Raw genomic sequence first — 51,147 nt, forward strand, 5'->3', positions numbered from 1 at the left:
AAACTGCTTGATTTCTGATTTTTTAATTTTTTGGCTTTGCTTGTTTTCAACTCAGTTTCCCTGAGTCATTTTCTGCTTTTTAGTCTAAAGTCCAGACTGGTGCAATGGACGTTAGCTTTAATTGCTGGTGGTGGAACCGCAGGATTAACTAAGGGATTAATGAATACATTGCGGATAAGTTCTACAGGCATTTCAGGTGGATTAACCAATCCGGTTGTGTCAACTATTGAGTTGCTTATGGCAATCGGACTGTCTGTGCTGGCGCTAGCTTTACCAGTCGTAGCAGGAATGAGCGTGATTGGTTTTCTAATAATAGCTATTCAAAGAATCTGGAATTTCTTCTTCAATAAACCATCTTCTCAAACTCACGAAACTGTCTCTCCATCAAGAGAATTGGGATAAGTACTCATGCATTTGTTTCATAGCTGCGACGCTATTATAAAGCGATCGTAGTCGTAGGGTGTGTTAGTGCGAAAGCATAGCGCACCCTTTGAACTCCGTTAATGAGTCTTTGATACTCGTGAATGAGTCTTTTAGCTCCGTTAATGAATCTTTGAGCCTCATTAATGAGTCTTTGAGCTCCGTTAATGAGTCTTTGAGCCTCATTAATGAGTCTTTGAGCTCCGTTAATGAGTCTTTGAGCCTCATTAATGAGTCTTTGAGCTCCGTTAATGAGTCTTTTAGCCTCATTAATGAGTTTTTGAGCCTCATTAATGAGTGAGCGTTTTGGGGAAGTTAGCGATGTCTACGACGGGCTACGCCTACGCACTCAACTAATTTGACGATTAAAAGCGATCGCACCCTGCCAATTTAAACATTACAGCCGTTTCTACGCAGATAGAACACATTAATCTAGCCCCATTCCCCGTTCCCCATAACCTGCAATACACTATTTTGGTAAATATCGCTACAGAGTTGGTGAGGTTTGCAAATGACAAACGAAGAACTGTTGCAAATTATTGAAAAAGCTGCCAGAGAAAAGGCAACGCATCTATCCCTTTCTTGCAATCAACTCAGCAGCCTGCCGCCAGAAATTAGCCAACTCTCCAACTTGACAATGCTATACCTATCTTGCAATCAACTCAGCAGCCTGCCGCCAGAATTCAGCCAACTCTCTAACTTGACAACGCTTGTCCTCGATAACAATCAACTCCGCAGCATGACGCCAGAAATTAGCCAACTCTCCAACTTGACATGGCTATACCTCAATAACAATCAACTCAGCAGTCTGCCGCCAGAAATCAGCCAACTTTCCAACTTGACATGGTTAAAGCTCAACAACAATCAACTCAGCAGCCTGCTGCCAGAAATCAACCAACTCTCCAACTTGATAACGCTATACCTCGATAACAATCAACTCAGCAGTCTGCCGCCAGAAATTAGCCAACTCTCCAACTTGACAACGCTACACCTCAATAACAATCAACTCAGCAGCCTGCCGCCAGAAATTGGCCAACTCTCCAACTTGACATGGCTATACCTCAATAACAATCAACTCAGTAGCCTGCCGTCAGAAATCAGCCAACTCTCCAACTTGAAATGGCTAGACTTCCATAACAATCAACTCAGCAGCCTACCGCCAGAAATTGGCCAACTCTCCAGCCTGACTGGCCTATCCCTCTATAACAATCAACTCAGCAGTCTGCCGTCAGAAATCAGCCAACTCTCCAATTTGACAACGCTAGAGCTTGATAACAATTACCTCAGCAGTCTGCCGCCAGAATTCAGCCAACTCTCCAATTTGGATGAGCTATCCCTTGATCGCAATCCATTAACCTCGCCACTACCTGAAATTGTTGAGCAGGGAATAGAAGCAATTTTCAGTTATCTGCGAGAAAGGTTAGAGGGTAGCCAACAGCAGTAGGTTTCTAAGCTGCTAGTCGTCGGTCAAGAGCTACGCGACAAGTACCACCAGGTTATCAAACACTATAAAATTATGTTATAGCGATTCTCCTTTAGATACTATCTGCGGTAGGGATTTATAGAAGTACGCCTCTACCAGGGACACGCCAGTTTAGCTATAAGTTAATATCTACCGTTTTACGGCTATTAGAAAAATGAGGTTTACAGACTGGGCAACTAGGGTGCTACTAATCTCGCTGATGTTTGCCGCTCTAATTGTAGTGCTGCTAATTGGACGAGCGACAAAATTACACAATAATCCGATAACATACCATACATCCAATCCACGGGTTACAGCCTGGAGTCAATATCCCCAGGCGCAATTCCAATCAGCGAAAAGCTTAGAGAAGAAATCTCAATATGTTCTCAAGTCCCCAATCAAGATTAACAAGAAGCCTATAGCAAGGTTCGTAACCACTCAGGCTTTTGCACAGTACAGACCTAATTATCAAGTTGCTTCGGTTGATCCAAGTAACTATGGAGAACGTTACACCCAAGATGTTAACGGCGTAACTCTCAATAACCAACCGATTATCGTCCTTCATGAAACTGGTTATTCTGCTTCCAGCGCAATTAATTTCTTTCAAGTAGCCCATACCGATGAAAGTGTGCAAGCAAGTTACCACGCCTTAATCAAGTTAGATGGAACGGTGGTTTATTTAGTACCGCCAGAAAAGCGAGCTTTTGGTGCAGCTAACTCAGTGTTTGATGGTTCCGAGGGAGTAGAAACTGTGCAGACTAATCCGAATTTGCCAGCGTCTGTGAATAATTTTGCTTATCACGCTTCTTTAGAAACACCGCCAGATAGTTATGACAGTAGCAGCCAACAAACCCATAGCGGCTACACGGAAGCTCAATATAATTCTCTTGCTTGGTTAATTGCTCAAAGTCAAGTCCCCGATGATCGCATTACTACCCACCATTTAGTAGACCGTTCTGGTAAAAAAGTTGACCCAATAAATTTTGATGGAAATAAATTTCTGGACTTACTTAATACTTATCGTCAGGTCAGACCAATCTATAGAGTAAATAAATAATTTTTTCGTAAGGTGGGTTAGGAGGAATGTCCGTAACACATCTAAAAATAAAAGTGCTGCGTTACACTACGCGATAACACACCCTACAAAATTTATTGAACTAAGCTATTTGCTAAAGCTATAAATTTGCTGTGTCTCTAGGCGATCGCTAATCGATGAAGGCAGTGTACCATCTGGAAATGTCTGTCGATCCAATTGGACTTGTAAATTACTCAAAGGATCGCAACCAGAAGAAATCAAAAATTCTAGTTTCTGGATGTAAGGCAAAGTTGCTAGGTTGTCCAGAATTTGGAAGATTGCCTGTATATAAGGATGACCACTTTGGCGATACCAATCACAGCTAGCAACTTTTGCTTGATCAAAACCCAAGTGTACTGTTAAAGATGGCTCGTCAAATAAAGCGAGCGCTAAGGGACGCGCTTCTTCCTGTAACAATAAATCATTACTTCTGGCTAAGTGTCGCAGTTTTTCTAAGCGTTCATAACGTTCTGTCACCGCTTCTGGGTCATCTTGCCAGTGGATTGCTACTGTTACCAGATAAGTTTGTAACAGCATATGACCCAGCTTTTTCGCCTTTGTTGCCAGGTAATAGGAATTGTAGTCATTGGCCTCAATTAATAATGGCACGCGATCAACTACTTCCAACCCATAGCCCTTGACTCCGGCAATTTTGCGGGGATTATTGGTAATCAGGCGAATCTTTTTGATGCCCAAGTCCATGAGCATTTGTGCCCCCATTCCGTAGTCTCGCAAGTCAGCAGGAAATCCTAAACGCTCATTCGCCTCTACTGTATCCAGTCCCATATCCTGCAATGAGTAGGCTTTCAGCTTGTTAATCAAGCCGATTCCTCGTCCTTCTTGACGCAGGTATACAACTACACCTTGACCAGCACTCTCTATCATTTTCAGTGCAGCTACAAGCTGCATCCGACAGTCGCAGCGCAAAGAACCCAAAGCGTCACCAGTTAAGCATTCTGAGTGCATCCGTACCATCACTGGTTCATCTTTAAAGTTAGCTGGATCACCCTTGACAATTGCAACGTGTTCTGTGTTATCCAGGGTGTGGCGGTAGGCGTAAATTTCAAACTGACCGAATTGACTAGGCAGCTTGGTAATTACCTCACGATACACTAGGCGATCATGTTGTAGGCGATAACTGATTAAATCCGCAATACTAATAATTTTTAAATTGTGACGTTGAGCATATTCAACTAACTGCTGCAACCGCGCCATTGAACCATCGGAGTTTTGAATTTCACAAATTACCCCCGCTGGGTATAGCCCTGCTAGTCGAGCTAAGTCTACGGCTGCTTCGGTATGTCCTGCGCGTTTGAGTACGCCTCCAGCCTTAGCCCGAATCGGGAAAATATGACCAGGACGACGTAAATCGGTAGGTTTTGTGGCTGGGTTGAGACTAATCTGAATAGTGCGGGCGCGGTCTTCCGCTGAAATGCCTGTAGTTACGCCCAAATCTGGACCGGCATCAATACTAACAGTGAAGGCAGTTTGGTTAGTATCTGTAATGTTGCTTACCATCAAGGGTAAGTCTAGTTCGTCTAGGCGATCGCCTGTCATTGCCAAACAAATCAGCCCTCTAGCTTCCACCGCCATGAAATTAATCGTGTCGGGTGTGGCAAATTGGGCAGCACAAATTAAGTCGCCTTCATTTTCTCTATTTTCATCATCTACCACTACAATGACGCGACCAGCTTTTAGGTCTGCTAAGGCGGCATCAATCGAATCAAATTTAAAAGCTTGTGTAGTATTAGGCTGTGACACAGAAAGATTTCCAGCTACCAACGTAAATTTTTCTAACAATTTCTTCTTTTAGATTGTAGCTCCTTTATGAGGCAGAGAAGTAGACTAGCAATGATTTGATAACGTGGCAAAATTTCTGTGATTAAGATTGGGGTTTAGTAATAGAGTGCAGCCAGAGTTAAACACTCACTGCCTAAAGTCAAGAGCAAAGCCGGAGCCGCTCCGCCTCCTGTCAAAGGTCAAGTATCAAAAACTGTTAGACTTTTGACTTTTTTGGACTTTTGACTCCCCAAAACAAAGTGGAGGGGTTTGGGGCATTTTGTGCGCTGCGCGTCTAGTCGCTGATATTGTTGATAGCTGAGAACGAATTAACTATTCATGGGATAAGGATTTGGGATCATGGGCAAATTTAGACGCGTACCCGTTGGGATTGTTGGCGCGTCGGGCTATGGCGGAGTACAGTTAGTACGACTACTGATGGATCATCCAGAAGTCGAGCTGGTTTATTTAGGCGATGAGAGCAGTATCGGGAAATCCTTCGGGGATCTCTACCCGCATCTGGCTCATGCAGCTAACCTGCCAATAGAAGGGGTAGAACCAGAAATAATTGCTTACCGCTGTGAAGTAGTTTTCCTGTCTTTACCAAATGGTCTGGCTTGCCAAATCGCGCCCAAACTGTTGGAAAAAGGCTGTAAAGTACTGGATCTGAGTGCAGATTATCGGTTCAGTGATTTGACAACTTATACAAATTGGTATGGCACAGAGAGAAGCGATCGCCCAATTGCAGCTACAGCAGTTTATGGATTACCAGAACTTTATCGCGATCGCATAGCCGAAGCTCAACTTGTTGGCTGTCCTGGTTCCTATGCCACTGCTAGTCTCCTTGCACTTTCGCCACTCTTAAAGCAAGGTTTAATCGTACCAGAAACAGCTATTATCGATGCCAAGTCTGGCACATCTAGCAGTGGACGGCAAGCTCAAACTAACTTATTACTAGCTGAAGCCGACAACTCCATAGCAGCTTTCAATGTCGGCCGTCACCGTCATACCCCAGAAATTGAGCAAATTTGCAGTGACTTAGCTGGTCACGAACTCATGATCCAATTTACACCCCACCTGATCCCAATGGTGCGTGGTATTTTGGCAACGGTATATGCCACACTGCGCGATCCTGGTCTAGTGCGAGATGACTTAATCACAATTTTCTCCGCCTTCTACCGCAACTCTCCTTGGGTGAAAATCTGCGGTAGCAGCGTTTACCCCCAAACCAAATGGGCTAACGGCAGCAATCTTTGTTACATCGGTTTGGAAGTTGACCCGCGCACAGGTCGCGTGATTGTCATGTCAGCAATTGACAATCTAATTAAAGGACAGGCGGGTCAAGCGATTCAGTGTCTAAACTTGATGATGGGTTGGGATGAAACCTTGGGGTTGCCCAAGCTGGGGTTTTATCCTTGATAGGGGATTGGGGATTGAGTATTGGGTATTGGGAAGAATTCTTGCCCCAGTCCCAAGTCCCCAGTCCCTACTTCGGCCCTAACCCCACAGCACCAGCATAAATGGCGCGATCGCCTAGTTCATCTTCAATTCGCAGCAAGCGATTATATTTGGCGACGCGTTCGCTGCGACAGAGGGAACCTGTTTTGATTTGACCGGCACGAGTTGCTACGGCTAAATCGGCGATCGTTGTGTCTTCTGTTTCACCAGAACGATGGCTAATTATTGAACGGAAACTGTTGCGAGTTGCCAAATCAATCGTTTCCAAGGTTTCGGTGAGAGAACCAATTTGATTGAGTTTAATCAAAATAGCATTAGCGGCTTTTTCCTGGATGCCTCTTTGCAAGCGCGTGGCGTTGGTAACAAACAAGTCATCTCCTACCAACTGCACCCGCGAACCTAACTTCTGAGTGAGCAATTGCCAACTTTGCCAGTCTTCTTCCTGCAAGCCATCCTCAATTGATACAATTGGGTATTGATCAACCAGTTGAGCAAGGTAATCAATAAACTCTGTGGCGGCGTGAGGTTTACCATCGTAGACATACTGCCCATTCTTGTAAAACTCACTAGCCGCCACATCCAATGCCAAAGCTACTTCTTCCCCTGGCTTATAACCAGCTTTCTTAATGGCAGCAACCAGCAATTCCAAAGCCACCTGATTGGATTCTAGGTTAGGAGCAAAGCCACCTTCATCGCCTACACCAGTAAGCAACCCTTTCTCATCCAACACCTGACTGAGGGTAGCAAACACCTCTGCACCCCAGCGCAACGCTTCCCGGAAAGAAGTTGCCCCAATTGGGACAATCATAAACTCTTGAAAGTCTACGTTGTTTGATGCGTGTGCCCCACCGTTAATCACATTCATCAACGGCACTGGCAACAAATTCGTTAAAGGGCCACCCAAATAGCGATACAGAGGAATTGCTAGAGACTCAGCACCAGCTTTAGCTGCTGCTAGGGAAACCGCCAAAATCGCATTAGCTCCCAAATTGGATTTGTTAGCAGAACCATCTATAGCGATCATTGTGCGGTCTAGCAGTTCTTGATTGAGGACATCCAAGCCTAACAATTGGGGAGCAAGTGCTTCTTTGACGTTTTGTACTGCCTTGAGTACGCCTTTGCCCCCATAACGGCTTTTATCGCCATCACGCAGTTCGTGAGCCTCAAAAGTGCCAGTAGAAGCACCACTCGGAACCTGCGCCAGTCCGACAATACCGTTGGCTAAATGCACTTCGGCTTCAATTGTTGGTCTACCGCGTGAATCAAGAATTTCGCGGGCTGCGATCGCCTCAATGGCAGTATCTAAAATGTTAGTCATCTGTGTTTTGTCCTTTATTCGAGTGCGTTCTTAGCCTTTATCGCACACAGTCCAGTAGCTAACCCAATCGCTAGCATAGGCGTTTAAGTGACTTTGTAGGCTGAGATTAAAGAAGATTTCCAGAGTTAGAGTCAACTAACAGGAGAGTTGATCAGATTCTGCAACCCGCCTACACGGAATTTACTGCGTTAGCGAGTCTTCTCCCTTCGCGCAGCGTCTCCAAGAGTTGGGGAGACGCCCGCCGTAGGGCTGTAGGGCGATAGCGCAGCCTCTTCAAGTCATCGAGCGTCACGAGCGTCACAGCCCGTTGTAGACATCGCTCCAATAGCACCATCTGCCAAAGTCTGCTCATAACAGTGTTTTCGTTTTAAATTAGGAAATAGGTAATGGATTAAACTATCACCAATTACCAATCCTAAATTGCCCCCGGAGATACACGCGGATATACGCTGAGAATGTTTGGATAATTGGAGATTAGAGACTAGATACTTAATTTTCTTCCCAAACCCTAATCCCCAATATCCAATCCCCAATCCCTAAACTAAAAATTCAAAATCCAAAATTCTAAAGATGCAACCTACAGATCCGAATAAATTTACTGATAAAGCCTGGGAAGGAATTGTTAAATCTCAGGATATAGTCCGTGCTTATCAACAACAGCAACTAGATGTTGAACATTTAATTATTGCCCTGTTAGAAGAACCCACTAGTCTAGCAATACGTATCCTGGCTCGATCTGAGGTTGATCCAATCCGCTTGCAACAGCAGCTAGAAGCCTTTACCCAACGTCAGCCCAAAGTTGGTAAAAGTGATCAACTCTACCTTAGCCGCAGTTTAGATGTTTTACTAGACCGAGCCGAGGAAGCTAGAGCCAGGATGAAAGACTCCTACATTTCCGTGGAACATATACTCTTGGCCTTTGCTGAAGACGATCGCATTGGACGAAAGCTCCTCAAAGGCTTTAACGCCGATGCAGCTAAACTAGAAGCTACTATCAAAACCGTTCGCGGTAGCCAAAAGGTGACCGATCAAAGCCCAGAATCCCGCTATGAAGCTTTACAAAAATTTGGCAGAGATTTGACAGAACAGGCAAAATCTGGAAAACTCGACCCAGTGATTGGGCGGGATGACGAAATTCGGCGGGTAATTCAAGTATTGTCTCGTCGTAGCAAAAATAACCCCGTATTAATTGGTGAACCTGGGGTAGGTAAAACAGCGATCGCCGAAGCTTTGGCACAGCGAATGGTAAACGGTGACGTTCCCGAATCCCTGAAAAATCGCAAGTTGATCTCGTTAGATATCGGCAGTTTAATTGCTGGAGCAAAATTACGAGGTGAATTTGAAGAACGCCTAAAAGCGGTTCTTAAGGAAGTTACTGAATCTAACGGTGACATTGTTCTGTTTATTGACGAACTGCACACCGTAGTCGGCGCAGGCTCTACTCAACAAGGGGCGATGGATGCAGGAAATCTGCTCAAACCAATGCTGGCGCGGGGGGAACTGCGTTGTATTGGTGCTACTACCCTCGACGAATTCCGCAAACACATTGAGAAAGACGCTGCCCTAGAACGCCGCTTTCAGCAAGTATTCGTGGACCAGCCAAGTGTGGAAAATACTATTTCCATTCTTCGGGGATTGAAAGAACGCTATGAAGTTCATCACAACGTCAAAATTTCTGATTCAGCTTTGGTAGCAGCAGCAACTCTGTCAGCGCGTTATATTAGTGATCGCTTTTTGCCAGATAAAGCCATTGATTTGGTGGATGAGGCAGCAGCACAGTTGAAAATGGAGATTACCTCTAAACCAGAAGAATTGGAAACCATTGATCGCCGCCTCATGCAGTTAGAAATGGAAAAGCTGTCATTAGCTGGTGAAGAAAAGGGTATTCCCCAAACTAGAGAACGTTTAGAGCGAATTGAGCAAGAAATCGCTAATTTAACGGAAAAACAGCAAACATTTAATGAGCAATGGCAAGGTGAAAAGCAGCTATTGGAGGCTATCAGCGCCTTAAAGAAAGAAGAAGATGCCTTGCGAGTGCAAATTGAACAGGCAGAACGTGCTTATGACTTGAATAAAGCTGCCCAACTGAAGTATGGCAAATTGGAAGGAGTACAACACGATCGCGAAGCCAAAGAAGCGAACCTTTTAGAAATTCAAAACCAAGGTTCTACCTTGCTGCGAGAACAAGTCACCGAAGCCGATATTGCCGAAATTGTCGCAAAATGGACAGGAATCCCCGTTAATCGCCTGTTGGAATCGGAACGGCAAAAATTACTGCAACTAGAAAGTCATTTACATGAACGAGTCATTGGGCAAGAAGAAGCTGTAGAAGCGGTAGCAGCGGCAATTCGTCGCGCCCGTGCAGGGATGAAAGACCCCTCGCGTCCCATTGGTTCATTTTTGTTCATGGGCCCCACAGGTGTAGGCAAAACCGAACTTGCCCGCGCTTTAGCTCAGTTTCTCTTTGATTCTGATGATGCATTGGTGCGCTTGGATATGTCTGAGTATATGGAAAAACACTCAGTTTCTCGCTTAGTGGGTGCGCCTCCAGGATACATAGGATATGAAGAAGGCGGTCAACTTTCCGAGGCGATTCGCCGCCGTCCCTACTCAGTGGTGCTACTGGATGAAGTGGAAAAGGCGCACCCCGATGTATTCAATATTTTATTGCAGGTGTTAGATGATGGGAGAATTACTGACTCTCAAGGAAGAACGGTAGATTTTCGCAACAGCGTCATTGTTATGACCAGTAACATTGGTAGCGAACATATCTTGGATGTATCGGGTGATGATTCCAAGTATGAAACGATGCGGAAGCGGGTAATGGATGCCTTGCGATCGCATTTCCGCCCGGAATTTCTCAACCGCGTCGATGACATTATTCTCTTCCATACCCTTAGTCGCACGGAAATGCGGCATATCATCCGTATTCAACTCAAACGCGTAGAAAATCTCCTGCGCGATCAAAAAATCTTCTTTGAGATATCCCAATCTGCGTGTGATTACCTTGTAGAATCAGGCTATGACCCAGTTTATGGTGCTCGCCCACTCAAACGGGCAATTCAGCGAGAAGTAGAAAACCCCCTTGCCACCAAGTTATTGGAAAATACTTTTATCTCTGGAGACACGATTTTCATTGACAAAAATGAAAACGGTTTGTCTTTTAGCAAAAAAATGCTGATGAAGGTATCAGTACCACAGATTGCTACATAGCAGTTATTAACTGCGTGGAATACAGTAGGGGTCACAGATGTGCATCGGTGTCAATCTTAAACCAAAACCCTTTCCAAACCTTGTTTACAGCCTCTGGCTAGAAATGCTGTTCATTAGGCTGCTGCCGCAAGTCAGAGGCGGCAGCCCTCCCATTAGGCATCAATACGCTTGGGCTGAAGGGGTGACAAAGAGGCTATAAAGCAGACTGGATAAGAGCCATAGCACGTAAACCTTTATGAAAATAAGCTAGTTTACCAGACTTTAAACGCATAAATTCATAGGCTAAATCAGCCCAAAATTCTATCGCCCCTACCCAGAAATTGCCATATAAACCAACCCAAAAAGCGCTATGTCGGCGGTGCGATGCCTACGGCGAGCTTTGCTAACGCTTTAATTCTTTGAGACACCAACATATTTTTGTAGTCCCATTTTGCGAGAGTTACGACCAGCTAAGATAGCACAAGTATAGACAATAGCAATTAATAAAACCCGGAGGGGGGTTCTAAGAGTTGTAGCAAGTGGCGTGAGACGCTGTTCGCGTCCCTTGGGCTTGTCTGCGACACGCTGTTTGCGTTCGCCAACGGCATAGCTTCTCTACAAGACGCTCTTGCCTTCGCTTAGAGCGAGTCTTCATTCGCTTTTAACGTCTCGTAGAGAGCGTCATTACGAATTACAAATTACGAATTAGTTAATATCCGCCTTCTTCTTCGTATTCTGGCTGTCTTTCCTTAATTTTCTTAGGAATATTTACAGGCTTCGGTGCATCTTCCCAAGCATCGCCTTCTACGTCGTCATAATCATCGTACTCGTTAACATATGGCTTGTTATAAGGCTGGGCTTCATATTTTAGCGGTTGGGGTTGTTGATACCTGTCGCTACCTGTTGCCTCGCTCCAGTTATCTTCTTCTTCATCTTCTTCGTATTGAATAGATTCATACTGCCGCGCTTTCATGACTTGACGCTGTGGCCTTTCTTCTTCCACATAGTCTTCTGTCCATTCCTCTTCTTGCGCTACGGGTTCGGGGGCGCGAACTTTTTGCCTGGGTGGCTGCAATGGCACTCCACTAGGCAGTTGATTGGCTGGTGCAACTTGGCGCGGTGGAGTATAGCCGTATTCTTCTTCTATATCTCGCTCCCACGGTGCTTTGCCGATACCCAGGCGCTCTAGCAAACCAACTGTCAACTGGTTTACACGTTCTTCAGCTCCCTCAAACACAATCAACCGATTGGGGCCTGTGCTGACAATTTCATCCACTGAGAACTCATAAGTACTCAGAAATTGGTCGGGAATTTGGGGCAATCCTAAAGAAGCAATGACTATGGAGTTAAGCTTCCCGCTTTCGGCGTTGAACTTGAAGCCCCGAACTTTGCCTAAGACTTCACCTGTTTCTGTAATTACTTCCCAGTTAATCAGATTACTGAGAGATTCAACTTCGATATCTTCAATTACATCTTCATTATCAACCAGGATGACATCACCAATCTGGTTGATGTTGTTGAGGTACATATAGCGCGGTATGCCCGAAATAGAGATCAGGCTGTCTCGCAAACCAAGAGCCACAACCTCTCGTTGATCTATATCAACCCAGACTTGACTGATGATGCCTAGCCGCTTGCCGTTGTCGCGGGTAATCACCTGGGTATTTAATATGTCGGAACGCCTAATTATCTGTTCGGAGGTCATTCTATACCGAGTCCTGATCTCGAATCCGGTTTGTCTATACACTATTATTAACAAAAACTCAAGCAGATGTATTGGATGATTGTAACTTAATCCCCAAAACTTGAGTGTAAGCTCCTCGTGCTTGAGTAACGCCAATTGTGCGTTCGGCTGATTCTATCATCGGACGACGCAAACTCACAACTATAAATTGCGCTTGTTGTGACTGTTGTTTTATCATTTTAGCTAATCGCTCTACGTTTGCCCCATCTAGAAACATATCTACTTCGTCAAAGGCGTAAAATGGCGATGGGCGGTAGCGTTGCAGGGCAAAGATAAAACTCAAGGCTGTAAGTGATTTTTCTCCCCCAGACATGGAAGCTAGGCGCTGTACTGGTTTACCTTTGGGGTGCGCGACTAAATTCAGTCCACTGCTAAAGGGATCTTCGGGATTTTCGAGTTGCAAGAAGCCGTCGCCGTCTGAAAGAGTGGCAAAAATCGATTGAAAGTTTTCATTGACAGCATCGAAAGCTTCTTTAAAGGCAAGTTGCCGCAATGTGGTAAAATTCTCAATCCGCAAAAGTAATTCGGTGCGTTCCCCTTCTAGTGTCTCTAATTTTTGCGTGAGTTCTTGGAGGCGGTTTTGCGTGCGTTCGTATTCTTCCAACGCCAGCATATTTACAGGTTCCATTGCCTGCAAGCGTTTGGTAAGCGATCGCAATTCTTTCTGCAATTCTTCCAAATCTACCTGATCTGGAACTTCCGGCAAGGGATTTGGCAATTCTGCTCCCACATCCCGCAACTGGCTTTGCAAAGCAACTAATTCTTCTCGCCGCTTCTGTTGGGTTTCTTGGAGTTTTTGGATTTCCCATTCCAATTGTTGTTGCCGCAAAAGATGCGATCGCACTTCTTGTTCTGTGGCGTCGCGTTTTTGTTTCTCTTCGCCCAAATTTTGCTCCATTTGACTCAACAATAAACGGGTTTGGGTGATTTGATCGTCTATGGTTGTGATTTGTGTGGAGACGCGATTCATCGCGTCTCTACAAGAGATTTGTTGGGTTTCGTATTCGGTGATTCGCGTCTCTCCTTCTTGGATTTTTTCTTGCAAACGTTGTTGCTGATTTTCTAAATTTTTTAATCTTTGTTCAGCTTCTCGTAACGCCGTCTCCCGTTGTTGCAATTTTTGCTCTTGAATTTTAATAGTTGCCTGAATTTGTTGCCATTCACTGGGCGTTTGGGATGCTTCTAACTCTGCTAATGCGTGTCGCAATTGTTGCAATTCATTTTCTTGTCCAGGTAATTCCCGCTCTAAAATTTCCAGACGGAATTGAGCAGTGGCTAACTTTTCACTGTTTTGTGCGAGTTGCGATCGCGTCCCCTGTAATTGCGCTGTTAAACTCTTAATATCTTTCTGCAACTGCTCCAATTGCAACTGCTGTTCGCGCCGCGCTTGACGCGCTTCTGTAAGTTCCTGGGTGAGTTTTTTTGTTTTGGTTGACAAAGTAGCGATCGCCTCAGTGCAACGCTCTAAAACCCGCTCAATATCCACCAAACGACTTCTGAAAGCGATCGCTTCATCAGATTCCGCCGTTTCCGCATTCCCAAAGCGCAACGCTGAACGCTGGGTGTTACTACCACCAGTCATTGCACCGCTGGTTTCCAGAAGTTCGCCGTCTAAGGTGACGATGCGATATAGTCCTAAGTTTTTCCGCGCCGCCTCCAGGTTGGCAAATATCACCGTGTTCCCGAAAACATAGCTAAAGACATCTTTATAACGGCGATCGCAATCAACTAAGTTAACAGCATAGTTAACGAAGCCGTTAGCAAAACGCAGTGTTGCATCTTGAGTAAATTTGGGAGCGTGAATTTTATTCAGTGGTAAAAAAGTCGCTCTCCCTGCACGTTTCTGTTTGAGCAGTTCAATACCTGCTGCGGCTATACCATCATCTTCCACCACAATATGTCCCAAGCGTCCACCAGCAGCCATTTCCAAAGCTAGCTGATGGCGGGGTTCCACCTTTCCTAACTGCACAACTAAGCCACAAAGTCCAGGCATTCCCGATTGTAAAATGACTTTACTAGCTTGAGTTCCTTGGACTTCTTGCTGTGCCTGCGCTTGCGCCTCTATTTTATCCAACTGGCGTTGTTTTTCCCGTTGTTCAGAAAGTAACCGCTTTTGGGTTTCCTGTTGGATTTGCAATTCTTGTTCTGTGGCTGAAAGATTTTCAGCTAAATTTTGGATGGGTTCGCTAGAGGCGTTAAATTCCGTTTCAACTCGATTACACTCAGCTTGTTTTTGGCCTAATTGGGGTTCATCGCGTTCAATTAACTGAGTTTGCTCGGAAATTAATTGCTCTAACTGATTATTGCGTTCCCTGAGTTGTGCTTGTTCCGTGCGTTGCGGTTCTAGAGTTTGCAGCAAAGTTTCAATTTGACGGTTGAATGCCGTTTGTTGCTGTACCCACGCTTCCGAAGCCGAGGCGATTTCTGCGGCTGCTTCGCGGGAAGTTTGTAGCGCTTGCTGCGCTTCATCCCTTTGCTGCTGGGAAGACGCGATGAATCGCGTCTCTACAATGTGTGTTTTGGCAATTTCTTCTAGGGAATGACGGTATTTTTGAATCTCTTGCTGAGTTTGAGCTAGACGTTTGGCAGTTTCTTGAAAAGCTGTTTCTAATTCCGTTAGCTGACGCTGGAGTTGTTTTCGTTCTGCTTCTTGGGTGGCGAGGGTAGATTGTACCGCCAAAAGTTCCTCTTCTCCCAATGCTTTGACATGGGCATTGAGTTGTTCAAGTTCAGCAGTTTTCTGGACTATTTGGGAATTTAAGTTTGTGAGTTGGGTAGTAAGTTCACTGGAATTGCGATCGCCTGTTTGAATTTCGTTAACTAACTTTTCTTGTTGTGCTTGTAGCGATCGCCATGATAAAACAGCTTCCCAAGATTGCTTGGCCAGAAATTCCGTGCGAAGCTTTTGATATTTCTCAGCTTTAGCCCGATCTTGGGAAAGGCGATCGCGCTGTGCAGTTAATTCCGTCTCGATAATTCGACAGCTGTCTTCCTTTTCCTTCACCTCATCTAAAGTTGATTTGGCTTGGATAATCTTGCGATCAAACGCCGCCACCCCCGCCAATTCATCAATAATTTCCCGCCGTTCTCGCCCATTCATCGAGATAATACTGGTGACATCCCCTTGCAGCACAACATTGTAGCCTTCAGGATAAACCCGCAGGTTACTTAGTTCCTCATGCAACTCCGTCAGCGTGCAAGCTACACCATTGATATAGTAATTCGACGTGTAGGTTCCTTGGTGAGTGACTCGCAGCCTTCTAGTAACACTCCACTCTCCCATTTTTGGGTTTTGGACTTCGGCTTCGCTCAGTCGAACGATTTTGGATTTTGAATTTTCTTCCTCTGCTTCCTCTGCTTCCTCACTCTGCGCCTTTTCACCTTTGCCTAAGACATTCTCTCCCGACAAATCAAACGTTACCGTGACGCTAGCCTCAATAGCAGCACGTCCTTTAGCTGTTTGAGTGTTATTTACCAAATCCGGGAGGCGATCGGCTCGCATTCCCTTAGAACTGGAGAGTCCCAAGCAAAATAGCAGTGCATCTAAAATATTCGATTTACCCGAACCATTTGGCCCTGATATCACCGTACACCCCGGTAGCAAAGGGACTGAGGTAGTGCCACCGAAGGATTTGAAGTTCGTAAGTTCCACGCGCTTGATGTGCACCATAGGCGCTGGTTGACTGGGCTAATGAAGAACAAGTGTATCAACTAATTAAAAATTGGCAAGAGGGTAAAGAGGAGAATTGGGATTATTCTAGACGCGTAGCGGTGAGCCAGCGCGGTCTTCTTCCAAAGGGAGAGGCTAGCGCCAAGAGGAGCCACTGCGCCAACAGGGGGGTTGCCTGGATGAGCAAGTGGCGTGGTTTTCCCCATGAGCGACTGGCTTTCCGGTTGGGCTTATTGCAGGCGATCGCTCTGGGCATAGCGAAAAGTCTAATAGCCGCAAACCGACCATCAGAATTTTCACAGAGCAGATAATATCATGTTTGCCTAATTTCTTATAATTCAAAACTCTCTGCGTGTGTTTGTGTCTTTGCGTCAGTCCTAATTATAAGTATTCAACCAGACATGATCTAAAGATAGTTTAAGTGTGAAGGGGAATCAGTTGGTATAGTTTGAACTTTTTTTCTGTATCTTTCGTCCTCGGTTTATCATGACAACAAAGCGTTAGGGAAGCTCACCGAAGGTATCGCATCTTTATTTCAGAATATAACAAGTTTGAAAACACGCTCTAGGCGTTATCACACAGTAACATGACCTGTTAAGAAACAGAGAGGAGCAAAGGAAAAAAGCAATTCAACCAAATGCCAGAGGATATTAAAAGCACCAAAGTAACTTATAATATAGTAATCTTTACGATTGTCAAAGCGTAGAAATAAATCCCTCTTTATACCTCAATCTGCTGTCTGTGATTTAGCTCTTAACCCCCAAGTATTTGTGAAACTTAGTAATGAAGAAATTAATTAAAGGTCTGCGCGAATTCAAATCTAGCTATTTTTCGACACATCAACAATTGTTTGAGCAACTTTCACATGGTCAAAAGCCTAGAGTCTTATTTATTACCTGTTCAGATTCGCGTCTTGATCCAAATCTAATTACACAAGCCCAAGTTGGTGAATTATTTGTCATTCGCAATGCAGGCAACATCATTCCACCATATGGGGCAACTAATGGCGGTGAAGGTGCGACAATTGAATATGCTGTTCAAGCTTTAGATATTCGCCAAATTATTATTTGTGGTCACTCTCATTGCGGCGCAATGAAAGGACTAATGAAGTTACACAGCCTCAGCGATGAAATGCCGCTCGTACATGATTGGCTTAAATATGCAGAGGCAACTCGAAGGCTAGTTCTAGACCACTACAGTCACTACGACGCAGAAGAATTGCTAGAAATTATGATTGCCGAAAATGTTCTTACTCAAATTGAGAATTTGCGGACGTATCCAGTGATTCACTCTAAGCTCTATCAGGGAGAACTCAGCATTTATGCTTGGATTTATCACATTGAAACAGGAGAAGTTTTCGCATACGATTACCAGAAGCACGCTTATGTTTTGCCTCAAACTCAGGTTCCAGAATTAGAAATAGATGAGTCGCTCAGAGGTCAGTTTCCAAATACCAATGTAGTAGTGCATTCCCCTCAAAATCAGCAGGATGATGTTCAACCTTATGAGAAACTGTCTGTTTCTCCATTTGAGTGGTTTCCAATGAAACGCCTTTCTCCAGAGCAGATGGAGCGAATTTATCGAGGTTCAAATAATGGAAGTTGAAAGATGAGAATATAGAATTCTAACTCCACATATCACTATGACCGAAACCGATTTGGCAAGACTAGACTTAGACCGCTAATGCCGCAAAGCGGAAGTCAAAAGCCACTTGTATGCTCGCTTGTCCTGAGCGTAGCCGTAAAGCCTGCGGTATAGCTTCTCTTCGAGACGCTGCGCGAATGCTTAGGGCGCAGCCCAAGGTAGAGAAGGGTGTAGCCGTAAAGCCTGCGGCATAGCTTTGCTTAGGGCGCAGCCCAAGGTAGAAAAGCAAAAGTCACTCATTCAAAAGTATTATGGAATGAGATTTTTAGAGTTTTTAAATGGTTACTCGTCTTGCAAAGTTCTGATGCCTTCGGCGGGCTACGCCAACGGCGGGAACCGCCGCTCAACGCCAGTTCCTTTAAGTGGGGGAACCCCACCAACGGACTGGCTCGACTTTGCGCTATTTACACCGTGACGTACTAAGTAGATAAGCTGGCGGCACGCACTAGATGAAAAAACTTAGACTAATAAATTTTTGCTCCAAACCTGGTTATTTCTGTCAATGCGTAAGTCCTAAAGACTTTAACTATAAATCATAGGTTTATAAAGTTACTCAAGTGGTATTAATTACCTATTCCTTACTTTTATTTAAGCAAGTAAAAAACAGAGACTTACATCTGTGTAAGTCCCTGTTTGGCTTTTATGCCGATGTTAACTGAGAGCTTCAGTTATTCTTTTATGGCTTTTTCACAGCATCAACTTTTGCTTTTACCTTCACTGTCTTTACACCTTGAACTTCCTTAGCCAAAGTTTCAGCTTTGTTGAGTTCTTCTTGAGAAGCTGCTGTGCCTTTGAGGATAATTTCACCCTCTTTGTTTTCAACTTGTAACTTATTGCCTGGTAAGCCTTTGTTCAACTTTTCGCTCACTTCAGTTTTTAAGTTGCTCTTAGCTTTTGTTGCTGCTGTTTTTTCAGAATCGGTTTTAACTTTAGTGCCTGTACTAGCTGCTAAAGGAGTCGTTTCTTTTCCTGGAATTTTAGCAGTAGTTTTATCCGCAGTTTGATTTATCTGAGAAGCTGGCGTTGCTGGTGCTTGAGCGGCTTCATTAGTAGTGCTAGGAGTTTCCGAACCAGTTTTAGCAGCCTCTTGGCAGCCAAAAGTACCTACTACCAAAATGCTACTAACTAGTAATGGAATTAGCTTTTTCATTATCTATCTCCGAATTGAGTACTTGAAGCGATTAATTGAGGTGTGTGTCATGGTGAGGAGCAGATGTTAAAAAACAATTAAAGGTAAAGTAGCAAAAGTGCCTAAGTAAGCGCTCAGGTTACTGAAAATTGAAACTTGGACGATTTCTTGAAGTTAAGATTTTACGGCCAGTTTTAAGAAATGCCAATTCAATTTTTCTGACGGCTGCTAACCAGGATAGCTCTACATACAGCTTGTAGCTCTCTATGAATTTAACGTAGATGCTGAGAGCTTTATCAATGGTAGACTATGCCACCCCATAGTAGTGACTTGATGTTATCAAATTTGATTCAGTTTGGCGATGTCTACGACGGGCATAGCTGCGGCAATTCAAAACTTCAGCGTTTTTGCAATACTGTGCCAGCAAAATTACCAACAAAATGTTAATTTATAAAACTATGGCTTGCTCACAATGCCTTAAATATCAGGAAATATTAGTCAATGCCGTACCTTACTTCCGCCCGCGAAATTCGTGCCATTGTTGCTGAATATACCAACGCTAAAACGCTGTGGATAGATACAGAAGTGGCTGACTATAAAAGTCGTAATCCGCGAGTATCACTGATTCAGGTATTAGATAATCCTCAAGATATGAGTGGCGATCACGTCTATCTTTTAGATGTCCTAGACCAGCCTAATATTATAGCTGAATTTATTGAAGAAATTATGATAAATTCTGCAATTGAAAAAGTTTTTCACAACGCTAGTTATGATGTAAAATTTCTCGGTAACAAGAAAGCTAAAAATATTACTTGTACTTTGGAAATGGCGAAAAAAATTCCCTACTATCTTTTGCCATTACCCAACTACCAACTCAAGACTATAGCTACTGCACTTTGTAGCTTTAACAATATCGACAAACAAGAACAAGAAAGTGATTGGGGAAAACGTCCTCTGACTGAAGAACAGATAGAGTATGCTTATCTAGACTGCATTTATCTTGCTCAAATCTACTCCAATTTGTTAGGATTACAAGCCCAAACCAGCCCTGACCCCGAAACGGAAGACTTAATATCACTGAGTGCTAAATACTCACAACTTGAGCAACAATGGAAGTTGTTGAATTCCGAATTTGAGCATTTGCAAGAACGCATAAAAAAAGCCATGCAAGCTCAGAATATATCGGAAACTTCTGATTACAAGCTGACTAGTTATGAGCGAACTACAGTTAAAGCTGCATTTACAGAATTGGCAAGGCTAGCACAAACTCAAGGTATTAATTTAGATTTTCCGATCGCACTAACTCAGAAACTCCAAAAAGATTTAGGGCAAAATCTAGAACATCTGTCTGTAGATATTGAAAAAACCACCTCTTGGCGGCTAACTCCCAAAACTCAAGATAGTAAATTTGAGGATGATTAAATTGTTTATATGGCTACAAATGTCATAATTTATATAGTTATTCTTTAGAATAAATCTGAATATTTAAAATATTTTTTTAAAAAGTATCCTCATAAACATGATAAACAGTGGTTTACTGTTAAGTAATTCATTCCTAATACCATTTTACTAAATATCTGATACAGATAGATCACTAGGGACGTATAAATGTACGCATCTACAGCCTATTGATATGTTGTAAAGGTTTTTTAAATGGTATAAAAAGCAGAGACACGACAATAGGAAAAAGCAAAAGTGATAAGTTTTATACCTTCTAGTTCATAATTACTCTTAAAAATAACTATTAAATAAATCTATAAAATCTCAGGTAAATTTGTCAATTAACTTTAAACTTCTATCAAAAGTTAGAATAATTATTGAGTTAAAGAATTAAAATCTAGATTTTGATACTAATTTCGTTCAGTTGTGATAGCAGTTTATATTAACTTATGAGACGGCGTTTATTTAGGCAAAAGCGAACAAGGGTAAATACTTTATTTACCATAGCTATTTTTACTACATTGACTGGAATTAGCAGTGTTTCTTGTAGTAAGAATGACAATGTATTAGTAACAGAAATAGGAGTCAGTCAACCTAGCCGTCGTTCAGCTACAACTTCTAAAGGTGGTGAATTCTATATTCAAGGAAAGAATCAGCATTTAAATGGCGACTTGCAAGCCGCGATCGCTTCATATAGTAAGGCAATTGAGCAAAATTCTGAATATGGCGCTGCCTACAACGGCCGGGGATTAGCCTACTTTGATTTGGGAGACAAAGACAAAGCGATCGCAGATTACAATGAAGCGCTGCGGATCAATCCTAACGACGCCGAAGCCTACAATAACCTGGGGAATGCCCGCGCCTCACTAGGAGCTAACACAGAAGCAGTTAAAGATTACAGTGAAGCGATTCGCCTGAATCCCAACTATGCTGAAGCCTACAATAACCGGGGGAATGCCCACGCTACCAATGGAGACAAAAAAGGGGCACTAGATGATTTTGACCAAGCGATTCTCCTCAACCCCAAATATGCGATCGCTTACAATAACCGGGGAAATGCCCGTGCTGCCAATGGAGATCCACAGGGAGCGATCGCAGATTACAATCAAGCCATTCGCCTCAATCCTAACTTTGCCCCAGCTTACAATAACCGGGGAAATGCCCGCGCCACCAATGGAGACAAAGAGGGAGCGCTTAAGGACTTGGAACAAGCAGCAAGCATTTTTCAAAGTCAAGGTAACAACGACTTATATCAACAAGTGACGAATAACATCAAAGAACTTGGACAGTAGGCAAAAGTAGGGATCGTTTTGCTTAGTTTGTTGATATATCTGGGTTTGGGCTATTTTTGAGCATTTGGTGTATTTCCCTTACCCTGCATGGGTTTGAGGCTTATTTTCCCCTCAGAAATGTCTAAGTCCCAGTAACTGAAACTTTTGGGTAGTCAGTCTGAAATCTGAAAATTTGACTACATATCTTTAGATGTCTTAATATCTTCAAATTCCGCTAAGAGACTAAGCAGATTTAAAAACGTAAGCTGTCGCGCCTACAAGTTGCATTATCATCTTTTAGGTAAAACCTGCAAACCCTCTTCTATGCACCTGAAGCCCCTCTGCTGCCTTAAAGTGCAAATTAAAAGCACAACAGCTTACCTCATCAGGTCAAGACCTCTATAAACCAATACGCTTGGGTTAAGAATTTCTTCCTTCTCTTTGCGTCCTTCTCTACGAGACGCTGCGCGTTGGCGGAAGCCTCTCGTAGAGAAGGCGGTTCGTTAAAAAAATTAACTTGAAGAAAGAGTTTTAGCCTTAACCCAAGCATATTGCTCTATAAACCTTTGCTATGCAGCCAACTGATAAACAAGTCAGCAATAGCTAAGTTACCGTGTTCAAGCATTTGCATATGACCATGACCAGGGAGTCCAACTTCAGGAAGCCAAATAAAATCACCCCGAAAGTATTTTGCAGTTTCTGCATCTACCTCACGAGGATGGCGCGGGTCTTGGTCGCCTGTAATCACACATATAGGAATATCAAATAGTACCTGGGGGTGGCAAATATAAAGCCCTTGTCCTTCAACATTTCTACGCTGGTTGCTAATTCGCGCGCTCTCAGCGACTAAACTACAAAAGTAATTCTCAAATACCTCTTGCGGAAAATTATCTGAGTTAGTGAAGTATTTTTTAGTTTCTTCACGCGACTGAATACGTGGACGGTCTTCGGGAAAAGCTTCATGAGAGTGTTTTGTGATGACCGGTAATAGATTGGCTGGTGGTCCTGGTGCAATGCCTACAATAGCTTTAACAAGTTTGGGATGGGTTTGTGCTGTCTGCCAACCAACGATACCAGACATACTATGGGTAAGAATGACAGCCGGGCCAATTTGTTGCAGTAGCGCCACAGTAGCATTAATTACCCGTTGAAATGGCATCGTGGGAAAATCTGGGACAAAGCCTGATCGACCATGCCCTGGCCAGTCAACAATGTAGGTTTCCCAGCCTTGTTCTGTCAGATATACTGCCCAACCTTGGCGATTATCGGGTGTTTTGACAAAGCAAGTACCTGTATGAAAAGCGCCGTGTAAAAGCACAATAGGAACTGAGTTTCGGTCTTTCCTTGGCCGGTAACATTGAATGAACATTTGGTACGGAATATCACCAACAAGGAATTCTGTTTGAGTGTATGAATTCATTTGAAGAAAAGACTTAAATCTTTACGACAATGTTAATCGTTCACTTGCGACAATAAACCATTAACTGAACTACTGACAGTAATTCTGAGCGGCGGCTTTCGCCGCTTAGGCTTGTTTATACGTTGACAAAATCACATTCCAGAACCAATGTGAATGCGATCCTCAACTTCCACAAATTTTTCTAGTGCCTGCTGTTCAGTACTCAATAGTGAAACGACAATCGCCACAATAAATGCCAGTGGGATACTGATTAATCCAGGATTTTTTAGAGGAAAGGGTGCAGAAGCGTGCTTGAGAATCGTTACTTGAATAGTAGGTGACAAATAAATCAGGATTAAAGAGGAGATAGTACCTACTAACATACTTGCAACCGCACCGTTGGTGGTGAAGCGTCGCCAAAGCATTGATAACAGCAACGCTGGGAAGTTTGCACTAGCAGCGATCGCAAATGCTAAACCTACCATATAAGCTACGTTTTGCCCTTTAAACAAGATGCCCAAGAGTATTGCCACTAACCCTAAAAGCATTGTTGCACCGCGAGCCACCTTCAGCTGTTCTGATTCGTCAGCATGACCAGATCGCACCACGTTCACCCATAAATCGTGGGACAATGCAGCTGCACCTGAGAGTGTTAACCCAGCGACAACTGCCAAAATAGTTGCAAAGGAAACAGCGGAAATAAAGCCTAACAAAGCATCACCACCGAGAAATTCTGCCAACATTGGCGCAGCCATGTTACCACCAGTACCAATTTTCTCAATGGCATCTTTACCTACCAGCACCATCGCTCCAAAGCCCAGGATAAAGGTAAGGAGATAAAAGATGCCAATAAAAGCTGTGGCGTAAGTAACAGAGAGCCGCGCTGCTTTAGCGTCCGGCACTGTGTAGAAACGCATTAGGATGTGGGGTAATCCAGCAGTGCCGAACATCAACGACATCCCTAAAGAGATAGCATCAAAGGGGTTAGAAACCAGTTTGCCTGGAGCTAATACACCTGTATATTTCTGGGATGCAGCAGCGAAAAGAGCGATTGGGTTAAAGCCAAATTGTGCCAGTACCAAGATAGCTAGTAAGATAGTTCCGCCGAGCAACAGAATTGCTTTGATAATTTGTACCCAAGTGGTGGCAATCATCCCGCCAAAAATCACATAAGCCATCATCACGCAACCAACGATGACCACAGCTAATTCATAATCAAAGCCAAACAGCAGTTTGATCAGCTCACCAGCACCTACCATCTGGGCAATTAAGTAAAAACTAATCACTACCAGCGTTCCAATCGCAGATGCGATACGTACAGGTTTTTGCTGCAAGCGATAAGCTACTACATCGGCAAAGGTGTATTTACCTAAGTTACGTAGTGGTTCTGCAATTAGGAACATGACAATCGGCCAGCCCACGAGGAAGCCGATAGAATAAATTAAGCCGTCAAAGCCGTTGAGTGCCACCAGCCCAGCGATACCTAAAAAGCTAGCTGCACTCATGAAGTCTCCTGCTAAGGCCAGCCCATTTTGGAAACCGCTGATCTTACCGCCAGCTGTATAGAACTGTGCCGTATTTTTGGTCAGCTTTGCCGCCCAATAGGTAATGCCTAAAGAACTTGCAACAAACACAAAGAAGAAAGCGATCGCTAACAGGTTAAACTTACCAAGACTGGTAATATCCGCCGCCAGTGGCAGATCGAACCACACACTATTCATGCTTTTTTGGTTTAGTATTTTGGATTTGGGACTAGAAATTGCTAATAGGTATTGGGTATTGGGCATTGGGCACTTGTACTGAGCGACTTGTGCCGACTTGTACTGAGCGGTGTCGTAAAACCTACGGCATAGCTACGCTTCGGGCGCAGCCCAAGGTAGAGAAGTAGCAAAGCCGAGGTAAGTCGTAAAGCCTGCGGCATAACTACGCTTAGGGCGCAGCCCAAGGTAGAAAAGTATTGGGCAAGTTATTCTCCTTGCCCCATGCCCAATTTTCATTTGCGTGTCAGCCTTGCGATTTGGTCGTCGTAACTGCTATTTGCCCAACGCACGTAGATAAAAATTAATACCCATGCTGAGACAATTACCAGCGCCCCCAGTAAAATTCCCAGACTGAGGCCAGGAACTACTAATGACCCCAGCAGGGGCTTATTGAACGCGATTAATAGGATAAAGCCAAAGTAAATAAACATCATGGCTCCACTGAGAATCAGGGATACCCGCCAACGTTCAGCCGCGAGAGCCTGGAGAGCCTTTGTGCGATCGTTCATGTCTTCCTTTGGGTTGAGAAGATTAGGTCAGATTGTCTCATTGAAGTTGATTTCTGCGTAATTTTCTTAAAGATTATTAGTAAATCTTTTGCTATTTCAGGTAATAAAATTAACTTGCTAAGTAATATACAACTGATTCTTTATCATAATGATTATTATTTTTATTTACTCAGACACTTGTTTGCCTCAAAATCCTCTCTTGTCATGGGGTTGACAAATTCCGCCTTGATCAAACTATGGCGCTACAGGGTATCAAGCGATCGCAATTACTCATAAAAAAGAACAGTTCACTGCTCACTCAAATAAGCACTCAAAAACCTTACTCCTAGAGCATTTCAGGCGATTATGTTGATTAATTCACACAATACATATCTTATTTGCTTCCGGATTCAATATTTAGATGCGTTTGCCTTGGCGGCCATCCTATTTGATTTATCTTTGGCTCTTCGGTTTTTGCCAAATACGAAGTTACGTAGGGTTTTGTAAGTCATGGTAGATACTCGTGCTAAATAAAGATCAAAACTCCACTGAAATGCTTCCCAAGATAGTCAACGGTGCTTGAGGCACGAGGAAGTAGCCCTGAGTGTCGTAATATTTGAGATCAAAAATATTCTTAAAGTTGAGCGCAGCCCGCCAATTATCATGTTTGTAGGAGATTGCGGCATCAGTTCTCAGATAAGAAGGAACAGTAAATGGATCGCTTTGGTTGGCAATGCGCGAGCCAACAAAAAATATACCTCTCCCAAACTGTAACCCTTTCAAACTCCCCTGTTGAATCTCATAGGTTACACTATTTTTATAGTTAGAAGATTAGAAACATTGCGATCGCCTATCCGCGCTACAACAACACAAATTTTAAATATTTTGACACAGCTTCTTGCTTGAAACTTTCAAGCGATCGCTCTAATCATTGGTACAGTCAAAACTTAGTTACGCATAGTTTTGAAATTCATAGTAGATATTCCTGATAAATATAAGGTCAAAACTCTACAGAAATCGTTCCCAACACAGTCAACGGCGCACCGGGATAGATGATATTTCTTGACTGAGCATTTTCATAGTACTTCTCATCAAAGAGATTCTTGATATTGATGGCAGCCTTCCAGTTGTTGTGTTTGTAATAAAGTGCTGCATCGGTTCGGAAGTAGCTGGGTAACACAACACTATTCTCAAAATCGCCCTGTCTATCTCCCACATAATATAGTCCCAATCCAAACCCCAAACCTTGTAGCTTTCCTTTTGGGATTTCATAGGTTGTCCATAGACTGGCAGCATTCTTCGGAACGTTGTACAACCGATTCCCAACTGCAAATAGATTGTCTCTGGTGATTTCAGCATCCGTATAACCATAAGAACCAATAATTTTCAAACCTGACAGAATTTCGCCAGCAACATTGAGTTCAATACCTTGGCTGCGTTGTTCACCTACCTGAATGGAGAAATTAGGATTATTGGGATCAGGCGTGAGAACATTCGACTTTGTAATGTGGTAAGCAGCCAGTGTTGCCGACACTTTATTACTCAAATCGGCTTTGACTCCTACTTCGTACTGTGTACCTCGTTCAGGATCGAATGTAGAACCATCGACGGAAGTGCCAATGTTAAGAACGAAAGAACGGCTGTAGCTGGCGTAAAGCGAGATTGGTGGGATAGGTTGGTAGACAAGACCAACCCGAGGACTGAAGGCATGGTCAGATTGACTGATATTATCTCCAGTGAGTGTATTTTTATTTTCCTGTCCAGTAAAATCGAAGCGTCCTCCCACTAGCAGCTTCAAATTGTCCAGTAGGGTAATCTGATCTTGAAGATAAAGCCCTAAACTATTTGTGTTGAATTGGGTATTGAAGCCAATTGGAAGACCAGTAGGAATAGCAGTGTTGTAATCTGGATTGAAGATGTCAATTGGTGGTAATTCAGCAGACCTGACTATGTATGGGCCAGTATTTCGGTTCAACTCCAACCCGATGAGGGATTGATGATTAATTGACCCAGTTGCAAACTTTCCTGTGACCTCAGTTTGAAGGTTGTAGTTATCAGTTGGGAATCTATCATTAGTAAAATCCCGCTCCAGGAATCGGTTGTCTGTCAATGGCGAATCCGATGGATTTGCATAGCGATCGCCTGCCTTAATGGAGGTAATGAATAGGGCATTGCGAAGCTGCCAATTATCGCTAAACCGATGTTCTAATGTGTAACCACCTTTGTAAAGTGTAGTATGTTGGTACGCTTGAGGGAAGCCTAAGAACCTACTAATTGGAATTGGGGCTGGTCTATTGCCAAGCGCAGGGATACCTCGATCAAAAACAGCATCAAGGTTGAGATACTCAAAATCAAAGTTTAGCTTTGTGTTAGCACTAATTTTCCAAGTTAGAGATGGCGCGATGAAGATACGTTCAGAGTCAACAAAGTCACGAAAACTCCCGGCGTTTTGGTAAGCAACATTTAAGCGATACAACAAGGTTTTGTCCGAATTCAACGGACCAGAAAAGTCTAACGTTGGTCGATAAAAATCGTAACTTCCAGCAGTAAACTCAGCCGCGTAATAAGGTTCACTTAACGGCTGCTTCGTAATCAGGTTGATAATTCCACCTGGTGCCCCCTGACCAAAAAGCACTGAGGCTGGTCCCTTGAGTACTTCTACGCGTTCCACGTTCGCTAGGTCTACTGGAGTGACGCTATAGTTATCAAGGGATCCATTTCTAAAATATCCTCGCTGCTCGAAACCGCGAATGATAAATTGACTAAGTGCCGCGCCTCCAAAGTTAGTTGATTGAGTAATGCCCAGGTTTTCAAGTGCATCCTGTAACCGCTCTGCCCTTTGATCTTCTAACACTTGTCGCGGCACAATCTGAATGGAAGCGGGAATGTCACGTAGTGGAGTATCAGTTTTGGTTGCAGTTGAACTATCTGTGGCCCGATACCCATCTTGTTCTCCTGTCACCACTAACTCAATCGGCTGATCACTCGAAGCTGATGGTTGAGTTGGTTGTGTCTGATTCTCTGGCTGACTAGTTTGGGTTGGTTGTGTTTGCGGTTGCTGCGGTGATGGCGTGGCAGATAAAGCACTGGCAACAGAGAAAATTATACCCTCATCTGGACTATCAAACAATTCCACAACTGGCTGACTGACCTGGCCTGTGACTGTTACCCTGATAGTATTGGCATCAAAGTTTGTCACCGTGATTTTGCTAACACCCGCTATTGGTTTATCTGAGCGAAAACTAAAGGCATCGCCCGACGGAAGGCGCAGTTGGGCATTTGGAATATCAGCGATAAAATTATTGCCCGAAGTGCGATTTACTAGCTGCAACTGTTGTCCCTTAGATGTCTGTAAAATTACCTCCACACCTTTATTCGTGGGGTTTACTTTGACTGCTGTCACTTGCACAATTTCTGATGCGGGTGTTGGCGACTGCACTAATAAGGTTTGAGCGCTAGTCAAAACTGGTTGTATCTCACTTAATTGCCTAATCCTGCTATTTTCATGAGTTATTGGCAATTTTATCTGGCGTAAGCTACGAATTTTGAGGTTGTTTGTCAGATTGTCGCTACGACTAATTTGCTGTGCTGATACAGTCTGTCCAAAAAACACCGACACCAAAATAGCCGCCAACAATGGCAGTTGCAAATTCCACATATTTTCCTCACACCAAGATAAATTGAGCAGACGTTAGCAACAGAGCAAATATTTTTGCTCGTTAGTCGAGAACTTTTATCAAATTGCTCTTGGTAATACAATACAGGATTTCAGTGAAAAAAAATGGCTCCAAAATGGAATTTTTTTGCGCCATAACTGAAGTTTTTGGCGTTGCTGAGATTGAGTCAGCAGTAGTTGAGCAATTTCAGTTGTTAATACCAAGTTGCCACTTGTGAAGATTAGAAACAGTGCGATCGCCTATTTGCCTGCCGTAGGCTAATACAACAAGACAAATTTTAAATATTTTATACAGGTTCTCAGTTCAAACTAAAGGCGATCGCTTTAATCATTGGTGCAGTCAAAACTTAGGACTGACGCATTGCCCTTGAGCCGCCATTGAAGAAGTGCATAGCGAGAGCATCCCTTCAACGTATGGTGTCTAGGTATAAGTTGTCAACTCAAAACTCCCAAGAAATTCTTCCCTCGACCGTGGTCGGACTACCAGGAACCACTTTTGTAATTTGACCGCCAGTCGTTTCAAAATAATCGATATTAAACAGATTTCTGATATTGAGCTGCACTTGAAGTTGATCGCGCTTGTAGAAAAGAGCTGCATCCGTTCGGAGATAATCAGGCAGTTGGAAACTAAAACTATCATATAAATCTCCCTCTCGCTCTCCCACGTAGAACAAGCCCAATCCTACTCCAAAGCCTTTCAAGCCACCCCTTTGAAATTCATAGGTTGTCCAGAGATTGATGGCATTTTCCGGGGTTGCAAACAGCCGACTCCCAACCCGAAAGGTGTTGTCTTTGGTGATGCGGGCATCGGTGTAGGCATAGCCCGCATAGATATTCCATCCCGGCAAAATTTCGCCATCGAGATTCAATTCAATGCCTCGACTGCGTTGCTCACCCGTTAGAATCGAAAAACGGTCATCGTTGGGATCGGTTGTCAATACGTTGGAGCGTTCCAGGTCATAAAAAGCCAAGGTAGTTGAGAGCGTTGGACTCAAATCAGCTTTCACACCGACTTCGTACTGTCTGCCGTGTTCTGGATCAAACGGACGGTTATCGCGTGCCCTACCGAAGTTTGGCGTGAATGAGCGAGTATAGCTACCATACAGCGAAATAGCTGGAATCGGCTGGTAGACAATCCCCACACGCGGGCTGAACGCATCCCCTCCTTGGGAGGATTCCTGAAATTGATTATCGTTATCCAAGCTGCCATTCTTCTGTGTAAACAGATCGAACCGCCCACCCAACAGCAGCTTTAAATTCTTGGCAATAGTAACCTGGTCTTGAAGATAGGCACCCAGTGAATCAGTCAAGGAAGACAGCCTGTTTCTTGAGTAGAGAGGCTCCCGTGGCGGCTGGCCATACACGGGATTGTAGACGTCAAGCAGTGCTGCTGATCCGGAAAAACTCTGATATGGACCCTCACTTCGGTTGAGATCGACTCCAAACAGTAGCTGATGTTGAATCGAACCCGTTGAGATTTTGCCGATCAGATTGGTGATCAGGTTGTAGCTATTAGTAGAACCACTTTCAGTAAAGTAATTGCGATCAAGGGTACGGTTATCGTCTAGAAAGTCGTTGCTTGCGCCCCGAAAATCATTGAAACTTGAAAATGATGCTTGAAAGTAATTGCGGAGCGACCAGTTGTCACTGAACTGATGCTCCAGATCGTAACCAATGCTGCCAACTCTACCTTCAGTATAATAATTTGGCTCACCGGTGTTCCGGTTAATGGGGATTTTGCCATTAGGGTTGGGCAGCACTGTGCCAAAGGCAGGTAAGCCGAGAGTAAAGCCATCGTCACGCGTATCCCTATATTCCCCCTCTATCGTTAACTTGGTTCTTGCCCCAAACACCAAACTGATGACCGGAGCAATGGAATAGTTCTTGATGTTCAGGAAATCGACAAAACTACCCGTATTTTGGTAGGCGGCATTCAACCGATACAACACCGTTTTGGAGTCGTTTAACGGTCCTGACAAATCGATGGCACCACGATAGGTATCGTAGTTACCAAATGTGGCATCAACTGTATAGAACGGTTCACTTAAAGGTTTTTTGGTAATTATGTTAATGGTGGCACCAGGACTCCCCACGCCAAACAGCACGGAAGCAGGACCCTTAAGCACGTCAAGGCGTTCCACGTTGGCGAGATCGGCGGCATAAGCAGCATTGGGATCAGCCAAACCATTTCTGAGATAATTACCGCTGAACCCTCGAAGCACAAAGGAGTTGTCGTGGAAGCCAGGAAGATTGGCCAAAGACGCTCCACTCACGTTTCTGAGGGCATCTTGAAAGCTGGTCACTTGTTGGTCGCGCAAGACTTGTTGCGGGATGACCTGCACGGATTGGGGAACATCACGTAGAGGCGTATCAGTTCTGGTGGCAGTTGATGAATCTGTGACGCGATAATTATCTTGCTCACCCGTAACCACTAACTCAATCGGCTCATCACCACTAGCTGATGGTTGAGTTGGTTGTGTCTGATTTAGAGGCTGACTGGTTTGGGGTGGTTGTGTTTGCGGTTGCTGCTGTGATGGCGTGGCAGATGCAGCACTTGCAACAGAGAAAATTATTCCCTCATCTAGACTATCAAACAACTCCACAACTGGCTGACTCACTTGGCCTGTGACTGTTACCCTGATAGTATTGGCATCAAAGTTTGTCACCGTGATTTTGCTAACACCCGCTATTGGTTTGTCTGAGCGAAAAGTAAAGGCATCACCTGACGGGAGGCGCAATTGGGCATTCGGAATATCAGCGATAAAGTTATTGCCAAAGGAGCGATTTACTAGCTGCAACTGTTGCCCCTTAGAAGTTTGTAAAATCAACTCCACACCTTTAAGAGTGGGGTTTGCTTTGACTTGGGTAACTTGGACAATTTCTGATGTGGGTGTTGGCGATTGCACTAATAACATGCGAGCGCTAGTAGAAACTGATTCTAGCTCACTTAGTTGCCTAATCTTCCTATTTGCATGAGTTATTGGTAATTTTATCTGGTGGTTATCTGTCAGATTCTGGCTAAGACTCATTTCCTGTGCTAATACAGTCTGTGTAAAAAACACCGACATTAAAGTAGCCGCCAACAATGGCAGTTGCAAATTCCACATCTTTTCTTCACACCAAAATAAGTTCAGCAGGCGTTAGTAACAGAGCAAAAATATTTGCTCGTTAGTCAAGAAGATTTCTCAACTTGCTCTTGCTAGTACATTACAGGATTTCAGTCAAAAAAATGGCTCCTAAACGGAATTTTTTTGCGCCCTAATTGAAATTTTTTACATAGGCTGAGATTTAATTAGCAATGGTTCAGTACAAGAAAGCTTCCTTACTCTGTGCTTTGAGAATTTTTGGCGATCGCTTCTATGATACAATTGAGAAATAGTAGCAATAGTTTTATTACCAAGGAGTTTCCAGATGAAGTTGGGCATCCAGCCAGAAAACATCTTGGATGCGATCGCGCTCCAGAGCCGAAGAGAACTGCAACCTTTTCTATTAGGTATGCTGGGCATGGGAGTGAGCCAAGTTTTGGTCACTGCCATACGGTTAAATGTGTTTGATGCTCTGCAAGAAAATCCTAGAACAGCAGCCCAATTAGCAACAGCGATGAACTGCGATCCTCACGGAATGCAGGTATTGTTAGAAAGTCTAGATGGTTTCGGTTTTTTAAAACGGCAAGGTCAGCAATACCAACTTACCCAAGATTCTGCTCGATGGCTGACAAAATCGGGTGGACTCATTCATGACTTTCTGCGGTTAGGTGGTGATATTAGTCAGCAATTGGTGTTGTTGGAGAAGGATATTCGCACTGGTGAAGTTCCCAATTTTCACTTTAATCCTCAATCCGCTACTTGTTTTGCAAATTACTACGAAATGCTCAAAAGCAGTGGACAGCAAACTGCCTCAAATGTACTCAAATGGGCAAAGCTGAATCCACCACCAAAGCGGTTGTTAGATGTGGCGGGTGGGCCTGCCGAATACAGTATTGCCTTTTGCCAGAAATATCCTGACCTCAAAGCAGATATCCTCGATTTACCCAATGCTGTCGAAGCAGGTTTACCCCAAATTGAACAGGCAGGGTTAAGCTCACGCATCCAATATATTGAAGGTAATTTACTCGATACTGATTGGGGCAACAATTATGATGTTGTGTTTCTCTCTAATATCCTTCATTGCCTCACAGCCGAGCAGTGTGAAATAGCTCTTAGCAAAGCATTTCAAGCATTGCGAGTCGGCGGAACTGTACTTATCAACGACCTGTTTCATCCCGGCGAGCAAGGAAAACTCTCCTCACCTATGAGCTTGTTCTCTCTAATCTACTACGTTACCTGTGGCGGACGTATCTGGCCACAACCGACGATTTTAGATTGGCTGACACAGTTAGGATTTCATCAGATTCGCACAGGTAAGTATCGATTGGCTTTGTTGGTATCAGCTGAGAAATTAAGTGCTGAATGCTAACTAACCATTAGACACATCCTTTATCTGTTACAAGTGTTTACAAATCTAATTCCTGCATTTGATATGCTTTGGGATTTATGCCATATTTTTTTTTAAATGCAGCAGCAAAACGACTGCGGTTTGCATAACCAACTATTTGAGCAATTTGTTCAATTTTCATTTGTCCTGACAGCAGTAATTGCCTGGCTTGTTCCATGCGATAACTGTGTAAGAAACCAAACACTGTAGTCCCAAAAATTTGACGAAACCCGCGTTTTAGAGTGTATTCGTTAATACCCACTTGTCGAGCCAGATCGATTAATGAAGGTGGATTACCGATATTCCTTAGTAAAATGTCTCTGGCGTGATGGATGCGATCAATTTCTTGAAGCCGTAACAGCTTTTCTGTTGGCGCTGCTACTTGATCTGCTAGCTTAAGGGAAACCAATTCTAGCGCTTTGCTCTCCAGATACATTTTGCGTGTTAGTCCCTGATAAGGACAATGAACAATCTGCTGGAGGGCTATTTGTTTGGCTGGGGTAATTAGGCTAGGACGTAGATTAAAATATTCTGGTACACCTGCGATCGCTTTTTCCAAATCTTGCGGTAGTGGTTCTCCATAACTTTCGATCAACGTCCTGAGCGTTTCTGGTTTAATTATCAAACTTACCCAACTCAGATTACCTGCTCCATCAACGTTGTTATTCGACTGTGGATACACACCACCAAAAATATAGTCTTCTCCTGACTTTTTTGGTTGTCCATCACAATCTTGCCCTGATCCAGCTAAAATAAATCCAAATTCTAAACTGTTTTGGTGATGAGGATGAGTAATCCACCGTATTGACTGCGGCAAATAGGTTTCAAGAATTTCGATGAGAATGCCTTCACGCAGCGGTATCCAGCGATAATAGCCTGAACCGAGTTCTTGAGGATACCGACAAAGATGATCTTCTGGATGGATTGAATCGATTAGGAGTTGTGGATTTGCTGCTTTCCTCAAATCCCAAAAATCATATATCGTGATGTTAATTGTCATCGTGTATTGTACTATGCAATCGCCATTGTTTAGATATATTACATCTATGCAATGGCTCCGCCCGTCGCAGGCATCACACCACGAACTGTATGTTTATTGCCTTTGGTTGCTGTTGCGCGAATCCAAAATCACGGATTTTAAATATTTTTACAAAGCTTCTTGCTTGAAACTTTCAAGCGATCGCTTTAATCATTGGTGAAGTCAAAACTTAGGACTGACGCTTTGCCATTGAGCCGCCATTAAAGGGGTGCATAGCGAGAGCATCCCTTTAATGTATGGTTTCTAATTAATGTATGGTTTCTAGGCATAAGTCGTGAACTCAAAACTCCCAAGAAATTCTTCCCTCGACCATCAACGGACTACCGGGATACACACGTGAAATATCTGCAACCGTTTCAAAATAATCAATATTAAACAGATTGCGGAAATTAAGCTGTGCCCCGAACTGTCCACCCTTGTAGAATAGAGCCGCATCAGTACGAAAATAAGATGGCACTTGGAAACTATTCTGTAAATCTCCCTCCCGCTCTCCGACGTAGAACAATCCCAATCCAACTCCAAAGCCTTTCAAGCCGCCCCGTTGAAATTCATAGGTTGTCCACAGGTTAACGGCATTCTCAGGTGTACTGTACAGCAGATTCCCAGGACGATAAGTGTTATCTCTGGTGATGCGGGCATCGGTGTAAGCATAGCCTGCATAGATATTCCATCCTGGTAAAATTTGCCCGGAGATGTTCAATTCAATGCCTCGACTGCGCTGCTCACCGGTCTGAATTGAATAATTTGGATGGTTTGGATCGTCGGTCAAAACGTTGGAGCGTACCAGATCGTAATAAGCGAGGGTGGCAGAGAGACTTTGACTCAAATCTGCTTTCACACCAACTTCGTACTGTCTGCCCCGCTCTGGGTCAAACAAGCTGTTATCAAAGGACCTGCCACTGTTCGGAGTGAATGAGCGACTATAACTGCCATAAAGCGAAATGGTCTTGCTCGGTTGGTAGACAATGCCAGCACGAGGACTAAACACATCTCCTCCTTGAGATTGTGAAGTATGAGCAAGCACATCTGCATTCGTCTGTGTAAAAAGATCAAACCGTCCGCCCAGTAGTAACTTTAAATTCTCGGCAATATTGACTTGATCTTGAATGTAGACACCAAGTTGATCGGTTAAGCTAGTATTAGAAAGCAAATTATTGGGATCATTGTTTGGTACAGGAATCAGTGGTGGCAGACCATATACAGGCTTGTAAATGTCAAACGGTGCCGCTTCTCCAAAATCACTGACATTTAGTGGGACTTCACTGCGACTGAGATCGACTCCAAAAAGTAACTGATGTTTCACAGAACCAGTTGAGAACTTGCCAATCAGATTGGTTGTTAGGTTGTAGCTATAGTCATCAAAAGTTTCACTCAAAAGAAAGCGATCTAGGGAACGGTTATCGGCGAGAAGCTCAGTGCCCACATATCGAAGACCATCACTACTCACGTAGGAGAATCGAAACGCGTTGCGGAGCGACCAGTCGTCGCTAAATTGATGGTCCAGATTGTAAGCAAGGCTGCCAATCCTGAACTGTCTATAGTAATTAGGCTCACCAGTACTTCGGTTGATGGGGATTTTACCATTTGGGTTGGGAAGCACCGTACCTAACGCTGGTAGACCCAAGCTAAACCCATCGACACGCGAATCCGTGTATTGTGCGTCTAAAGTTAACTTTGTTCTTTTCCCAATCATCAAACTTACCACTGGGGCAATCGAATAACTTTTGGTGTTCAGGAAATCCACGAAGCTACCATCAGATTGGTAAAAGGCATTCAGACGATATAACACTGTTTTGGACTCGTTTAACGGTCCAGATAAATCTATCGCACCACGGTAATTGCTGTAGTTACCAACTGTAGTATTCACCTCAAAGAAAGGATCTCTAAGGGGTTTTTTTGTAATCAAGTTGATTGTGGCCCCTGGAGTACCCAGACCAAACAGTACTGAAGCCGGACCCTTAAGAATTTCCACTCGCTCAATATTAGCCAGATCAACTGATTGAGCGCCTTGGGCATCAAACAAACCATCTCTAAGATAATTACCAGGTCCAGAGAGGAAACCCCTCAGGGCAAATTGGTTTGTTTGAAAGCCGGGAGAACTTGTAATATTTGCTCCACTCACGTTTCTAAGGGCATCTTGAATCGTGGTCGCTTGTTGATCTCGCAAGACTTGTTGCGGGATGACCTGAATCGATTGCGGAATGTCGCGTAGAGGAGTGTCAGTTCTGGTAGCAGTTGATCCATCTGTGGCACGGTAATTATCTTGTTCGCCAGTCACCACCAACTCAATCGGTTCATCACCACTAGCTGATGGTTGAGTTGGCTGTGTCTGACTTGGCGGCTGACTAGTTTGGGGTGATTGTGTTTGCAGTTGCTGCTGTGATGGCGTGGCAGATAAAGCACTGGCAACAGAGAAAATTATCCCCTCATCTGGACTATCAAACAACTCCACAACTGGCTGACTCAGTTGACCTGTGACTGTTACCCTGATAGTATTGGCATCAAAGTTAGTCACCGTGATTTGGCTAACACCCGCTATTGGTTTATCCGAGCGAAACGTAAACGCATCGCCCGATGCTAGGCGTAGTTGGGCATTGGGAATATCAGTGATAAAATTATTGCCCGAAGAGCGATTTACTAGCTGCAACTGTTGGCCCTTAGATGTCTGTAAAATTACCTCCACACCTTTATTGGTGGGGTTTGCTTTGACTGCTGTCACTTGCACAATTTCTGATGCGGGTGTTGGCGACTGCACTAATAACATGCGAGCGCTAGTCAAAACGGGTTCTAGCTCACTTAATTGCCTAATCTTCTTATTTGCATTAGTTATTGGCAATTTTATCTCGTGTAAGCTCCGATTTTCTTGGTTTTTAGCCAGATTCTGACTACGACTAATTTCCTGTGCTACTACAATCCGTGCAAAAAATACCGACACTAAAGTAGCCGCCAACAATGGCAGTTGCAAATTCCACATATTTCCTCATACCAAGATAAAGAGAGCAGGCGTTAGCAACAGAGCAAATATTTTTGCTCGTTAGTCGAGAAAGCTTCTCAAATTCCTCTTGGTAATACAATACAGGATTTCTGTGAAAAAAATGACCCGAAAACGGAATTTTTTTGCACGATAATTGAAGTTTTTAAGTAGATTAATCTAGTAATAGTGTCTAAATATTCTTTTGCATTTGATACACTTTAGGATTTACACCGTATTTCTTTTTAAATGCAGTAGCAAAATGACTGCGGTTTGCATAACCAACTATTTGAGCAATTTGTTCAATTTTTATTTGCCCTGATAGCATTAATTGCCTGGCTTGTTCCATGCGATAACTGTGTAAGAAACCAAACACTGTAGTCCCAAAAATTTGACGAAACCCGCGTTTTAGAGTGTATTCGTTAATACCCACTTGTCGAGCCAGATCGATTAATGAAGGTGGATTACCGATATTCCTTAGTAAAATGTCTCTGGCGTGATGGATGCGATCAATTTCTTGAAGCCGTAACAGCTTTTCTGTTGGCGCTGCTACTTGATCTGCTAGCTTAAGGGAAACCAATTCTAGCGCTTTGCTCTCCAGATACATTTTGCGTGTTAGTCCCTGATAAGGACAATGAACAATCTGCTGGAGGGCTATTTGTTTGGCTGGGGTAATTAGGCTAGGACGTAGATTAAAATATTCTGGTACACCTGCGATCGCTTTTTCCAAATCTTGCGGTAGTGGTTCTCCATAACTTTCGATCAACGTCCTGAGCGTTTCTGGTTTAATTATCAAACTTACCCAACTCAGATTACCTGCTCCATCAACGTTGTTATTCGACTGTGGATACACACCACCAAAAATATAGTCTTCTCCTGACTTTTTTGGTTGTCCATCACAATCTTGCCCTGATCCAGCTAAAATAAATCCAAATTCTAAACTGTTTTGGTGATGAGGATGAGTAATCCACCGTATTGACTGCGGCAAATAGGTTTCAAGAATTTCGATGAGAATGCCTTCACGCAGCGGTATCCAGCGATAATAGCCTGAACCGAGTTCTTTAGGATATCGACAAAGATAATCTTCTTGATGGATTGAATCGATGATGGGTTCTGGATTTGCTGCTTTCCTCAAATCCCAAAAATCATAAACCGTGATGTTAATTGTCATCGTGTGTGTACTATGCGATGGCGTACTCGCCTGCCGTAGGCGATCGCCGTTGTTTAGATATATTACATCTGTGCGTAGGCGTAGCCCGTCGTAGACATCGCTATCTTCATACTTGCATTAAGTTGAAAAATTACCAGAATAATTGAATTTGTACAGGACTTACGCACAGATAACGGAAAATCGAACCACAGAGTACGCAGTGGGCACGGATAAATAAGAGTTTCAGAGAATTTTTGCGTAAGTCCTATTGTAAAAAAAACAAGGTGCAGAATTTGAGAAAAAGACTGAACTAGTGCTGAACGCGGCTAAACCAATATTATCGCCGCTGTTTATTGAATTCGGGCAGTCGTTTATTGAATTCGGGCAACCACCAAGAATTCACGAAAAGTAATTTATTGCTAATTTCTCCAAGCTCATGTTGAAGTTATACGGCGTACTGAGCAAAAATTTCAGGTTTTACCCAAACGTTGGGTAGTAGAAAGAACATTTGGGTGGCTTAACCAGTACCGTTGTCTTAGTAAGGATTATGAACGTCTCCCTGAAATGAGTGAAACTGCCATATATGCTGTTATGACTAGAATTATGCTACGTCGTCTTGTAGTCTAAAGATTTACTTTATAAATGGTCTCTCACTACAACTTCATCTCCTGCAAGCAAATATACCTCATTCGCACGAAATAGATGCTTACGAAAAAATAACCGAAACAACGTCGCCCAAGGTATTACTGTATGAAAAAATCTCACCATCGTCCGATAACTACCACCAACGCCTGCCCAACGAGAGATTTCTAACATGGTTACTCGGCCGCTCATTCCTAACATAGCCAGGATTATCTGGTTCAATTGCCGCATCGTTGTAGCGTTTATCTGCGGTAAAAGGCATTGTAGCAATGATAAGATATCGAGCATGGGCTGTTCGTAGGTTTTGAGTTGTCGTTGTGAGAAACAATAACTCTACTACGGCAGCCCTATTTCTTCATACTCTTTTTTTGGCAAAGGTATTGAGTTCATTCATACTGTTTAACTCACAATGCTCTTTGATCTACAACAGCTTGTCGGGTGTGAGTGGTAAATTTCTGATCCGCTTACCCGTTGCATTGAAAACCGCATTCGCGATCGCGGCTGTAACACCAACAATGCCGATCTCGCCAGCGCCACGCGCCCCAATCGGAGAAATGTGCGGATCGGGCTGATTGATAAACTGCACATCAATTTCGGGAACGTCAGTCTGCACTGGAACGTGATAATCGGCAAAGGTTCGCTGCACCGGATTTGCCCAACGCGGGTCATAGACACTTTCCTCCATCAATGCCGCGCCGATGCCAAAAATCACGCCACCGATTATTTGCGATCGCGCCGTCTTTTCGTTCATGATCCGCCCCACATCTTGAACACTTGTAAACCGCCTGATGCGAACGATGCCGAGGCTTTCATCTACCCAAACTTCCGCGAACAACGCTCCAAAAGAATGAAACGAATATTTTTTCTCATCTTTGTTTTCCTCGGAAGCAATCGGCGCGATCGTACACGACCCGCTTGGACGCATATCGCTAGCAGGAGCCGTCGTCGCGCAGGCTTCGATCATGGTTCTGCGATTACGTCGCATAATGTCGATGTAGGAGTCTGATTGAGAAGTGTCGCTCCGGAGAACGAACTTTGCGTTGGCAAAAGCGATCTCTTCTGGCTTTTTACCGTGCAGTTTCGAGTTTGCATCCATGATGCATTTGGCGCGTCAGGACAAGCTTGACCGGGCGCTTGACGACTTGCGCTGCCATGACTGCTAAAAAATGGTGTGTCCAAGGACTCACTTTACCTCCGAAACCACCGCCGACAAACGGTGAGATGACACGCACGTTTTCTGGTTTGAGGTTAAAAAAATAAGCGATCGCGGCACGTTCCCGCATTACGCCTTGGGTCGTGTCGTGAATGGTTAGCTTGTCCGCACCCTCCCACATCGCCACGATTGCGTGCGGTTCCATTGGATTGTGAACCTCAGTTGAAGTTCGATAAGTTTGTTCTATATGACGTGGTGCTGATTGAAGCAGCAAAGCAGCTTTATTAGCATTGAGTTGGGCTGGTGTTGCTCCGTAAGCCTTCTTTTCCGGGCGGAAGCCATGTAATAATTCAGTTGACAAATCAATTTTCGGTTCGTCTGCGGCGTAGGTGATTTTAATCAGCGCAACGGCGTGGCGTGCCTGCTCATAAGTTTCGGCGACCACACAGGCGACGAATTGCCCAAAATAATGGACTTGATTGTCTTGCAGCGGCACTAAATCTTCGCCCAAAGCTGCCTCGACTTTCATCAGTTCCTCACGGTTGAACGCCTTGAGGCGCGGCGCGTTTTCGGGCGTTAAGACGGCAATAACGCCACCGCTTTTTTTGGCTGCCTCCGCATCAATATGAGTCACTGTTCCACTAGCAATTGCGGAACGCACCGGAAAAGCGTAAGCCATATTTGCTTGGTTAAATTCGGCGGCATATTTCGCCGCACCCGTAACTTTTGCGCGTCCGTCGATACGATCAATGGGTTTACCCGTAACTGCCATTTCCTCTCCCTCTAGATTAAAAGCTTGTCTGGCGTAATCGGTAAGTCTCTGATGCGCTTACCCGTTGCGTGATAGATGGCGTTGGCGATCGCACCCGCAGCTCCCGCAATGCTAATTTCACCTGCGCCTTTGACTCCGATCGGATTGGTGTGCGAATCCATTCCATCAACAAAAGAAACGTCTATTTCAGGAATGTCCGCATTCACAGGCACATGATAATCTGCTAAATTTGCCGTCACGATTCGTCCCAACCGTGAGTCTGTCACCATTTCTTCGGTCAACGCCATGCCGATGCCCCAAACAATTCCGCCGATCATTTGACTTTGCGCTGTTTTCAGGTTAAGAACGTGCCCGATATCGAAAACGCCACACCATCGCGCCACGCGCACCCGCCCTAATCTTGGATCAACGTGAACCTCGGCAAAGTTTGCACCGAAAGAATGGGTTGAGAATTTTTCGGTGTTTGGGGTAGCTTCGGCACTCGCTTCGATGAATGGCAAGTTGTGCCGTTTCATAATGGCAGCGTAAGACTCGCGTCTACCTGATTGCTTGAGGAAAACTCGCCCATCGGCAGCGTCAACGTCCGACTCCTTAGCGCCGAACAAGGGCGATCGTGCATCTGCGATCGCGAGTTGGGCGACTTGGCGCTGTGCAGCAAGGCAAGCCAAATGCACGGCTGAACCGACGCTGGCTGCTGTCATGGAACCGCCCGAATTTGGGGCTTCTGGGAAACGGGTATCGCCTAATTGAAACCGCACTTTCTCGGTTTTGATTTTAAGCGCGTCCGCTGCAACTTGCGTCGCGATCGTATAAGTGCCCGTGCCGATGTCCTGAGTGCCGCTTTGCACGATCGCGCTGCCATCTGGCGCAAGGCGTACCACTGCCGATGCTTTGAGCCAAACTGCCGGACGAGTTGCCGTTGCCATTCCCATGCCAACCAGCAGCCCTTGGTTGTGCATTGAACCGACTTCTGGATTACGATCGTGCCATCGGAACCGCGCTGCACCTTGGCGATAACACTCCAGCAGAGACTTACTCGACCACGGTAGATTGCGATCCGCATCGAAATCGACATGATTGCGAATCCGTAATTCAAGCGGATCAATGTTCAGCTTGTAAGCCAGTTCGTCTACTGCTGACTCCAGCGCAAATAAACCGGGTGCTTCGCCAGGCCCACGCATTTGTCCAGGTGTACCAGTGTCGAGGCGAACGAGACGATGCGAGGTTGCCACATTTAAACAGCGATACAGTATTCGTGTTGGAACCGCAGCCCCTTCGATAAACTCATCAAAGCTCGAAATCTGGTTAGTTGTGTCGTGTTTGATCGCGGTCAGATCTCCGTTCTGGGTTGCCCCGATCGCGATGTGCTGTAATGTTTGTGGGCGAAAGCCGACAGGCGCAAACATTTGTCGTCGCTCCAGTACCAGTTTGACTGGGCGGTCGATCATTCGCGCTGCCATCGCCGTTAAAACAACGTGTGACCACACCGAACCTTTGCAGCCAAAACCACCTCCCAGAAACGCGGACTGGACATGAACATTCGCGATCGGCAACCCTAATGCCTCAGCGACTCGATGCCGTGCCTGAAAAACGCCTTGGGTTGCATCATACAGCGTTAATCGATCGTCTTGCCAAACCGCGACTGTCGTGTGCGGCTCCATTGGATTATGCACTTCGTTTGGTGTGGTGTAAGTTTCAGCAATCTTCACAGCAGCCCGATCGAGTGCTTCAGTGACGTTGCCGCGACTTGAATCTGCTGGCTGTTCACGCGGCAACTTTTTCGACGGTGGAATTGCTTGTGCAATGTTTTCGGCAAGTTTGACGTTCGGAGTTTCTGATGCGTAGGTCACTTTAACGAGCTTTGCGGCTTGCGTCGCGTTTTCTAGCGTGTCAGCGACCACAACTCCGATCGGTTGATTGCTGTAAAGCACCCGATCGTCTTGCAGTAAAGTCAAGCTGCGATCGGTGCCCATGCCGCTCGATTTGCCGATCGCTTTTGGGGCGTTCAGATGCGTCATCACGGCAACTACGCCCGGAGTGGCTTCAGCAGTTTTCGTGTCGATTTGTTGAATTCGTCCTTTGGCAATCTTGGCAGTGATCAGAACGCCGTGCAGAACATTCGCGATCGGTACGTCGGTTGAGTAACAGGCTGTGCCAGTCACTTTCGCTACCCCGTCCACGCGGCTTATATCTTTTCCAGTTGAGTTCGCCACTCCGTTTCGCTCCCTTGTTAAGCTGGGTTGCCATTGATCGCAATTTGCAGGGCACGAACAATGCCACGTCGTGCGAGTTCGACTTTAAACTTGTTGTATTCGAGCGGTTTTGCATTCTTGATTTCCGCCGCCGCCGCCGTTTGAAGATTCGCCTCGGTTGCTGATTTGCCGACAATCGCTTTTTCCGCTTCGAGTGCCCGCCACGGTTTATGTGCCACCCCTCCCAGCGCGATTCGTACTTGTTTGACACGATCGCCCTCTGTTTCCAGCGCGACGGCAACCGAAACCAACGCGAACGCATAGCTGGTTCTGTCTCGCACTTTCAAGTAGTGGGAGTGGTTGGCAAAATTGTTTTTCGGCAGTTCGATCGCGGCGATCAATTCACCATGTTCGAGCGTGTTATCCTGTTCGGGATGGTTTCCGGGCAAGCGGTGATAGTCGGCAAACAAAATTGAACGCTCTGTGCCGTCTTTGCGTTGAACTTTTACCACTGCATCGAGCGCAGCAAGTGCGATCGCCATATCAGACGGATAAGTCGCCACGCAGTGTTCTGACCAGCCAAAAATGGCGTGGTTGCGGTTAATTCCTTCCAATGCGCCACAGCCCGAATTTGGCTCACGTTTGTTGCAGGGCATTGCGGTGTCATAAAAATACGGGCAGCGCGTTCGTTGATTTAAGTTACCGCCGTTGGTTGCCATATTCCGAATTTGTCCCGACGCGCCCGCTAAGATAGCTTGCGTCAACAGCGGGTAGTTTTGCCGAACGAGCGGATGATTTGCAGTATCACTATTTTTAGCTAAAGCACCGATCGAGAGAATACCATTGGCAACGGTTCTGATTTGCGTCAAATTCAAGCGCGTGATGTCTACCAATTCATCAGGACGCGCCACATCTTCCTTCATCAAATCGACTAAGTTTGTGCCACCCGCTAAGAATTGAGAATTGGCATTCGCCGAAACGGTTTGGACAGCTGCGCCTGCATTATTTACACTTGTATAGTTAAACGGTCTCATCGCTCATACCGCCTCATGGATTTTCACAGGCGCTTTTGCCGCTTCAAAAATTACTTGGTTGTTTTCGCCCATAAACTGCCAAGTCTGCGCCCGTTCCGTGTGGACTTCCTGGATCGCCGCCACAATGTTCGGATACGCTCCGCACCGACAGATGTTGCCGCTCATCCGTTCCCTGATCTCATCGTCAGAGAGTTGCACCGATCGCGGAGTTTGTCTAACATCCTGCGTTACGTAACTCGCCTCGCCGTTTTTGGCTTCATCTAGCATTGCGATCGCAGAGCAAATTTGACCGGGTGTGCAGTAGCCGCACTGAAAGCCGTCATGTTTAATAAATGCTGCCTGCATTGAGTGCAGATCGTTGCCTCGCGCCAAGCCTTCGATCGTCGTCACCGTTTTGCCTTGGCACGTCGCTGCGAAGGTGAGACAAGACAACACGCGCCGCCCATCAACGATCACCGTACAAGAACCACACTGCCCATGATCGCAGCCTTTTTTCGTGCCTGTTAGTCCAAGATGTTCGCGCAGTGTATCGAGTAACGTCACACGCGGCTCAAGCGTGAGGGAATGAGCGGCACCATTGATATTGAATACCAAGTTCATACCATTAGCTCTGGATGAGACTGGTGATGGTTGCAAAATGGGTTGGGCGATTGATCGCTTCACCCAGTTTCCGATGGTTGTCATTACGGTACCGATTATCATCAGTTGACCGAAGCGGCGGCGTTTTAGCCTAATTCTCATGCGTATTCTCCATGAATGAATTGAGGAACTTGAAAGCAGTGAAACGGTCAACGTGTCGTGATCGAGCTTCTCTACTTCTATGTTCTATGTGCCAGGAAGAGGGTTTGGTCAGGTCGTCGCGAACGCTGCCTTAGCATCGATTTGCTGTTGACAATCCTCTACTCATTTGCCCTCAAACACTTTCTTAGCGATAGCGATCGCAGACATGGCACTAGGCCAACCCGAGTAGAAAGCCAAGTGGGTAATTAGCTCGATGAGTTCTTCTTCTTTCACGCCGTTCTCGATCGCTTTGGTGAGGTGGAAAGGCAGTTGTTCACTAGCTTTCAGAACGATTAGCGTGGTCACGGTCGCGAGACTGCGATCGCGCTTTGACAGACCGGGTCGCTCCCAGATTTGTCCGTAGAGGATGTTGTCTGTGAGATCCACAAGCGCGGGTGACAAGTCGCCGATGATCTGTTGTGCAGCGGTTGGTGTTGGTTGTTCTGAAGGCATATCTGGCTCCCGTTACAAGTGCGACTTTGTTCGTGATTGCGTTCATTTCAATCATGTGGTTCCATTCGTCAATCTTCAACACGTCCAGCCTGGAGAGCGGCATCAAGCCTGCATTGTTAATCATCACATTCAGGCGACCAAACTGATCCTTAGCAAACTTCACAAACGCTTGCATGGCTTCGAGGCTGGTCACGTCAAGGGTGTAATAGACTGCTGAACCTCCTTGAGCCTGGATTTTGGAGATGATCGCTTCGAGGCGATCAGTACGCCGTGCTCCCAGTACGACCTTTGCCACATGTTGAGCAAGTAATTTTGCACTAGCTTTCCCAATACCGCTACTAGCTCCCGTGATGGCAATGACTTGATTTTCTATATTTAACATGATGACTTTCCTGCTTGCTAAAGCGGGTTTAGCTTAGAAGAATCTACTGCTTGGGTTCTATCGCTTGGTAGTGGTAGGTGTTGCTGAAATACTTATAAATTTTCCCCACGGCTTACTTATATCTTGAAGCGGTTTGACACTACTAATTTGCCTCCGGAAACCCGTTAGACAGTGTCAGTTCTCGAAACTTTGCCGCCTGACGCGGTGACAAGACTGCTAAAAGCTTTGTCCATCAAGCTTTGAATCTATTTGACCTCTGAAAAGATACACCTTATTGACAGCCTTATTGACAATTAAATAGTGATCGCTTTTTATCAATACCCCATTCTCTGGTCAAATGTGCCAGTTTTATGGCATAACAGCCAGACAATCTTTTTGAAGGTAATTACGCCAAAAAGCTTGCTATATCTAGTTTACCGGACGCTTGTCACCCCTTGAGCTTTGCCGCCTTGTCCACACGCGCTGTTTCAGTCTGTTTCACAAAAGTCTCCGCAGCTTTGCCAAGAATTAGTCGTTTCGGAACGTCGTTTGTCGTCGCCAACTCGATGACTCGTTTGAGGTTGACGTTTACGTTCATGCAACCACTTTGTCTTGTTCACGTGCAAGTTTTTCAGCGATCGCATCTCTTACCCAGGTGCTGAGATATTGATTAGTGTGCTGTGAATCCACCATCAACCACTAAAGGCTGTCCCGTGATGTAACTGGCAGCATCAGAACATAGAAAAACAACCGCTTGAGCAATTTCTGCTGCTTGACCTTTTCGCCCCATTGGAACTTCCGATAAATCATTCACCGAGCCGCTATCAAGCCGATCGAGCATCTCAGTATCGGTCATTCCAGGATTGACCGCATTGATCCGAATCCCCTGTTTGGCATAATCGAGTGCAGCCGATCGCGTCAGTCCCATCACGGCATGTTTACTGGCATGGTAGGGAGAGATGCCTGGAAATCCAATTAATCCCCCAATTGACGAAGTATTGACGATCGCACCTGCCCCTTGAGTAAGCATCTGTTGGATTTCATATTTCATGCACAGAAATAGTCCCCGCACGTTGATCGCCATGACTTTGTCAAAGTCCTCGAGCGATTGTTCGTGCAGTGGTTTAACAGGTGGATCGATCCCCGCATTGTTAAACGCACAATCGAGTTTGCCATAGGTCGCGATCGTTGTCTGCACCAAGGCTTTGACATCTGCTTCACTGGATACATCTGAGCGCACAAACTTGCACTCCGCCCCAGTATCGCGAACGAGAGCCGCAGTTTCCTCGCCTTCCGGATCGCGCCGACCTGAGAACACCACTTTTGCACCAGCTGCTCCCATCGCCATCGCGGTTGCTCGACCAATGCCTGATGTTCCTCCCGTAATTAAAACGACTTTTTCTCTAAGGCTCTTATGTTCTAACATTCTCTGCTTTCCCCTGTATTCGCTCTGTATGCACCATCCAAGACTCGCCTAACCATTAACCCTTGCCAGATCAGACGCGGTATAGCGTAACCCGGATACCGGATGGCTATTGATGAAGTCCTCGATCTTTCGCAAGTCTTCCGACGACAGATGCAGCGATGCCGCCGCTAGATTCTCTTCAAGGTACTTCGGACGCTTCGTGCCCGGAATCGGCACAATATCCTCGCCCTGATGTAACAACCACGCGATCGCCACTTGTCCCGGTGTAGCATTGTGTCCCTGTGCAATCTGCCGCACAAACTCCGCCAGCTTCATATTGTTGTCGAAGTTGCTGCCCTGAAACCGAGGATCGCTTTTCGCTCGCCAATCATGGGTTGGCTGTTCCTCTGCTCGCTTCGCTGTACCTGTTAAAAATCCCCGACCAAGCGGGCTATAAGGCACGAAACCAATCCCCAGTTCGCGTAGCGCTGGTAGGAGCGTCGGCTCCACACCCCGTTCCCACAGTGAATACTCGCTTTGCAACGCTGAGATAGGCTGGATTGCGTGTGCCAGCTTGATCGTATCAACTCTGGCTTCAGACAGACCGAAATAGCAAACCTTGCCTGCTTGAATCAGTTCCTTGAGCGTTCCTGCAACTTCCTCGATCGGCACTTCTGGATCAACTCGGTGTTGATACAGCAGATCGATATGATCAGTCTGCAACCGCTGCAACGAAGCATCAACGACTTGCTTGATGTGGTCAGGACGACTGTTGAGTCCAGAGCGACTATTGCCTTGGATTGCCCAGCCAAATTTGGTTGCAATCTTAACTTGATCGCGGCGACCTTTCAGAGCACGACCCAACAGCTCCTCGTTGGTGAAGGGACCGTAGACCTCAGCCGTGTCGAGGAACGTGCAGCCAAGTTCGATCGCCCGATGAATGGTAGCAATCGACTCCTGATCATCGGGAGTGCCATAAGACTGACTCATCCCCATGCAGCCAAGACCAATCTCCGAAACCTCTAAACCCTCTTTTCCAAGTTTTCGTGTTTGTAACATTAGATTCTCCTTTCTTCAGTTGTTGAATTTACCGAGTCAGTTGCGATACGTCACGATCCCATTGACTCTTTTTTGTCAACGCCAAAGTGGTACTTCTACCGAGTTCTTGACTCACTCCCGTTACCACAGCGATTTTTGATGTGTCGTTCATTATTGCCTTGTTCTTTCACAATTTCTGCACGAGTTCATCATAGAGTCGAGAAGCCTTCCTCCAAATACATAAACCTGCCAGATTATTGCCTAATCCTGCCAAAATCGGTATTGGCAGGAAAGAAAGATTTATAATCAGCGTATGAGAATGGTCGATTCACTTACGAACTCAGCATGAGGAGCAAACTACTGCATCCTGATATAGTCAACGATGTGTGTCAAGAACTAGCGGCATTACTGACCAGGCACACCAAAGGCAAAGGGAACGGTGCTCATCCAACAGCAATCAATCAATTGGACTTTGCACGCTCTGATTTGTCTGGGGCGATCCCTAGTATTTATGAACCCAGGCTCTGCATCGTCGTTCAAGGCAAGAAAGCAGCGTTGCTGGGTGAGGAAACATATCAGTATGGTATGGCTCAATATCTGGTTGTCTCAGTTGATTTACCGATTAATGCATATGTTATTGAGGCGACACCAGACAAGCCGTATCTAGCGCTCAAGCTGAGTTTAGACCTAGTCCAACTCTGCGATGTGATTGCCCAAGCCGGAATGGGTACGCATAAAAAAGAAAACTCTGTTAGAGGTTTGTTCGTCAGTGACGCTAATGTACCATTGCTCGATTGTGCGATCAGATTGGCACGGCTTTTAAATACACCGCAGGACATCCCTTTTCTCGCGCCGATGATTATCCGCGAAACCTATTACCGCTTGTTAACGGGCGAACAAGGCGAAGCTATCCGCCAGATTGCTACGTCCGGCAGCAATATGCAGCGGATCGCTGAGGTGATAAAGATGATCAAGGCTGATTTTACACAGCCGATGCGGGTTGAAGATCTGGCAGAGCAAGCCAGTATGTCTCCTTCATCGTTCCATCGCCATTTCAAAGAAGTGACATCAATGAGTCCGTTGCAATATCAAAAGCAATTAAGACTATTGGCAGCGCGTCACTTGATGCTTGCCGAAAACTTCGATGCGGTCGATGCTGCATATCAGGTGGGTTACGAAAGTCCCTCACAGTTCAGCCGCGAATATGCCCGCATGTTTGGTGCGCCGCCGGTTAAGGATATTGGACGTTTACGTACAACCTGAGCCTAGTAGTCTGGCAAGTCAACAATGCTTGGTGAGACAGGTGGATATAAACGTCCCATTTTCTTACGTGCATCAATAGTTTTAAAGCGCCAATTTACACTAGCTTTTAGAGAATTGCGATCGCTTTCTCAAACAGCGATTTCTTGAGTTAATGCTCACCGTTCGCGTAATAGAATTTGACTAAGAGGAATTATCCACAAGACTGCTATAAATATTGGGTGAAAGACCAAGTAAACTAATAATTTCTTGCTGTAGAGGGTTTAAAGGAGGAACATAACCAAAACGCTCACCTCGAACTTCAATAATTGTCAAAGTGAGATTAGAAAAAGCACGTAACAACCGTTCAGCTTGTGGAGTTAAAGCCATCAACTTCTGTTGTGCATTATGAAGTCGCGTCTCCAACCCCTGAGAGGCTATTTATAAAGTAAATCTAAAGATGGCTGGAGCAGAGAAATGGCAAAGATAAAATACTTTTAAAGCAGTGTAAATACTTAGAAAGTAATGGCGCGAAAGGTTTATTTTACTGATCTTAGTGATTTAGAATGGGAAATTCTCGCTCCTTTAATTCCACCACCTAAATCTGGAGGACATCCTCTCCCAAGGGGAGACGCTCCGCGAACGCACAACTAATATGCAAGAAGTATGCAACGCCATCTACTACCACTTGAAAACGGGATGTCAATGGGATATGCTTCCAGGGGATTTTCCACCAAGCTCAACGGTATACAGCTACTACCGCAAATGGCAGCGCAAGGGTTTGGGAAAAATTAAACCATACACTGCGTGGCCAAGTTCGCTCAAAATTAGGTAAATCAACACAACCAACTGCCTTAGCAAATCTCGCCGTAGGCATCGCCGCAGACACTCAGTCGGTAAAAACGACTGAAAAAAGGCAGCCAGTGCGTTGGGGAGCCACTGCGTTGGACGGGTTTCCCGGCTTAAAGCAAGTGGCGTCGGCTCTGCCGACTTGTACCCTTACAGGGAAGCAAGCTAGCAAGAGCGTCTTTGACAGGAGAAGCAACTGGCGTGGGATATGTACGGCTTTGATGGAGCTAAAAAGGTAAAAGGGAGAAAGAGGCAAACTTTGGTTGATAGTCTGGGACTGTTACTAAAAGTCGTTGTTAGTGAAGCAAATGCTCCGGAACGAGTACTTGCTGCCTATGCTTTGATGGAACTTTTAGAAGAGCGCCCAGAATTATTAGAAAAACCCTAACTCTTGACAACAGCACAACTCAATGTACTGATATCTCACGCAGAATTTATGACAGGCGATGCCTGTGCGTTACACGATCAACCTGCGATCAACAAAATTAACGGTCGCTTTCTAGCGAAAACATCTAAATCGGCAGTCTTTGATGTTTGCTTTTTGGTTGGCTGCTAGAGAAGTACAATTGTAGTTAGCGGGACTTAAACAAAAGTAAAAGACAAAAAAAGGTATAATGCTCAACCAGATTAACTTTCACGTTGTAAAAGGCTGATGAAAGAAACGACCCCCG

General features: G+C 44.9%; 43 protein-coding genes and 4 pseudogenes. 18 read left to right on the top strand and 29 right to left on the bottom strand.

Annotation, left to right across the window (positions count from 1 at the left end; genetic code table 11):
• The first annotated feature begins 99 nt into the window (after window positions 1–99).
• The 3 genes from V7L29_RS11895 to V7L29_RS11905 all read left to right on the top strand — a co-directional run bounded on the left by V7L29_RS11895 (window position 100) and on the right by V7L29_RS11905 (window position 2,939).
• Window positions 100–402 (top strand): DUF4126 domain-containing protein, encoded by a 303-nt coding sequence (locus tag V7L29_RS11895; RefSeq protein ID WP_334735584.1) that lies wholly within the window; start codon window positions 100–102, stop codon window positions 400–402.
• A 529-nt stretch (window positions 403–931) separates the two neighbouring features.
• On the top strand, window positions 932–1,864 hold the full coding sequence (locus V7L29_RS11900) for a leucine-rich repeat domain-containing protein (protein ID WP_334735585.1): 933 nt from the start codon (window positions 932–934) through the stop codon (window positions 1,862–1,864).
• A gap of 193 nt (window positions 1,865–2,057) precedes the next feature.
• Window positions 2,058–2,939: an N-acetylmuramoyl-L-alanine amidase gene (locus V7L29_RS11905; RefSeq protein ID WP_334735586.1), complete on the top strand. Its 882-nt coding sequence runs from the start codon at window positions 2,058–2,060 to the stop codon at window positions 2,937–2,939.
• Window positions 2,940–3,044: 105 nt separating this feature from the next.
• Here the strand turns inward: V7L29_RS11905 and ribBA are convergent, their stop codons facing one another.
• Complete coding sequence (gene ribBA, locus V7L29_RS11910) at window positions 3,045–4,718, bottom strand: bifunctional 3,4-dihydroxy-2-butanone-4-phosphate synthase/GTP cyclohydrolase II (protein WP_334692925.1); 1,674 nt, start codon at window positions 4,716–4,718, stop codon at window positions 3,045–3,047.
• Window positions 4,719–5,096: 378 nt separating this feature from the next.
• Here ribBA and argC point away from each other — a divergent pair, with 378 nt between their 5' ends.
• A complete protein-coding gene (gene argC, locus V7L29_RS11915; protein ID WP_334735587.1) occupies window positions 5,097–6,155 on the top strand; it encodes an N-acetyl-gamma-glutamyl-phosphate reductase in 1,059 nt (352 codons plus the stop codon).
• Window positions 6,156–6,222: 67 nt separating this feature from the next.
• Here argC and eno read toward each other — a convergent pair whose 3' ends face one another.
• Window positions 6,223–7,512, bottom strand: a complete 1,290-nt coding sequence (eno, locus tag V7L29_RS11920) for a phosphopyruvate hydratase (RefSeq protein WP_334735588.1) — start codon at window positions 7,510–7,512, stop codon at window positions 6,223–6,225.
• Between the two features lie 169 nt (window positions 7,513–7,681).
• Window positions 7,682–7,864 carry a hypothetical protein gene (locus tag V7L29_RS11925; protein WP_334692928.1) on the bottom strand — a complete coding sequence of 61 codons (183 nt, stop codon included), beginning with the start codon at window positions 7,862–7,864 and terminating at the stop codon, window positions 7,682–7,684.
• Window positions 7,865–8,082: 218 nt separating this feature from the next.
• Here V7L29_RS11925 and clpB point away from each other — a divergent pair, with 218 nt between their 5' ends.
• Window positions 8,083–10,725 (top strand): ATP-dependent chaperone ClpB, encoded by a 2,643-nt coding sequence (gene clpB, locus V7L29_RS11930; RefSeq protein ID WP_334692929.1) that lies wholly within the window; start codon window positions 8,083–8,085, stop codon window positions 10,723–10,725.
• Window positions 10,726–11,413: 688 nt separating this feature from the next.
• Here the strand turns inward: clpB and V7L29_RS11935 are convergent.
• Both V7L29_RS11935 and smc read right to left on the bottom strand, forming a co-directional pair.
• Window positions 11,414–12,409 carry a PRC-barrel domain-containing protein gene (locus tag V7L29_RS11935; protein WP_334692930.1) on the bottom strand — a complete coding sequence of 332 codons (996 nt, stop codon included), beginning with the start codon at window positions 12,407–12,409 and terminating at the stop codon, window positions 11,414–11,416.
• A gap of 58 nt (window positions 12,410–12,467) precedes the next feature.
• Window positions 12,468–16,118 carry a chromosome segregation protein SMC gene (smc, locus tag V7L29_RS11940; protein ID WP_334735589.1) on the bottom strand — a complete coding sequence of 1,217 codons (3,651 nt, stop codon included), beginning with the start codon at window positions 16,116–16,118 and terminating at the stop codon, window positions 12,468–12,470.
• Between the two features lie 179 nt (window positions 16,119–16,297).
• Between smc and V7L29_RS11945 the strand changes: the two genes are divergently transcribed.
• Complete coding sequence (locus tag V7L29_RS11945; protein ID WP_334692932.1) at window positions 16,298–16,429, top strand: hypothetical protein; 132 nt, start codon at window positions 16,298–16,300, stop codon at window positions 16,427–16,429.
• Window positions 16,430–16,901: 472 nt separating this feature from the next.
• Window positions 16,902–17,723, top strand: a complete 822-nt coding sequence (locus V7L29_RS11950) for a carbonic anhydrase (protein ID WP_334735590.1) — start codon at window positions 16,902–16,904, stop codon at window positions 17,721–17,723.
• 67 nt (window positions 17,724–17,790) lie between these two features.
• Here V7L29_RS11950 and V7L29_RS11955 read toward each other — a convergent pair whose 3' ends face one another.
• Together V7L29_RS11955 and V7L29_RS11960 are read right to left on the bottom strand one after the other, a co-directional pair.
• A complete protein-coding gene (locus V7L29_RS11955) occupies window positions 17,791–17,991 on the bottom strand; it encodes a hypothetical protein (RefSeq protein ID WP_334735591.1) in 201 nt (66 codons plus the stop codon).
• A gap of 447 nt (window positions 17,992–18,438) precedes the next feature.
• Window positions 18,439–18,912, bottom strand: coding sequence for a BON domain-containing protein (locus V7L29_RS11960; protein WP_334735592.1), 474 nt, complete (start codon window positions 18,910–18,912; stop codon window positions 18,439–18,441).
• A gap of 480 nt (window positions 18,913–19,392) precedes the next feature.
• On the opposite strand from V7L29_RS11960, the gene V7L29_RS11965 reads away from it, so the two are divergent.
• A complete protein-coding gene (locus V7L29_RS11965) occupies window positions 19,393–20,313 on the top strand; it encodes a ribonuclease D (RefSeq protein ID WP_334735593.1) in 921 nt (306 codons plus the stop codon).
• 467 nt (window positions 20,314–20,780) lie between these two features.
• On the top strand, window positions 20,781–21,623 hold the full coding sequence (locus V7L29_RS11970; RefSeq protein WP_334735594.1) for a tetratricopeptide repeat protein: 843 nt from the start codon (window positions 20,781–20,783) through the stop codon (window positions 21,621–21,623).
• Window positions 21,624–22,158: 535 nt separating this feature from the next.
• Here V7L29_RS11970 and V7L29_RS11975 read toward each other — a convergent pair.
• The 6 genes from V7L29_RS11975 to V7L29_RS12000 all read right to left on the bottom strand — a co-directional run bounded on the left by V7L29_RS11975 (window position 22,159) and on the right by V7L29_RS12000 (window position 32,032).
• The gene (locus V7L29_RS11975) at window positions 22,159–22,920 is read right to left on the bottom strand and encodes an alpha/beta fold hydrolase (RefSeq protein ID WP_334692937.1); all 762 of its coding nucleotides are present in this window, start codon (window positions 22,918–22,920) and stop codon (window positions 22,159–22,161) included.
• A gap of 233 nt (window positions 22,921–23,153) precedes the next feature.
• The gene (locus tag V7L29_RS11980) at window positions 23,154–24,722 is read right to left on the bottom strand and encodes a sodium:solute symporter family transporter (protein WP_334692938.1); all 1,569 of its coding nucleotides are present in this window, start codon (window positions 24,720–24,722) and stop codon (window positions 23,154–23,156) included.
• A 272-nt stretch (window positions 24,723–24,994) separates the two neighbouring features.
• The gene (locus V7L29_RS11985) at window positions 24,995–25,270 is read right to left on the bottom strand and encodes a DUF485 domain-containing protein (protein WP_096536625.1); all 276 of its coding nucleotides are present in this window, start codon (window positions 25,268–25,270) and stop codon (window positions 24,995–24,997) included.
• Between the two features lie 516 nt (window positions 25,271–25,786).
• Complete coding sequence (locus V7L29_RS11990; protein ID WP_334692939.1) at window positions 25,787–26,032, bottom strand: hypothetical protein; 246 nt, start codon at window positions 26,030–26,032, stop codon at window positions 25,787–25,789.
• A 217-nt stretch (window positions 26,033–26,249) separates the two neighbouring features.
• The gene (locus tag V7L29_RS11995; protein WP_334735595.1) at window positions 26,250–28,907 is read right to left on the bottom strand and encodes a TonB-dependent siderophore receptor; all 2,658 of its coding nucleotides are present in this window, start codon (window positions 28,905–28,907) and stop codon (window positions 26,250–26,252) included.
• 458 nt (window positions 28,908–29,365) lie between these two features.
• A complete protein-coding gene (locus V7L29_RS12000; protein WP_334735596.1) occupies window positions 29,366–32,032 on the bottom strand; it encodes a TonB-dependent siderophore receptor in 2,667 nt (888 codons plus the stop codon).
• A 304-nt stretch (window positions 32,033–32,336) separates the two neighbouring features.
• Between V7L29_RS12000 and V7L29_RS12005 the strand changes: the two genes are divergently transcribed.
• Window positions 32,337–33,380: a methyltransferase gene (locus V7L29_RS12005; RefSeq protein ID WP_334690940.1), complete on the top strand. Its 1,044-nt coding sequence runs from the start codon at window positions 32,337–32,339 to the stop codon at window positions 33,378–33,380.
• 37 nt (window positions 33,381–33,417) lie between these two features.
• Here the strand turns inward: V7L29_RS12005 and V7L29_RS12010 are convergent, their stop codons facing one another.
• The 3 genes from V7L29_RS12010 to V7L29_RS12020 all read right to left on the bottom strand — a co-directional run bounded on the left by V7L29_RS12010 (window position 33,418) and on the right by V7L29_RS12020 (window position 38,579).
• Window positions 33,418–34,398: a helix-turn-helix transcriptional regulator gene (locus V7L29_RS12010; protein ID WP_334735597.1), complete on the bottom strand. Its 981-nt coding sequence runs from the start codon at window positions 34,396–34,398 to the stop codon at window positions 33,418–33,420.
• A gap of 319 nt (window positions 34,399–34,717) precedes the next feature.
• The gene (locus V7L29_RS12015; protein ID WP_334735598.1) at window positions 34,718–37,411 is read right to left on the bottom strand and encodes a TonB-dependent siderophore receptor; all 2,694 of its coding nucleotides are present in this window, start codon (window positions 37,409–37,411) and stop codon (window positions 34,718–34,720) included.
• A gap of 190 nt (window positions 37,412–37,601) precedes the next feature.
• Window positions 37,602–38,579 (bottom strand): helix-turn-helix transcriptional regulator, encoded by a 978-nt coding sequence (locus V7L29_RS12020; protein ID WP_334735599.1) that lies wholly within the window; start codon window positions 38,577–38,579, stop codon window positions 37,602–37,604.
• Window positions 38,580–38,596: 17 nt separating this feature from the next.
• On the opposite strand from V7L29_RS12020, the gene V7L29_RS12025 reads away from it, so the two are divergent.
• Both V7L29_RS12025 and V7L29_RS12030 read left to right on the top strand, forming a co-directional pair.
• Entirely contained in the window at window positions 38,597–38,725 is a 129-nt protein-coding gene (locus V7L29_RS12025) for a hypothetical protein (protein ID WP_334735600.1), read from the top strand.
• A gap of 259 nt (window positions 38,726–38,984) precedes the next feature.
• Window positions 38,985–39,185 (top strand): annotated as a pseudogene (locus tag V7L29_RS12030) (transposase); the annotation flags it as partial.
• Window positions 39,186–39,209: 24 nt separating this feature from the next.
• On the opposite strand, the pseudogene V7L29_RS12035 reads toward V7L29_RS12030, so the two are convergent.
• The 7 genes and pseudogenes from V7L29_RS12035 to V7L29_RS12065 all read right to left on the bottom strand — a co-directional run.
• Window positions 39,210–39,488 (bottom strand): annotated as a pseudogene (locus tag V7L29_RS12035) (transposase); the annotation flags it as partial.
• 133 nt (window positions 39,489–39,621) lie between these two features.
• On the bottom strand, window positions 39,622–40,296 hold the full coding sequence (locus V7L29_RS12040) for a xanthine dehydrogenase family protein molybdopterin-binding subunit (RefSeq protein WP_334735601.1): 675 nt from the start codon (window positions 40,294–40,296) through the stop codon (window positions 39,622–39,624).
• Window positions 40,268–41,125: a xanthine dehydrogenase family protein molybdopterin-binding subunit gene (locus tag V7L29_RS12045; protein WP_334735602.1), complete on the bottom strand. Its 858-nt coding sequence runs from the start codon at window positions 41,123–41,125 to the stop codon at window positions 40,268–40,270. The genes V7L29_RS12040 and V7L29_RS12045 overlap by 29 nt, the downstream gene beginning before the upstream one ends.
• Before the next feature lie 11 nt (window positions 41,126–41,136).
• Window positions 41,137–43,251: a xanthine dehydrogenase family protein molybdopterin-binding subunit gene (locus V7L29_RS12050; RefSeq protein ID WP_334690955.1), complete on the bottom strand. Its 2,115-nt coding sequence runs from the start codon at window positions 43,249–43,251 to the stop codon at window positions 41,137–41,139.
• A complete protein-coding gene (locus V7L29_RS12055) occupies window positions 43,169–43,372 on the bottom strand; it encodes a hypothetical protein (protein ID WP_334690957.1) in 204 nt (67 codons plus the stop codon). The genes V7L29_RS12050 and V7L29_RS12055 overlap by 83 nt, the downstream gene beginning before the upstream one ends.
• Window positions 43,356–44,351, bottom strand: coding sequence for an FAD binding domain-containing protein (locus V7L29_RS12060; RefSeq protein ID WP_334735603.1), 996 nt, complete (start codon window positions 44,349–44,351; stop codon window positions 43,356–43,358). Before V7L29_RS12060 ends, V7L29_RS12055 begins: the two co-directional genes overlap by 17 nt.
• A 3-nt stretch (window positions 44,352–44,354) precedes the next feature.
• Window positions 44,355–44,951 (bottom strand): 2Fe-2S iron-sulfur cluster-binding protein, encoded by a 597-nt coding sequence (locus V7L29_RS12065; protein ID WP_334690956.1) that lies wholly within the window; start codon window positions 44,949–44,951, stop codon window positions 44,355–44,357.
• Between V7L29_RS12065 and V7L29_RS12070 the strand changes: the two genes are divergently transcribed.
• Window positions 44,935–45,060 carry a hypothetical protein gene (locus tag V7L29_RS12070; RefSeq protein WP_334690958.1) on the top strand — a complete coding sequence of 42 codons (126 nt, stop codon included), beginning with the start codon at window positions 44,935–44,937 and terminating at the stop codon, window positions 45,058–45,060. The genes V7L29_RS12065 and V7L29_RS12070 overlap by 17 nt on opposite strands.
• A gap of 194 nt (window positions 45,061–45,254) precedes the next feature.
• Here V7L29_RS12070 and V7L29_RS12075 read toward each other — a convergent pair whose 3' ends face one another.
• The 5 genes from V7L29_RS12075 to V7L29_RS12095 all read right to left on the bottom strand — a co-directional run bounded on the left by V7L29_RS12075 (window position 45,255) and on the right by V7L29_RS12095 (window position 48,560).
• Window positions 45,255–45,518, bottom strand: coding sequence for a carboxymuconolactone decarboxylase family protein (locus V7L29_RS12075; protein WP_334735604.1), 264 nt, complete (start codon window positions 45,516–45,518; stop codon window positions 45,255–45,257).
• Window positions 45,409–45,966 (bottom strand): SDR family oxidoreductase, encoded by a 558-nt coding sequence (locus tag V7L29_RS12080; protein WP_334735605.1) that lies wholly within the window; start codon window positions 45,964–45,966, stop codon window positions 45,409–45,411. Before V7L29_RS12080 ends, V7L29_RS12075 begins: the two co-directional genes overlap by 110 nt.
• Before the next feature lie 649 nt (window positions 45,967–46,615).
• Window positions 46,616–47,371 carry an SDR family oxidoreductase gene (locus V7L29_RS12085; RefSeq protein WP_334735606.1) on the bottom strand — a complete coding sequence of 252 codons (756 nt, stop codon included), beginning with the start codon at window positions 47,369–47,371 and terminating at the stop codon, window positions 46,616–46,618.
• Window positions 47,372–47,419: 48 nt separating this feature from the next.
• Window positions 47,420–48,409, bottom strand: a complete 990-nt coding sequence (locus tag V7L29_RS12090; RefSeq protein ID WP_334690950.1) for an aldo/keto reductase — start codon at window positions 48,407–48,409, stop codon at window positions 47,420–47,422.
• Between the two features lie 28 nt (window positions 48,410–48,437).
• A complete protein-coding gene (locus tag V7L29_RS12095; RefSeq protein WP_334735607.1) occupies window positions 48,438–48,560 on the bottom strand; it encodes a hypothetical protein in 123 nt (40 codons plus the stop codon).
• 173 nt (window positions 48,561–48,733) lie between these two features.
• Here V7L29_RS12095 and V7L29_RS12100 point away from each other — a divergent pair, with 173 nt between their 5' ends.
• Window positions 48,734–49,651, top strand: a complete 918-nt coding sequence (locus V7L29_RS12100; protein ID WP_334735608.1) for an AraC family transcriptional regulator — start codon at window positions 48,734–48,736, stop codon at window positions 49,649–49,651.
• 24 nt (window positions 49,652–49,675) lie between these two features.
• Complete coding sequence (locus V7L29_RS12105; protein ID WP_334690953.1) at window positions 49,676–49,798, top strand: hypothetical protein; 123 nt, start codon at window positions 49,676–49,678, stop codon at window positions 49,796–49,798.
• Between the two features lie 33 nt (window positions 49,799–49,831).
• Here the strand turns inward: V7L29_RS12105 and V7L29_RS12110 are convergent, their stop codons facing one another.
• On the bottom strand, window positions 49,832–50,017 hold the full coding sequence (locus V7L29_RS12110; RefSeq protein WP_334735609.1) for a hypothetical protein: 186 nt from the start codon (window positions 50,015–50,017) through the stop codon (window positions 49,832–49,834).
• Window positions 50,018–50,152: 135 nt separating this feature from the next.
• Between V7L29_RS12110 and V7L29_RS12115 the strand changes: the two are divergent.
• The 3 genes and pseudogenes from V7L29_RS12115 to V7L29_RS12125 all read left to right on the top strand — a co-directional run.
• Window positions 50,153–50,541: pseudogene (locus V7L29_RS12115) on the top strand (transposase); the annotation flags it as partial.
• Window positions 50,542–50,676: 135 nt separating this feature from the next.
• A pseudogene (locus V7L29_RS12120) lies at window positions 50,677–50,858 on the top strand (IS5/IS1182 family transposase); the annotation flags it as partial.
• Window positions 50,859–50,867: 9 nt separating this feature from the next.
• Window positions 50,868–51,032: a hypothetical protein gene (locus V7L29_RS12125; RefSeq protein WP_334690954.1), complete on the top strand. Its 165-nt coding sequence runs from the start codon at window positions 50,868–50,870 to the stop codon at window positions 51,030–51,032.
• Window positions 51,033–51,147 lie beyond the last annotated feature (115 nt).

The sequence above is a fragment of the Nostoc sp. genome (genome assembly GCF_036916575.1).
Lineage (GTDB): Bacteria > Cyanobacteriota > Cyanobacteriia > Cyanobacteriales > Nostocaceae > Nostoc.

What these genes read in the sequence shown, in the direction of transcription:
- smc (WP_334735589.1), bottom strand. Translation starts at nt 16,118, where the DNA reads ATGGTGCACATCAAGCGCGTGGAACTTACGAACTTCAAATCCTTCGGT.
- V7L29_RS11995 (WP_334735595.1), bottom strand. Translation starts at nt 28,907, where the DNA reads ATGTGGAATTTGCAACTGCCATTGTTGGCGGCTATTTTGGTGTCGGTG.
- V7L29_RS11945 (WP_334692932.1), top strand. Translation starts at nt 16,298, where the DNA reads ATGAGCAAGTGGCGTGGTTTTCCCCATGAGCGACTGGCTTTCCGGTTG.
- V7L29_RS12025 (WP_334735600.1), top strand. Translation starts at nt 38,597, where the DNA reads ATGGCGTACTCGCCTGCCGTAGGCGATCGCCGTTGTTTAGATATATTA.
- V7L29_RS12020 (WP_334735599.1), bottom strand. Translation starts at nt 38,579, where the DNA reads ATGACAATTAACATCACGGTTTATGATTTTTGGGATTTGAGGAAAGCA.
- V7L29_RS12080 (WP_334735605.1), bottom strand. Translation starts at nt 45,966, where the DNA reads ATGTTAAATATAGAAAATCAAGTCATTGCCATCACGGGAGCTAGTAGC.
- V7L29_RS12065 (WP_334690956.1), bottom strand. Translation starts at nt 44,951, where the DNA reads ATGAACTTGGTATTCAATATCAATGGTGCCGCTCATTCCCTCACGCTT.
- V7L29_RS11925 (WP_334692928.1), bottom strand. Translation starts at nt 7,864, where the DNA reads ATGAGCAGACTTTGGCAGATGGTGCTATTGGAGCGATGTCTACAACGG.
- V7L29_RS12060 (WP_334735603.1), bottom strand. Translation starts at nt 44,351, where the DNA reads ATGAGACCGTTTAACTATACAAGTGTAAATAATGCAGGCGCAGCTGTC.
- V7L29_RS11980 (WP_334692938.1), bottom strand. Translation starts at nt 24,722, where the DNA reads ATGAATAGTGTGTGGTTCGATCTGCCACTGGCGGCGGATATTACCAGT.
- V7L29_RS12000 (WP_334735596.1), bottom strand. Translation starts at nt 32,032, where the DNA reads ATGTGGAATTTGCAACTGCCATTGTTGGCGGCTACTTTAATGTCGGTG.
- V7L29_RS12095 (WP_334735607.1), bottom strand. Translation starts at nt 48,560, where the DNA reads ATGAACGACACATCAAAAATCGCTGTGGTAACGGGAGTGAGTCAAGAA.
- V7L29_RS11985 (WP_096536625.1), bottom strand. Translation starts at nt 25,270, where the DNA reads ATGAACGATCGCACAAAGGCTCTCCAGGCTCTCGCGGCTGAACGTTGG.
- V7L29_RS12015 (WP_334735598.1), bottom strand. Translation starts at nt 37,411, where the DNA reads ATGTGGAATTTGCAACTGCCATTGTTGGCGGCTACTTTAGTGTCGGTA.
- V7L29_RS12010 (WP_334735597.1), bottom strand. Translation starts at nt 34,398, where the DNA reads ATGACAATTAACATCACGATATATGATTTTTGGGATTTGAGGAAAGCA.
- V7L29_RS12100 (WP_334735608.1), top strand. Translation starts at nt 48,734, where the DNA reads ATGAGGAGCAAACTACTGCATCCTGATATAGTCAACGATGTGTGTCAA.
- V7L29_RS11950 (WP_334735590.1), top strand. Translation starts at nt 16,902, where the DNA reads ATGAAGAAATTAATTAAAGGTCTGCGCGAATTCAAATCTAGCTATTTT.
- V7L29_RS12005 (WP_334690940.1), top strand. Translation starts at nt 32,337, where the DNA reads ATGAAGTTGGGCATCCAGCCAGAAAACATCTTGGATGCGATCGCGCTC.
- clpB (WP_334692929.1), top strand. Translation starts at nt 8,083, where the DNA reads ATGCAACCTACAGATCCGAATAAATTTACTGATAAAGCCTGGGAAGGA.
- V7L29_RS11970 (WP_334735594.1), top strand. Translation starts at nt 20,781, where the DNA reads ATGAGACGGCGTTTATTTAGGCAAAAGCGAACAAGGGTAAATACTTTA.
- V7L29_RS11900 (WP_334735585.1), top strand. Translation starts at nt 932, where the DNA reads ATGACAAACGAAGAACTGTTGCAAATTATTGAAAAAGCTGCCAGAGAA.
- V7L29_RS11905 (WP_334735586.1), top strand. Translation starts at nt 2,058, where the DNA reads ATGAGGTTTACAGACTGGGCAACTAGGGTGCTACTAATCTCGCTGATG.
- V7L29_RS12045 (WP_334735602.1), bottom strand. Translation starts at nt 41,125, where the DNA reads ATGGCAGTTACGGGTAAACCCATTGATCGTATCGACGGACGCGCAAAA.
- argC (WP_334735587.1), top strand. Translation starts at nt 5,097, where the DNA reads ATGGGCAAATTTAGACGCGTACCCGTTGGGATTGTTGGCGCGTCGGGC.
- V7L29_RS11935 (WP_334692930.1), bottom strand. Translation starts at nt 12,409, where the DNA reads ATGACCTCCGAACAGATAATTAGGCGTTCCGACATATTAAATACCCAG.
- eno (WP_334735588.1), bottom strand. Translation starts at nt 7,512, where the DNA reads ATGACTAACATTTTAGATACTGCCATTGAGGCGATCGCAGCCCGCGAA.
- V7L29_RS11965 (WP_334735593.1), top strand. Translation starts at nt 19,393, where the DNA reads ATGCCGTACCTTACTTCCGCCCGCGAAATTCGTGCCATTGTTGCTGAA.
- V7L29_RS12055 (WP_334690957.1), bottom strand. Translation starts at nt 43,372, where the DNA reads ATGGCAACCCAGCTTAACAAGGGAGCGAAACGGAGTGGCGAACTCAAC.
- V7L29_RS12085 (WP_334735606.1), bottom strand. Translation starts at nt 47,371, where the DNA reads ATGTTAGAACATAAGAGCCTTAGAGAAAAAGTCGTTTTAATTACGGGA.
- V7L29_RS12040 (WP_334735601.1), bottom strand. Translation starts at nt 40,296, where the DNA reads ATGGATGCAAACTCGAAACTGCACGGTAAAAAGCCAGAAGAGATCGCT.
- V7L29_RS11960 (WP_334735592.1), bottom strand. Translation starts at nt 18,912, where the DNA reads ATGAAAAAGCTAATTCCATTACTAGTTAGTAGCATTTTGGTAGTAGGT.
- V7L29_RS12090 (WP_334690950.1), bottom strand. Translation starts at nt 48,409, where the DNA reads ATGTTACAAACACGAAAACTTGGAAAAGAGGGTTTAGAGGTTTCGGAG.
- V7L29_RS12110 (WP_334735609.1), bottom strand. Translation starts at nt 50,017, where the DNA reads ATGGCTTTAACTCCACAAGCTGAACGGTTGTTACGTGCTTTTTCTAAT.
- V7L29_RS12105 (WP_334690953.1), top strand. Translation starts at nt 49,676, where the DNA reads ATGCTTGGTGAGACAGGTGGATATAAACGTCCCATTTTCTTACGTGCA.